The organism is Streptomyces thermodiastaticus (assembly GCF_014656135.1).
GTDB lineage: Bacteria > Actinomycetota > Actinomycetes > Streptomycetales > Streptomycetaceae > Streptomyces > Streptomyces thermodiastaticus.
This window is the reverse complement of the sequence record NZ_BNBV01000007.1, coordinates 1-55,557: the sequence shown is the minus strand read 5'-3', so window position 1 is coordinate 55,557 and position 55,557 is coordinate 1. Positions and strand designations below refer to the sequence as shown.

The 55,557-nt window shown below is 72.3% G+C and carries 57 protein-coding genes and 1 rRNA gene (1 of these 58 only partly in view); 27 read left to right on the top strand and 31 right to left on the bottom strand.

The genetic code is table 11. From position 1 onward, the window contains the following. A protein-coding gene (locus IE286_RS09240) for a C40 family peptidase (protein WP_372462525.1) crosses the window boundary here: on the top strand, positions 1-873 show its 3' portion. 219 nt of this gene lie to the left of the window's left edge; the window shows 873 of its 1,092 coding nt (coding positions 220-1,092); its start codon lies beyond the left edge, outside the window; the stop codon is at positions 871-873. A gap of 284 nt (positions 874-1,157) precedes the next feature. Beyond that, positions 1,158-2,540: a PP2C family protein-serine/threonine phosphatase gene (locus IE286_RS09235; protein WP_189796142.1), complete on the top strand. Its 1,383-nt coding sequence runs from the start codon at positions 1,158-1,160 to the stop codon at positions 2,538-2,540. Between the two features lie 93 nt (positions 2,541-2,633). Here the strand turns inward: IE286_RS09235 and IE286_RS09230 are convergent, their stop codons facing one another. From IE286_RS09230 to IE286_RS09210, 5 genes are all read right to left on the bottom strand, one after another. Further along, the gene (locus IE286_RS09230) at positions 2,634-2,978 is read right to left on the bottom strand and encodes a DUF2516 family protein (RefSeq protein WP_185867818.1); all 345 of its coding nucleotides are present in this window, start codon (positions 2,976-2,978) and stop codon (positions 2,634-2,636) included. A gap of 133 nt (positions 2,979-3,111) precedes the next feature. After that, complete coding sequence (locus tag IE286_RS09225) at positions 3,112-3,855, bottom strand: hypothetical protein (protein ID WP_189796141.1); 744 nt, start codon at positions 3,853-3,855, stop codon at positions 3,112-3,114. 83 nt (positions 3,856-3,938) lie between these two features. Then, a complete protein-coding gene (locus IE286_RS09220; RefSeq protein ID WP_189796140.1) occupies positions 3,939-4,523 on the bottom strand; it encodes a helix-turn-helix domain-containing protein in 585 nt (194 codons plus the stop codon). Between the two features lie 160 nt (positions 4,524-4,683). Next, positions 4,684-6,909 (bottom strand): aminoglycoside phosphotransferase family protein, encoded by a 2,226-nt coding sequence (locus tag IE286_RS09215; RefSeq protein WP_189796139.1) that lies wholly within the window; start codon positions 6,907-6,909, stop codon positions 4,684-4,686. A gap of 172 nt (positions 6,910-7,081) precedes the next feature. After that, positions 7,082-7,987 (bottom strand): winged helix-turn-helix domain-containing protein, encoded by a 906-nt coding sequence (locus IE286_RS09210; protein ID WP_189796138.1) that lies wholly within the window; start codon positions 7,985-7,987, stop codon positions 7,082-7,084. Positions 7,988-8,143: 156 nt separating this feature from the next. On the opposite strand from IE286_RS09210, the gene IE286_RS09205 reads away from it, so the two are divergent. Further along, positions 8,144-8,368 carry a hypothetical protein gene (locus IE286_RS09205; protein WP_229862170.1) on the top strand — a complete coding sequence of 75 codons (225 nt, stop codon included), beginning with the start codon at positions 8,144-8,146 and terminating at the stop codon, positions 8,366-8,368. On the opposite strand, the gene IE286_RS09200 is transcribed toward IE286_RS09205, so the two are convergent. Both IE286_RS09200 and IE286_RS09195 read right to left on the bottom strand, forming a co-directional pair. Then, positions 8,359-9,108 (bottom strand): HAD family hydrolase, encoded by a 750-nt coding sequence (locus IE286_RS09200; RefSeq protein WP_229862167.1) that lies wholly within the window; start codon positions 9,106-9,108, stop codon positions 8,359-8,361. The genes IE286_RS09205 and IE286_RS09200 overlap by 10 nt on opposite strands. Beyond that, positions 9,108-9,983, bottom strand: a complete 876-nt coding sequence (locus tag IE286_RS09195; RefSeq protein ID WP_189796136.1) for a GntR family transcriptional regulator — start codon at positions 9,981-9,983, stop codon at positions 9,108-9,110. Before IE286_RS09195 ends, IE286_RS09200 begins: the two co-directional genes overlap by 1 nt. 171 nt (positions 9,984-10,154) lie before the next feature. On the opposite strand from IE286_RS09195, the gene IE286_RS09190 reads away from it, so the two are divergent. Further along, the gene (locus IE286_RS09190) at positions 10,155-10,343 is read left to right on the top strand and encodes a hypothetical protein (protein ID WP_189796135.1); all 189 of its coding nucleotides are present in this window, start codon (positions 10,155-10,157) and stop codon (positions 10,341-10,343) included. 72 nt (positions 10,344-10,415) lie between these two features. On the opposite strand, the gene IE286_RS09185 is transcribed toward IE286_RS09190, so the two are convergent. The 3 genes from IE286_RS09185 to IE286_RS09175 form a co-directional block, all read right to left on the bottom strand. Then, positions 10,416-11,324: a winged helix-turn-helix domain-containing protein gene (locus IE286_RS09185; RefSeq protein WP_189796134.1), complete on the bottom strand. Its 909-nt coding sequence runs from the start codon at positions 11,322-11,324 to the stop codon at positions 10,416-10,418. A gap of 527 nt (positions 11,325-11,851) precedes the next feature. Further along, complete coding sequence (locus IE286_RS09180) at positions 11,852-13,117, bottom strand: GNAT family N-acetyltransferase (RefSeq protein ID WP_189796133.1); 1,266 nt, start codon at positions 13,115-13,117, stop codon at positions 11,852-11,854. A gap of 95 nt (positions 13,118-13,212) precedes the next feature. Beyond that, positions 13,213-13,956: an RsiG family protein gene (locus IE286_RS09175; protein WP_189796132.1), complete on the bottom strand. Its 744-nt coding sequence runs from the start codon at positions 13,954-13,956 to the stop codon at positions 13,213-13,215. Positions 13,957-14,136: 180 nt separating this feature from the next. On the opposite strand from IE286_RS09175, the gene dtd reads away from it, so the two are divergent. Continuing rightward, positions 14,137-14,562, top strand: coding sequence for a D-aminoacyl-tRNA deacylase (gene dtd / locus IE286_RS09170; protein WP_125497171.1), 426 nt, complete (start codon positions 14,137-14,139; stop codon positions 14,560-14,562). Positions 14,563-14,693: 131 nt separating this feature from the next. Here the strand turns inward: dtd and ygfZ are convergent, their stop codons facing one another. The 3 genes from ygfZ to IE286_RS09155 form a co-directional block, all read right to left on the bottom strand. Then, the gene (gene ygfZ / locus IE286_RS09165) at positions 14,694-15,659 is read right to left on the bottom strand and encodes a CAF17-like 4Fe-4S cluster assembly/insertion protein YgfZ (RefSeq protein ID WP_189796131.1); all 966 of its coding nucleotides are present in this window, start codon (positions 15,657-15,659) and stop codon (positions 14,694-14,696) included. A gap of 10 nt (positions 15,660-15,669) precedes the next feature. Continuing rightward, a complete protein-coding gene (locus IE286_RS09160) occupies positions 15,670-16,107 on the bottom strand; it encodes a Fur family transcriptional regulator (RefSeq protein WP_189796130.1) in 438 nt (145 codons plus the stop codon). Positions 16,108-16,278: 171 nt separating this feature from the next. Next, positions 16,279-16,854 (bottom strand): heme-binding beta-barrel domain-containing protein, encoded by a 576-nt coding sequence (locus tag IE286_RS09155; protein ID WP_189796129.1) that lies wholly within the window; start codon positions 16,852-16,854, stop codon positions 16,279-16,281. A 299-nt stretch (positions 16,855-17,153) separates the two neighbouring features. Between IE286_RS09155 and IE286_RS09150 the strand changes: the two genes are divergently transcribed. Further along, complete coding sequence (locus tag IE286_RS09150) at positions 17,154-17,516, top strand: DsrE family protein (protein ID WP_028421438.1); 363 nt, start codon at positions 17,154-17,156, stop codon at positions 17,514-17,516. 48 nt (positions 17,517-17,564) lie between these two features. On the opposite strand, the gene IE286_RS09145 is transcribed toward IE286_RS09150, so the two are convergent. The 8 genes from IE286_RS09145 to IE286_RS09115 form a co-directional block, all read right to left on the bottom strand. Continuing rightward, positions 17,565-17,852 (bottom strand): DUF3099 domain-containing protein, encoded by a 288-nt coding sequence (locus IE286_RS09145; protein WP_189796128.1) that lies wholly within the window; start codon positions 17,850-17,852, stop codon positions 17,565-17,567. 110 nt (positions 17,853-17,962) lie between these two features. After that, positions 17,963-18,250, bottom strand: coding sequence for a DUF1416 domain-containing protein (locus IE286_RS09140; protein ID WP_125497176.1), 288 nt, complete (start codon positions 18,248-18,250; stop codon positions 17,963-17,965). A gap of 59 nt (positions 18,251-18,309) precedes the next feature. Beyond that, positions 18,310-19,155 carry a sulfurtransferase gene (locus tag IE286_RS09135; RefSeq protein ID WP_189796127.1) on the bottom strand — a complete coding sequence of 282 codons (846 nt, stop codon included), beginning with the start codon at positions 19,153-19,155 and terminating at the stop codon, positions 18,310-18,312. Between the two features lie 151 nt (positions 19,156-19,306). Further along, positions 19,307-19,414: an Ms5788A family Cys-rich leader peptide gene (locus tag IE286_RS27870; protein ID WP_356849752.1), complete on the bottom strand. Its 108-nt coding sequence runs from the start codon at positions 19,412-19,414 to the stop codon at positions 19,307-19,309. Between the two features lie 175 nt (positions 19,415-19,589). Further along, positions 19,590-20,315, bottom strand: coding sequence for an LmeA family phospholipid-binding protein (locus tag IE286_RS09130; protein ID WP_189796126.1), 726 nt, complete (start codon positions 20,313-20,315; stop codon positions 19,590-19,592). Between the two features lie 303 nt (positions 20,316-20,618). After that, a complete protein-coding gene (locus IE286_RS09125) occupies positions 20,619-22,079 on the bottom strand; it encodes a hypothetical protein (protein ID WP_267969542.1) in 1,461 nt (486 codons plus the stop codon). 2 nt (positions 22,080-22,081) lie between these two features. Then, positions 22,082-22,336, bottom strand: a complete 255-nt coding sequence (locus IE286_RS09120; protein ID WP_189796125.1) for a MoaD/ThiS family protein — start codon at positions 22,334-22,336, stop codon at positions 22,082-22,084. Positions 22,337-22,405: 69 nt separating this feature from the next. Then, positions 22,406-23,287 (bottom strand): alpha/beta hydrolase, encoded by an 882-nt coding sequence (locus IE286_RS09115; RefSeq protein ID WP_189796124.1) that lies wholly within the window; start codon positions 23,285-23,287, stop codon positions 22,406-22,408. 317 nt (positions 23,288-23,604) lie between these two features. Here IE286_RS09115 and IE286_RS09110 point away from each other — a divergent pair, with 317 nt between their 5' ends. The 10 genes from IE286_RS09110 (at position 23,605) to IE286_RS09065 (ending at position 34,681) form a co-directional block, all read left to right on the top strand. Continuing rightward, on the top strand, positions 23,605-24,393 hold the full coding sequence (locus tag IE286_RS09110) for a response regulator transcription factor (RefSeq protein WP_189796123.1): 789 nt from the start codon (positions 23,605-23,607) through the stop codon (positions 24,391-24,393). Between the two features lie 264 nt (positions 24,394-24,657). After that, positions 24,658-25,680: a LacI family DNA-binding transcriptional regulator gene (locus IE286_RS09105; protein ID WP_189796122.1), complete on the top strand. Its 1,023-nt coding sequence runs from the start codon at positions 24,658-24,660 to the stop codon at positions 25,678-25,680. Positions 25,681-25,807: 127 nt separating this feature from the next. Next, positions 25,808-26,950 (top strand): S1C family serine protease, encoded by a 1,143-nt coding sequence (locus IE286_RS09100; protein WP_189796121.1) that lies wholly within the window; start codon positions 25,808-25,810, stop codon positions 26,948-26,950. Between the two features lie 72 nt (positions 26,951-27,022). After that, positions 27,023-27,241 (top strand): hypothetical protein, encoded by a 219-nt coding sequence (locus tag IE286_RS09095; protein ID WP_189796120.1) that lies wholly within the window; start codon positions 27,023-27,025, stop codon positions 27,239-27,241. A gap of 113 nt (positions 27,242-27,354) precedes the next feature. Beyond that, on the top strand, positions 27,355-28,095 hold the full coding sequence (locus tag IE286_RS09090; protein WP_189796119.1) for a response regulator transcription factor: 741 nt from the start codon (positions 27,355-27,357) through the stop codon (positions 28,093-28,095). Further along, entirely contained in the window at positions 28,092-29,585 is a 1,494-nt protein-coding gene (locus tag IE286_RS09085; RefSeq protein WP_189796118.1) for a sensor histidine kinase, read from the top strand. Before IE286_RS09090 ends, IE286_RS09085 begins: the two co-directional genes overlap by 4 nt. Positions 29,586-29,651: 66 nt before the next feature. Next, positions 29,652-30,572, top strand: a complete 921-nt coding sequence (gene mshD, locus IE286_RS09080; protein WP_189796117.1) for a mycothiol synthase — start codon at positions 29,652-29,654, stop codon at positions 30,570-30,572. A gap of 395 nt (positions 30,573-30,967) precedes the next feature. After that, positions 30,968-33,208, top strand: coding sequence for an RNA degradosome polyphosphate kinase (locus IE286_RS09075; protein WP_189796116.1), 2,241 nt, complete (start codon positions 30,968-30,970; stop codon positions 33,206-33,208). Beyond that, positions 33,189-34,262 carry a CHAD domain-containing protein gene (locus IE286_RS09070; protein ID WP_189796115.1) on the top strand — a complete coding sequence of 358 codons (1,074 nt, stop codon included), beginning with the start codon at positions 33,189-33,191 and terminating at the stop codon, positions 34,260-34,262. The genes IE286_RS09075 and IE286_RS09070 overlap by 20 nt, the downstream gene beginning before the upstream one ends. After that, the gene (locus IE286_RS09065) at positions 34,259-34,681 is read left to right on the top strand and encodes an NUDIX hydrolase (RefSeq protein ID WP_189796114.1); all 423 of its coding nucleotides are present in this window, start codon (positions 34,259-34,261) and stop codon (positions 34,679-34,681) included. Before IE286_RS09070 ends, IE286_RS09065 begins: the two co-directional genes overlap by 4 nt. A 37-nt stretch (positions 34,682-34,718) precedes the next feature. Here IE286_RS09065 and IE286_RS09060 read toward each other — a convergent pair whose 3' ends face one another. Next, positions 34,719-34,934, bottom strand: coding sequence for a hypothetical protein (locus tag IE286_RS09060; protein WP_189796294.1), 216 nt, complete (start codon positions 34,932-34,934; stop codon positions 34,719-34,721). A gap of 190 nt (positions 34,935-35,124) precedes the next feature. On the opposite strand from IE286_RS09060, the gene IE286_RS09055 reads away from it, so the two are divergent. Together IE286_RS09055 and IE286_RS09050 are read left to right on the top strand one after the other, a co-directional pair. Further along, positions 35,125-35,955, top strand: coding sequence for an SCO4651 family lipoprotein (locus tag IE286_RS09055; protein ID WP_189796113.1), 831 nt, complete (start codon positions 35,125-35,127; stop codon positions 35,953-35,955). A 202-nt stretch (positions 35,956-36,157) separates the two neighbouring features. Further along, a complete protein-coding gene (locus IE286_RS09050) occupies positions 36,158-36,325 on the top strand; it encodes a hypothetical protein (RefSeq protein ID WP_189796293.1) in 168 nt (55 codons plus the stop codon). A gap of 16 nt (positions 36,326-36,341) precedes the next feature. Here IE286_RS09050 and IE286_RS09045 read toward each other — a convergent pair whose 3' ends face one another. Further along, positions 36,342-36,701: a metal-sensitive transcriptional regulator gene (locus IE286_RS09045; protein ID WP_189796112.1), complete on the bottom strand. Its 360-nt coding sequence runs from the start codon at positions 36,699-36,701 to the stop codon at positions 36,342-36,344. Positions 36,702-36,920: 219 nt separating this feature from the next. Here IE286_RS09045 and IE286_RS09040 point away from each other — a divergent pair, with 219 nt between their 5' ends. Together IE286_RS09040 and IE286_RS09035 are read left to right on the top strand one after the other, a co-directional pair. Beyond that, positions 36,921-37,541: a DUF47 domain-containing protein gene (locus IE286_RS09040; protein ID WP_189427813.1), complete on the top strand. Its 621-nt coding sequence runs from the start codon at positions 36,921-36,923 to the stop codon at positions 37,539-37,541. Between the two features lie 7 nt (positions 37,542-37,548). Further along, a complete protein-coding gene (locus IE286_RS09035; protein WP_189796111.1) occupies positions 37,549-38,547 on the top strand; it encodes an inorganic phosphate transporter in 999 nt (332 codons plus the stop codon). 125 nt (positions 38,548-38,672) lie between these two features. Here the strand turns inward: IE286_RS09035 and pstB are convergent, their stop codons facing one another. The 4 genes from pstB to pstS form a co-directional block, all read right to left on the bottom strand. Next, a complete protein-coding gene (gene pstB / locus IE286_RS09030; protein ID WP_189796110.1) occupies positions 38,673-39,449 on the bottom strand; it encodes a phosphate ABC transporter ATP-binding protein PstB in 777 nt (258 codons plus the stop codon). Positions 39,450-39,491: 42 nt separating this feature from the next. Further along, positions 39,492-40,556, bottom strand: coding sequence for a phosphate ABC transporter permease PstA (gene pstA / locus IE286_RS09025; RefSeq protein WP_189796109.1), 1,065 nt, complete (start codon positions 40,554-40,556; stop codon positions 39,492-39,494). Beyond that, positions 40,553-41,560, bottom strand: a complete 1,008-nt coding sequence (gene pstC, locus IE286_RS09020; RefSeq protein WP_189796108.1) for a phosphate ABC transporter permease subunit PstC — start codon at positions 41,558-41,560, stop codon at positions 40,553-40,555. The genes pstA and pstC overlap by 4 nt, the downstream gene beginning before the upstream one ends. 107 nt (positions 41,561-41,667) lie before the next feature. Further along, positions 41,668-42,798 (bottom strand): phosphate ABC transporter substrate-binding protein PstS, encoded by a 1,131-nt coding sequence (pstS, locus tag IE286_RS09015; RefSeq protein ID WP_229862160.1) that lies wholly within the window; start codon positions 42,796-42,798, stop codon positions 41,668-41,670. A 297-nt stretch (positions 42,799-43,095) separates the two neighbouring features. On the opposite strand from pstS, the gene IE286_RS09010 reads away from it, so the two are divergent. Continuing rightward, positions 43,096-44,676: an FAD-binding oxidoreductase gene (locus IE286_RS09010; protein WP_189796107.1), complete on the top strand. Its 1,581-nt coding sequence runs from the start codon at positions 43,096-43,098 to the stop codon at positions 44,674-44,676. 206 nt (positions 44,677-44,882) lie between these two features. Here the strand turns inward: IE286_RS09010 and IE286_RS09005 are convergent, their stop codons facing one another. Together IE286_RS09005 and IE286_RS09000 are read right to left on the bottom strand one after the other, a co-directional pair. Further along, a complete protein-coding gene (locus IE286_RS09005) occupies positions 44,883-45,590 on the bottom strand; it encodes a phosphatase PAP2 family protein (RefSeq protein WP_189796106.1) in 708 nt (235 codons plus the stop codon). Between the two features lie 249 nt (positions 45,591-45,839). Next, positions 45,840-46,832, bottom strand: a complete 993-nt coding sequence (locus IE286_RS09000) for a C40 family peptidase (protein ID WP_189796105.1) — start codon at positions 46,830-46,832, stop codon at positions 45,840-45,842. 543 nt (positions 46,833-47,375) lie between these two features. On the opposite strand from IE286_RS09000, the gene IE286_RS08995 reads away from it, so the two are divergent. The 6 genes from IE286_RS08995 to IE286_RS08970 all read left to right on the top strand — a co-directional run bounded on the left by IE286_RS08995 (position 47,376) and on the right by IE286_RS08970 (position 54,802). Further along, on the top strand, positions 47,376-47,684 hold the full coding sequence (locus IE286_RS08995; protein WP_125500855.1) for a DUF8827 family protein: 309 nt from the start codon (positions 47,376-47,378) through the stop codon (positions 47,682-47,684). Positions 47,685-47,933: 249 nt separating this feature from the next. Further along, positions 47,934-48,785, top strand: a complete 852-nt coding sequence (locus IE286_RS08990) for a DUF8175 domain-containg protein (RefSeq protein WP_189796104.1) — start codon at positions 47,934-47,936, stop codon at positions 48,783-48,785. Continuing rightward, positions 48,775-50,133: an energy-coupling factor transporter transmembrane component T family protein gene (locus tag IE286_RS08985; protein WP_189796103.1), complete on the top strand. Its 1,359-nt coding sequence runs from the start codon at positions 48,775-48,777 to the stop codon at positions 50,131-50,133. The genes IE286_RS08990 and IE286_RS08985 overlap by 11 nt, the downstream gene beginning before the upstream one ends. Further along, positions 50,130-51,689: an SCO6880 family protein gene (locus IE286_RS08980; protein ID WP_189796102.1), complete on the top strand. Its 1,560-nt coding sequence runs from the start codon at positions 50,130-50,132 to the stop codon at positions 51,687-51,689. The genes IE286_RS08985 and IE286_RS08980 overlap by 4 nt, the downstream gene beginning before the upstream one ends. 14 nt (positions 51,690-51,703) lie before the next feature. Then, on the top strand, positions 51,704-53,122 hold the full coding sequence (locus tag IE286_RS08975) for an ATP-binding protein (RefSeq protein WP_189796101.1): 1,419 nt from the start codon (positions 51,704-51,706) through the stop codon (positions 53,120-53,122). 33 nt (positions 53,123-53,155) lie between these two features. Continuing rightward, a complete protein-coding gene (locus IE286_RS08970; RefSeq protein ID WP_229862157.1) occupies positions 53,156-54,802 on the top strand; it encodes a type IV secretory system conjugative DNA transfer family protein in 1,647 nt (548 codons plus the stop codon). A gap of 30 nt (positions 54,803-54,832) precedes the next feature. On the opposite strand, the gene IE286_RS08965 is transcribed toward IE286_RS08970, so the two are convergent. Then, positions 54,833-55,399, bottom strand: coding sequence for a GNAT family N-acetyltransferase (locus IE286_RS08965; protein WP_189796100.1), 567 nt, complete (start codon positions 55,397-55,399; stop codon positions 54,833-54,835). Positions 55,400-55,480: 81 nt separating this feature from the next. Continuing rightward, positions 55,481-55,557, bottom strand: a 5S ribosomal RNA gene (gene rrf, locus IE286_RS08960); the annotation flags it as partial.

Here is a 55,557-nt window from a genome sequence, read left to right as displayed (position 1 = left end):
GACGCCTACAACGCCGCCGAGGAGAAGGCGCGGCAGCAGGCCGCCGAGGTCGACCGGCTGAAGAAGAAGATCGCCGCGGGCCGTCAGAAGCTGGACGGTCTCAGGAACCGGGCCGGTGCCGCGGCCCAGGCCCAGTACCGCTCGGGCGGACTGCCTCCCGAGGCGCGGCTGCTGCTCGGCGACGACCCGCAGGCCTTCCTCCAGGGAGCCGGCTGGGCCGTGCAGGGCGAGCGCGCGGTCCGCGACCTGCTCGAGGACATGACCCGCACCCAGAAGGAGCTGCGGGAGGACGCCCGTCGGGCCGAGAGCGAGCTGGCCTCGCTTCAGGCCACCCGCAAGGCCAGGGACGCCGCCCGCACCCGGATCGAGAAGCGGATCGAGGAAGCCGAGAAACTGCAGGCCACGCTGGAGAAGGAGCAGCGCCGGCAGCTGGCGGAGCTGGAGCGGCAGGCGGCCCGCAAGGCGCAGGCGGCCTGGCTCGGCTCCGGCGTCCTGAAGGACATCCGCGGCACCGCGTCCCGGGCGGGCCGGAAGGCGGTGGCCTTCGCCACGGCCCAGATCGGCAAGCCGTACGAGTGGGGCGCCGAGGGACCGCGGACGTACGACTGCTCCGGGCTGACCTCGCAGGCCTGGGCCGCGGCCGGCCACCCCATCCCGCGCACCTCGCAGGAGCAGTGGAGACAGCTGACGCACGTGGCGCTGAAGGACATGCGCCCCGGCGACCTGATCATCTACTTCGACGACGCCAGCCATGTCGCGCTGTACGTCGGCGGCGGCAGGATCGTCCACGCCCCGCGCCCCGGCCGTACGGTGACCCTGGCGGGCGCCGGCGAGATGCCGATCCTGGGGGTCGTCCGCCCGGACCCGGACTGACCCGCACCGCCCGCAGCGGGCGGCTCGGCGGTGACCTGGACCATGTGACCCACCGCACCCTCGCCGGGCGCCGAAACCCCGGACGGACGTGACCTTCGTCATCCCGGAGCGCGGCCGTGCTGTCCAACTCCGGTACGCCTCGCGGCATATGCCGCTCGCCCATGCCGAAGCGCCGCTGTCCGGGCCGTTCCGCTGCGCCGCCGACTGCCGCTAGGGTCCCGGTTGGTGGGGCGGTTCCCCGTACCCACCCACGCCCTCGGGGGGAGGGAAGGAAACGCAGGACGATGCCCGTGCCCATACCGCGGCAGCGAGACATCCCGGCCGCGGAGCGCGGCCCGGCGCCCACCGTGACCCACGACGGCGCCGTCGCGGCACCGGCCCCGCACACGACCACCACCGAGCCGAAGGAAACGACGGTCGAGAAGGACACCCATCGGACCACCGCTCACCACGGTGCCGGCAGCGGCCCCCTCACGCTGCTGCTGATCGAGGACGACCCGGCGGGTTCGCCGATCGTGCCCCGGCTGCTCGACTCGGCCGGCAAGCCGATCCGTGTCCGCACGGCCCGCAACCTCACCGAGGCCGAGCGGCTGCTCACCGACGACGTCCACTGCATCCTGCTGGACCTGGCGCTGCCCGCCCCGTCGCGCACCGGCACACCCGCGGGTTCCGACTCCGGTGACGGCGAGGGCGACGACGAGCTGGCCGTCCTCAAGCACGTCCTCCGGCTCGCGCCCCGGCACGCCGTGCTCGCCCTGACCGCGTCCGGCGACGCCGAACGCGGCGCGGAGGCGGTCCGCGTCGGCGCCCAGGACTACCTGTTCCGCGACGAGCTGGACGGACGCCTGCTGAGCCGGGCGATCCGTTACGCGGTGGAGCGCAAGCGCTCGGACGTCGCCGAACGCCGGCTGGCCGAGGGCCGGCTGCGCGCGCAGGAGAACCGCCGCCTGGAGCGCGGCCTGCTGCCGACCCCCCTGCTGGACGGCTCCACGCTGCACTTCGCCGCCCGCTACCGGCCCGGCCGTTCCCGCGCCCTGCTCGGCGGCGACTTCTACGACGCGGTGCGCACCCCCGACGGCACCGTCCACGCCATGATCGGCGACGTGTGCGGGCACGGCCCGGACGAGGCCGCGCTCGGCGTGGAGCTGCGCATCGCCTGGCGGGCGCTGACGCTGGCGGGGCTGTGCGGCGACGATCTGCTGAACACGCTGCAGCAGGTGCTGGAGCACGAGCGCACCAACGACGAGATCTTCGCGACGCTGTGCACGGTGGACATCTCGCCGGACGGCCGGCACGCCGGCCTGTGCCTGGCCGGGCATCCGTCCCCGCTGGTCATCACCCCTCAGCGGCCCGCCCGGCTGCTGCCGTACGACAACAACGGCCCCGCCCTCGGCCTGCTCCCGGGCGCCCGCTGGCCCCGGACCCAGGTCGAGCTGGGGTCCCGGTGGAGCCTGATGCTGTACACCGACGGCCTGATCGAGGGCCGGGTCGGCGACGGCGGCGAGCGGCTGGGTCAGGACGGGATGGTGGACATGGTCCGCCGCCAGCTGGACCGGGGGCTGCACGGCGAGGAGCTGCTGCGGGCGGCCGTGAACGAGGCGCGCACCCTCAACGGCGGGGAACTCAACGACGACGTCGCGGTGGTCATGCTGGAGCGACGGCCATGAGGCCGTGCCGCGGCGGCGGCCGCGACCGGGACATGCACGCCATGTGACGACGGCCGGCGACCGGCCGGGCCGCCGGTCGCGGACCCGGCGGCCCTACCGGCCGCCGTTGAACGGCCCGTACGGGCCGTCGCTGCTGCTGCCGCGGCGACGGCCCCAGCCGCTGCCGCCGGACACCTGCTTGAGCGCGGGCCGCACGTCCACGATGTAGACAATGCTCGCGATCGCGCCGATCACCGGCAGGAACATGAAGATCGAGAACAGGTAGCTCACGACGAGCGCCAGGCCCAGGACGATCAGCCAGAACCCCTTGTTCTGCTTGTCCGCCGCCCGGAAGGCGTCCTCGCGCCGGAACGCGGCGTCCACCAGCCCGAACGCGGCCAGGGCCATGAGAAGGATCTTCAGCAGACCCAGGAACCCCGCGAAGCCCATCATCAGCATGTCGCCCACCGCCCGTTTCCTCCGACTAGGTCCTCGGCCACCGTACCCGTAGAACGGGCCGGGCACCGCCCGCGTGCCCGGCCCGCTCGCCCGTCCACCGGGCCGACGGCACGGTGACCGGGGCCGTGTGCCGCTACTTGGCGGGCGGCGTGTTCTTCTTCACGGTCGTGCCCGTGGTCTTGCGGGCCGGGGTCTTCTTCGCCGGCGCCTTCTTCGCCGCGGGCGCGGACGAATCCTGCGCCGGCCCGGTCTCCGGGCCCGCAGCCGGAGCGGTCTTCGTCCCGCCGGCCGGGGACCCGGCCCTCGGCTCGGTCTTCGACGCGGCCTTGGACTCGGTCCTGGGCTCGGCCTTCGGCTCGACGGCGACGGCCAGCTCCTCGACCTCCTCCGCGACCTCCTCGATGCCCTCGGCGGCCTGGCCGCGCCAGGTCCTCACCGCCTGCTCCCCGTGCTCGGCCACCTTCTCGTAGGTCTCGCGGGCCTTCACGGCGTACTCGGCGGCCACGCCCACGCCGCGCAGGGCGAGGTCCTGGGCGGTCTCGCCGAGCCGCTTGAGATCGGCGTCCAGGCTGGTGCTGAGCTTCTTCAGGTCGGAGTCCAGGGAGGTGAGGAACTGGCTGATCCTCGTCTGCAGCGTCACCTGGGTCTCCTTGACCCGGTCGGCGGCCTCCTTGGCGCGGGCGGTGGCCCGCTCCTGGACGGCCTTCGGGTCGGTGTTGCGCACCGCCTCGATGCGCGCCGGGGCCTCGGCGCGCAGCTGGTCCACCAGAGCGGGCACCTTCTTGGCCTGCCGCAGGGCCAGGTCCGCGGTTCCCGCGGCGAAGTAGAGCGGCCTCGGGTCGCTGAGCGTCTTGCGCAGATCGTCGGTGATGGCCATCGGTGTTGATCCCTTCGGATCGCGTTCGGCTGGGGTCTGGGGGTGCCGCGCGGGGCCGGCCGTGGGGCCCTTGGGGCCGTGGATCAGCCAGCTGCCGGGCGCGGCTCGGTGTCATTGCCGCCGGACGTGCGGGTGCGGCGCTCGGCGGAGGCGGGGCGGCCGCCGTCCGGCTCGGGGACGGCGGCGGACCGTATGCCGCCGCCGCGCACACCGCCGGCCGCGGGGACACCGGTGCCGTCTTCGGCGGCGTCCCCGGCTCCGTCCGCGGTGGCGCCGCCCCCGGCACCGGCTCCGCTGTCCTTGCCGGATCCGTCCTTGCCGTATCCGTTCTCCTTGCGGAAGGACTCGTAGATCTGGAGCAGCACCTGCTTCTGGCGCTCGGTGAGCGTGGGATCGGCGAGGATGACGGCGCAGGTCTCCACCTCGTCCCGGTCGCGCTCGGCGTCGAGGATGCCGGCGCGGACGTACAGGGTCTCGGCGGAGATGCGCAGCGCCTTCGCGACCTGCTGCAGCACCTCCGCGCTGGGCTTGCGCAGCCCCCGCTCGATCTGGCTCAGGTACGGGTTGGACACCCCGGCGGCATCGGCGAGCTGCCGCAGCGACAGCTGGGCGTTGCGCCGCTGCTCGCGCAGGTACTCACCGAGATTGCCGACGTTGAGCGATGCCATGACTTCACCATGCCCCAGCACTGCTAACAATTGCAAGCACGCCGCTTGCAACAGTGCACACCCTCCCTCGGCCGGCCCATGTCCCGCATGTCCCGCCAAGGTGGCCCGTCCCACCGGCAGACGGCCGTCTCGCGGCGGACGTCCGGGCCCGCGCGGCCCGTCACCCCGCCGGGATGGCGCCGGACGGCGCCGGACCGCGCTCCTTCAAGGCCAAGGCCCGGGCGAGGAACGGGTTCGCGGTGGAGCGGACCTTCAGGCCCAGGAAACCGGTGGCCGCCGCGAGGGTCATCGCGTACGAGTCGACGGCCCGCGAGACGTTGGGCGCGTCCAGGCCGGCTCCGGTCACCAGGCGGTCCAGGTCGATGTAGGCGGAGCGGACCGTCTCGACCCACCGGTACACGGGCCAGTCCCGCTGCCAGCCGGCGGTGTACTCCTCGGGCAGGCCACGCTCCCAGCGCCGGAACATCCGCGCACGGATCTCCGGGCGGGTCGGGGTGAGGTGCATGTGGCGGACCAGGTCGTACAGCGGGTCGCCGATCAGCGCCATCTCCCAGTCGATGATCGTCAGGGCGAGCACGTGGTCGCTGCGGACCAGGTTCCAGGGATTGAGGTCGCCGTGCAGCAGGGCGGGCCGCCGGGCGCCGACGCGGTACCGGCTCAGGATCTGGCTCAGCCGGTCGGCGTCGGGGAGCCCGAGGTACCGGGCGAGCCGCTGCGACTCGCGCGGCAGCTCCCGCACCAGGCACACCAGTTCCTTGCAGAGCCAGCCGAAGAAGTTCTCCTGGCCCGCGACGGGGTCGAGCCCCGTGTAGTCCACCTTCGTCAGCGCGCACAGCTGGTCGACGAGGCCGTCCGCCTCGTGCGGCAGCAGTCCGTGCACCGGGTGGCTGGGCGGGCGGCCGATGTCCTTCGGGCCGACGTAGGTGTGGATCGCGAACTGCTCGTCGCGGTGGCTGCGGCCCAGGGCGAGCACCCGGGGCGCGGCGACCGGCATCCCGGACTGCTCGATGGCCCGCAGCACCGCGTGCTCGCTGAGGTAACTGGGTTCCCGGCGGCAGAAGGAGGGCAGCTCCCGCCGGACCACGACCGGGGTCGCGACGCCGGGCACCCGCACCACGGAGTTCAGGTGCGCGGTGCCCTTGAACACCCGGCCGGCCGGTGCCATGCCCTCGGCGACCAGGGCGTGGTCGACGGCGGAGGCCGGGAAGTCCGGCCGCTCGGGAAGCCGCCGGTCCCAGGACCACAGGATCTTCTCGCCGGTCCGGTCCGGTCCGCCGCGCAGCACGGTCCGTGAGGCGCGCCAGCGGTAGAGGACCCGTTCGACCTCGTCGGTGTCCGGCACGTTCCGCAGTCCCAGCGGCTCGGCCGCGGCCTGAAGCGCCCGGTGCACCCGGGCCGTCGCCTCGTCCAGGCTCTTCTGGTCGGGCGCGTCCTGCAGGGCCTCGGCCGCCCGCATCACGTCGGGGTAGACGGACTGGGCCCGTTCGAAGGCGAGGTAGTGACGCAGGTCCTTGGCCAGCCCGTTGACGGCGGCGGGCCGGACCCGGTCCATGGCCTGGGCCCAGGCGTCGATCACCTCGCCCCACTGGTGACGGGGGTAGCGCATCCGGACGAGGTGGACGGCGAGGTCGTGCAGGGGATCGCCGTAGGTGGCCAGTTCCCAGTCCACGCAGATCAGGGGCGGATCCCCCTTGTACGACATGATCAGGTTGTCGCGGTGCAGGTCCGCGTGGAGCAGGCCGAACGGGCGCCGGGCCATGGCCGGGATCCGGTCGGCCAGCCGGATCAGAGCGTCCTCCGGAATGCCCAGGGCCGCGAACAGGACACCGAACTCACGCCAGTTGGGCTGGCGGATCTGCCGGTCCGCGCGGCGGGCCAGGGTGCGCAGAAAGCCCTGGCTGTCCTTGTCGTTGCGCGGCCACTCGGCCGGCAGCGGGGGCAGTGCCTCGCGGCGGACCTGTGTCATCCGGGCGAGCAGTTCGGCCAGCGCGTCGACGAGCAGCGCGTCCACGGGTTTGCCGTCGGCGCACACGCTGGACAGCGGGACGCCTTCCACATAGCTGTGGAGGGCCACGCCGTCCAGCTGGAGAAGACAGGCCGGGACGTTGGGCAGCACTCCCCGGACGGCGTCGAGGATCCGGGCCTCTTCGTCCCAGGTGCGGATCACCACCGGAAGCGCCTCCGCGCGGCGGATCCGGACCGTCACCAACGTCTTGGGCTCCAGGTGCAGCAGCCGTGCCACGGGCTCCGTCAGCGGCAGCACGTAGTTCCGGTTGTGGTGGCCTCCGCTCGCCGTGCCCTCCTCGGCGGCGCGCTGCACAAAAGCGCGGACGTCCTGAGCGGCGCGTTCCCCGAGGAGGGGACGGGAAGGAGGAGGTGCACCCACGGCCGCTCCCAGTGCTCACACAATGATCACAGTATGACAAAAGGTACGTCTGCGGTCATGTCGGTGATGCGAAATAGACCCTCGTACCGGCACGGCGGATGGCCTGCCACAGATCTTGATCCAACGGTGCGGGCATGCTACAGCAGCACCCGCCTTCGGCCGGGCCCAGCCCTCACTCGCCGGCCGGCTGCGGCGGCCGCGACGGCTCCGGTGCCGACAGCATGGTCCACACCGACTCGAACCAGGCCTGCATGGAGGCGGTGAAGACGGAGCCGGGCGCGTCGGGATGCGCGTCCCGCACATGGTGGATGAGGGTGGCGCCGAGCCCCAGCACATCCAGGGCCCTGATCTCCTCCCCGGTGTCCAGGACCACCGGCCGCTCGATCACCTCGTACGGCCCGAAGAGGACCTCGGAACCATTGATCACGTACAGCTTGAACGCCGGGGCCAGCGGGGCGTGCCGGATCTGCACGTCGACCTCGGGGACCAGGCCCTCGGTGCGCAGGTCCCGCAGCACACCGCGCAGCGACTCGGTGTGCCGGGCGGTGATGGCGTGCAGGCGGCCCCGCAGACGGGGCGCGTCCGCCTCGTCGAGCGCCCGTGGGTAGGGCAGCTCCAGCGCGGGGTCGGGCAGCAGGATGCGCAGGGCGATGCGGCGCGGATGGATGAAGCCGCCCCTGATCCGCTCCGCCTGGAGGCGGATGTGCGCGTCCAGCGACTCCGACGTCAACGTGTAGACGTCCAGCGTCACTTCGGCCTGCTCGAAGGCCTCGCTGATGAGAGGGCCGAGCGTCACGCCCCTGCGGGACCGGGTGGCCTTGGCGGCGGAGGAGTGTATGCGCTGAGTCTTGACGACGCGTGAGCCACTGCCCTGCCGGGACTCGATCCAGCCCTCGTTGCGCAGTTCGCGCAGCACCCGTTGCACGGTGTCCCGCGAGACGCCGAACTCCTCCGCGATGTCCCGCTGGGACGGCAGGGAGGAGCCGAGCGCATAGGTGCCGTCCGTCATCCGGGCGCGGAGTTCACCGGAGAGCCGGTCGAAGGCCCTGCGCCCGCCGCCGCCACGCTTCCCGCCCATGTCCGGACGGTACCGCCGGCGGCCCGTCCGCAAACCAGTCCACCAGTCAGCATGGCGGACCGAAACTGCGTCGAGCCTGCCTGCGACGCGTTAAGGGATCAGTCAACTCGGGGATCCCCACTTCAGCAACCAGTCCAATTGGCCTGCATGCCGGCCATGGCCGGTGTCCGAAGGGTGGGGGTGGAGATGCTGGTGTCGTCCCTGTCGTGGCAGCTGGTGTGTTTCGTGGCCGAGGAGGCGCTGAGCCACCTGGCGCAGGTGCGGCTGGGGCTGCTGGGGGTGGTGCTGCTCGCCGCCCTCACCGTCACCGTTCGGGCGCGGCGGACCACGCCGGCCGTGGGGACTGCCGTGCTCTTCATGCTGCTGATGACTCAGGCCTGACCCCGCACGATGCGCAGCACCGGTTCCAGGGAGTCCACGACCACCGTGGCACCGGACTTTCTGAGCAGCCGGGCCTTCTTCGGGGAGTGGACGCACCCGAGGAACGGCACGCCTGCGCGCACGGCGGCCTCCAGGTCGGAAGGACTGTCACCGATCATCAACGCCTCCGACGCGGCCGCACCCGTCGCGTTCAGGGCACGGTCGAGGCAGTACGGGTCCGGCTTGAGTCGGTGCAACTCTCGTGTGCGGCCGTAGACATGCGGTGCGAAGCAGCCGTCCAGACCACGGCTCGCGAGGTAGGAGCGCACCGCGACCGGCGAGTTGTTGGTCGCGACGGCCAGCCGGCGGCCCCGGGCCGTCCAGGTACGGATGAGCGGGTCGGCGTAGGGCGTGGGCCACGCGGAGTCGGCGGCGCGCCGCTCCTCCGCGGTCAGCCGCGCCTCCAGCTCGGTGACCAGGTCGCTGCCGGGCCGCCGCTCCGCCACGGTCCGCAGGACGGCGTGCGGGTCCGACCATTGCCGTTCGTCCTCCGGCAGCAGAGCGCTCAGGCCCCGGCCTGCCAGCCAGTCCACCATCCCCTTCGCCACCCGCTCGGCCGAGTGCCTCGCGAACAGCCGGCAGACCGGGCCGTCGAAGTCCCAGAGCACCACCCGGGCGCCCTCGATCAGACTCCGCAGATCTCCCGCCCCGGCAGCGGACCGGGCCGCCGCCCCTTCGGTGTGCGTCTGGTCAGAGGTCACTAGGAGAGTGTCATCTCCGTGGTGATCGTTTCCCAGAGGGCGTCGAACCACTTCTGCGATTCCGCGACGAACGTGGCGTCGCGCCGCCCGCTGTTGCGGGCGAAGGAGAACAGCAGGGACTGCGAGCCGAGCGCGTCGTACATGTCGAGCGTCTCACCGCCCCACTCCTCCGCCCGGCGGGTGAGGGTGTAATAGCCGAGCAGCGCCTCCTCGCCGTTGACCAGGTACAGCTTGACCGGCGAGGTGAACGGCAGCGCGCGGAAGGCCACGTGCACGTCGATGCTGTGCGTCGCGCGCAGCGCCAGCAGATTGTGCCGCAGGACGTTGCCCTGGGCGTTGCGCATGCCCAGCCAGCGCTGGTGCACCACCTCGTCCCCGCCCTCACCGGCCGGGACCGGGAAGGCCAGCGAGATGTTGCGGGACGGCAGCAGTATCCGGACGTCGATCGCGTCGGGATGCAGGGTGCCCTCGTGGATCAGGCGCAGCGGCTCCCCGAGCGCCACCATCAGGGTCTCCGCGGTGTGGCAGACCACGTCGATGCTCACCCGCGACGCCCGGAAGGCCTCCGTCAGCCGGGGGCCGAGACCCACCATGGTCGGCTGCGGCTCCTCACGCGCGGCCCGGCCCTCCGCGATGGTGGGCGGGCTGCCCTTGGTCACGTTGGTCAGCAGGCCGTCCTCCTGCAGGGCACGCAGCGCCTGGCGCACGGCGCCGCGCTCCACCCCGAACTCCACGGCGAGTTCGGCCTGCGTGGGCAGACGGTCCCCGGGCTTGAGCTCACCGGCACGGATCCTCTCCCGCAGGGTGTCGGCGATCTCCTGAGCCGAGTTCTTGCGGCTGCCGTTCACGGCCACGTTCTCCTGGGTCACAACCAAACGCTACAACTCGCTTCCACTTGGCGGGAGATGAACTCGACTTGGTTTACGTTTCACTGCCAAGTGGGCACAAGTAAGACGAAGTTGGTTGCCAACTTGGCCGGAGTTGGCTTAGCTTCGAATCGCCCCCGTGACCAACCCGCCCAGGAACGCCGGAAGGGGGAACCGCCCATGCCCGCTCTCGCGATCGTGTCCGCGCTCTTCGTCGTCTGCTTCGAGCAGCTCGTCGAGGTCAAGTACGGCATCGTGGGCATCGTCGGCCTGATGCTGCTGAGCGCCGGCCTGAAGGCCAAGAGCCCGGCTCTCAGCTCCGTCGGCGCCGTGGTGCTGGCGATGCTGGTCGCCGGCCCGGCACTCTGACAGGCGGTGCGGCGGGTCCGTCACGCCCGCCGCGTCGCCGGCCCGGCCGGGCAACGCCCGTGTCCCTCAAGGTCAGTTCGACAGATCAAGGTCCGAACTGATCGTCTCCCACAGCGCGTCGAACCACAGACGCGACTGTTCCACGAAGGCCGTGTCGCGCGGCCCGGCACCCCGCGCGAAGGAGAACAGCATCGACTGCGAGCCGAGCGCGTCGTACAGCTCCAGCTGCCGCTGGTCGATCTCCTCCTCGCGACGCTGCACCGTGTAGTAGGCGAACAGCGCCTCGGTGTCGTTGAGCAGGTACAGCTTGACCGGCGGGGTGAAGGGGAGCGCCCGGAAGGACACCTGCACATCGATGTCGTGCGTGGCGCGCAGGGACAGCAGATTGTGCCGCAGCACCTGTCCCTGCGCGTTGCGCTGGGCCAGCCAGCGCCGGCGCAGCGGGTCCGCGTCGGCCGAGTCGACCGGCGCCGGGAAGGCGAGGGCGATGTCCCGGGCGGGCAGCAGCACCCGCACGTCGATCTTGGCCGGATTCAGCTGCCGCGCATAGATCTGCCGCAGGGGCTCGCCGATGGCGAGGGTGAGCGAGATCGCCGTCAGGCACAGCGCGTCGACCTGCACCTCGGGCACCTGGAAGGCGGCTGCGATGCGGGGCGCGAGCAAGGCCGTGGTCGGCTGCGGCTGCGCGGAAGGCCCGGCGAGGGTGCTCGCCGGATCGGGCGCCACCGTCGCAGGGCTCCCCTTGGACACATTGGTCAGCAGACGCTCGGACTGCAGGATGCGCAGGGCCTGGCGCACGGCCCCGCGCTCGACGCCGAACTCTTCGGCCAGCCTGGCCTGCGTGGGCATGCGCTGACCCGGCCGCAGAACACCGGACTTGATCCGGCGTCTCAGCTCGTCGGCCACTTCACGGTGTGACGCCCGTGGCCGATGTGACCTGTTCGGCTCACGGGCGGCGGCGGATTCCCGGTCCACATCCAAACACTACAACTTCCCGCCATCTTCAGGCAGTTCCGCGACGGGTGGTTATGAGTCGCCTCCAAACGGAGATAAGAAGAACAGAGTTGGTGACCAACTCGAACAACCTGGTTGCTATTTCATGAGGTTGGCCACCAGGGTGACAGATGAGGAAGGCCGGACGTGCTCCTTTCCGGAGGGGAGCCGGGAGCCGTACGGCGCGGCCGCGAGCGGACAGCAGCGAGGCACAGCCACAACTGAACAGTGTCAGGACGGAAGCACGACATCGAAGCTTCCCGCACAGCCACAACTGAACAGCGTCATCACACAAGCCCGCACGAGCGGCTTTCAGCACAGCCACAACTCAAAACAGCCACAACTCAAGACCGTCTCGCACAGTCACAACTCAAAACCGTCTCGCACAGCCACAACTCAAAACCGTCTCGCACAGCCACAACTGAAACACCGTCATGCACAGCCACAACTGAACAGCCACGCTACGGATACATCACACCGCACCACCGTTCCCGTCAGGAAGGAGCACCGCGGCTTCAGAACATGTCCGGGCACCACGGTCGCCTGGAGGTACGCAGCAGGGCGTCGGCCACGCGGGCGGCGCCCGCTCGTTCTTCCCGGACCCGGCCCAGCGCCGCGAGCCGCACCGCGGACTCGTCACCGAGCCACAGACTCGCCAAGTCCCTTGCGTTCAACGTCAGATCGGCCGGCCGGTCGGTGGGGGTGCAGGACGCCTCGCCGTCCGCCGTCTCCAGCCGGAAGCGACCGCCGGTCAGTCCGTCCGGATCGACGACGTCCAGCACCAGCGCGCCCGGCTGCTCGTAGGTCCGCATCTCGAGGGCACGCCGGACGTCCAGGATCCGCACCCACAGCCAGTCCGCGTGCGTGGTGACCGCCGCGGCGCGCGGGTCGGGCAGCAGCAGCGGCAGCAGATCGTCCGGGGCCCGCCTGCCGCTCTTGACCCGCGTCACCCAGTCCAGGGAACACACATGCAGCCACAGGGCGCGCTCGGCGGCCGGCGTCACCGCGATGAGTTCCTTCACGGTGGCGGTGACCCCGGGCTGCTTGGCGTCCGACCAGGTGTCGTCGCAGACATAGCCCGCCAGTCCCCGCACCGTGCCGTCCGCGGCGCGGTAGACGGCGTAGAAGGGTTCGGTCCACGGCCTGCCGCTCAGGCGGACGGCTCCGGTGTTGAGCTGCCACCAGAACTCGGGCCGGTCGATGGCTCCGGGCTGCTTCCGCCGCAGCTGCTCGTGCAGCTCGGGGCCGAGCTTGCGGACCTCGTCGCCGTCCACGAGGTCGATGCGGCCGCCGTCCTCGGGACCGGACCAGCGGGGGTCCAGGCCGGCCCGGTGCACGTCGACGGTCCACTCGGTGGTCCAGGTGGCGGGGCCGAAGCCGAACCGGCCGTAGATCGGGTACTCGGCGGCGATGAGGGTGGCGACGACGTCGCCGCGCTCCTTCGCGGCCGTAAGGTCGTGGGACATCATCCGCGTGAGCAGGCCGCGCCGGCGATGGGTGGCGGTGACGGTGACCTGCGAGATGGCGTCGGCGGGCACGACGGTCCCGCCGACGGCGGTCAGCTCCTGCGCGAAGGAGCGGAAGGTGGCCACGCACCGCCCGGCGTCGAAGGCGCCCAGGGTGCGGGAGAGGTCCATGTGCGGGCGGCGGGCGGCGACATCGGCCTCGCGGACCTCGGGAGTGCGCAGAAAGCCCGTGTGGTGGGCGCGGATCCAGTCGGGGACCTCCGCCTCGGTGATCGGGCGTACCTCGATGCCGGTGTGGGAGCGCGCGCGGGTCATGTCCCGACCCTAGGCACCCCCCACAGGGGGTGTCACGTCGTTTTCCCCGGCCGTGCCCGGCCGTTGTGCAGGGCACCCGGCGGCCGCCCCGGACGTCAGACGAGGAGGTCGTCCACCTGGGCCTCGCCCTCGCGGTACCGGCGGGCGATCTCCGCGCCGCACTCGTCGGCGGTGCGCTGCATCCGCTGCCGACGCCGGGAGACCTTCCGCTCGCAGCCCGCCAGCCGGCCCATCGCCACCCGCAGTTCCATGTCGGTGCGGGCCCTGAGGTCGGAGAGCTGGACCTCGCCCAGTATCCGCGCAGCCAGCTCCCGGTACTCCTCGCTCTGCGGGGTGCCCATGTCGAGATGCCGGGCCGAGGAGCGCTGCCGGGCGGGTGTGTCGCGGAGGATCTCCGCCAGCCGTTCGACCACGGATGCCCGCTCGTGGTAGGACTCCACGCCGGTGTCCGCCGCCGCCCCGGACGCGCGTCGGTCCAGCTCCGCGCGCAGGATGTCGATCCGCCCCTGCAGCAGCCGACGCACATAGCTGAGGTCGGCCTCGTCGCGCTGCGCCCGGCGGCGCAGGGCGCGCAGCTCAGGCAGGCTCAGCAGGGCGAGACCGGGCTGCTCCTCCTGCCGCTGCTTCCCCGCCTGCGCCGGCTCGTCGTCGGCGGCCGGACCGGGGGCGGGCGGGCGCCGGCCGGGCGGGGGCAGGGTCCCGGGCAGCAGCGGGCTGTCGGTGCGTTGCACGGGCGGCCGGCAGCGCTCCGTGCCGCCGAGCACACCGGTCATGCCGCCCACATCGGTCCCGGCGGTGACAGCGGAATCACCGGGTGCTCCCGTGACTGATGTGTTCATTGCCTCTCAACCGTCCCCTCGACCGGCGCGTACGACAGCATCGTGCCACCGGTAGCGACGGATATGAGACCGAATGCGCTCGATCAGCCCCAGATGGGGGGTTACGAAGCAGAAAGAAGCACGATATGGTCTGCCGCCCCGCCCGCGGGGCATGTTCCGGCGCCCGGCATCATGGTCGGCATGCGTGCAGTGGTGCAGAGGGTGGACGGCGCGAGTGTCGTCGTGGACGGCGAGACGGTGGGGGCCATCGAGGGCGAGGGGCTGTGCGTCCTGGTCGGGGTCACCCACGACGACACCAAGGAGAAGGCGGCGCAGCTGGCGCGCAAGCTGTGGTCGATCCGCATGCTGCACGACGAGAAGTCGTGCAGCGACACGGGCGCACCGCTGCTGGTCGTCAGCCAGTTCACGCTCTACGGCGACGCCCGCAAGGGCCGTCGCCCCACCTGGAACGCGGCCGCGCCCGGCGATGTCGCCGAGCCGCTCGTGGACGAGGTGGTCGCGCAGCTGCGCGCGCTGGGCGCGACGGTGGCCACGGGCCGGTTCGGGGCGCACATGCGAGTGTCGCTGACGAACGACGGGCCGTTCACGGTGCTGCTGGAGATCTGAGACCGCCGGGGCGCACAGCACGGCCGGTACCGGCGGCTCAGGGCCCTGCCCTCCGCGCACCGCGACGGGCGCGGTGCTGCCGGGCGGGCGGCTGTGGGATGCCGGGGCCTGGCGGCGGGTCGCCGCGGGCCCTACGGCTCGACGACGACCTCCTGCGCCGCCGCCGTGTCACCGGCCATCAGGCGTGCGTCCACCGGCACGGTCCGCTTGACCAGGGCGAGGGCGACCGGGCCCAGCTCGTGGTGGCGGACCGAGGTGGTGACGAAACCGACCTTGCGGCCGTCAGGGCCCTCGTCGGCGAGGCGGACGGCGTCGCCGTGCGCCGGCAGATGGACCTCGCTGCCGTCCAGGTGCAGGAAGACCAGGCGGCGCGGCGGCTTGCCCAGGTTGTGCACCCGGGCCACGGTCTCCTGCCCCCGGTAGCAGCCCTTGTTCAGATGCACGGCCGTGCCGATCCAGCCCAGCTCGTGCGGGATGGTCCGGTGGTCGGTCTCGAAGCCGAGCCGGGGCCGGTGCTGTTCGACGCGCAGCGCCTCGTAGGCGAGGATCCCGGCGGGCGGGCCGGCCTTCTCGGCGAACGACTCCAGCTCGCGGCGGGGCAGGAACAGGTCGCGGCCGTACGGGGTCTCCCGGACGACGGTGCCCTCGGGGGCCTCGGTGATCGAACCGGCCGGCAGATGCACGACGGCGGTGTCGGCTGTCCGGTCGGCGATCTCGACCCGGTAGAAGAACTTCATCGACTCCAGGTAGGCCAGCAGCGCCTCCTGGGTGCCGGGCTCCACATGGGCCCAGACCGTCTCGCCGTCGTCCACCAGGTACAGCGCGTGCTCGATGTGGCCGTGCGCGGACAGGATCAGCGCCTCGGTGGCCTGTCCGGCCGGCAGCTCGCTGACGTGCTGGGTGAGCAGCAGATGCAGCCAGCTCAGCCGGTCCTCGCCGGAGACGGTGACGACACCGCGGTGCGAGAGGTCGACGAAGCCGGTGCCGTCGGCGAGGGCGCGCTGCTCGCGGAACAGATCGCCGTAGTGCGCGGCGACACCTTCGTCCGCGCCTTCGGCGGCGACGGCGCCGGGCAGGGACAGCAGAGGGCTCTTCATACGAGCAAGCCTACGACGCGCCGTCCGGCCGCTTTCCCGAACACTTCTGGCAGCGGCCGAAGATGGCGAAGTGCTTCATGTCGGTGTCGAAGCCGAACTCGCGGCGCAGCTTGGCGGTGAACTCGGCGGCCACCTCCACGTCGGCCTCGATGACGTCGTCGCAGTCCCGGCAGACCAGGTGCAGATGGTGGTGGCGGTCGGCGAGGTGGTAGGTGGGCGCCCCGTGGCCGAGGTGGGCGTGGCTGACCAGGCCCAGCTCCTCCAGCAGCTCCAGCGTGCGGTAGACGGTGGAAATGTTGACCCCCGACGCCGTCCTCCGCACCTCGCAGAGGATGTCGTCGGGGGTCGCGTGCTCCAGGGTGTCCACGGCTTCGAGCACGAGCTGCCGCTGCGGCGTCAGCCGGTAACCACGCTGCCTGAGGTCGCTCTTCCAGTCGGTGCTCACCACACCTGGAAGTCTAGGCCGTGTCGTGAGGATCACGGCGGGCCCGCGCAGGGCCGCCGGTCCCCCGAGGGACGGTCTTCGCCACTGCGAGAACGGCCTTCGGACTGCTTGAAGGAAGCGGCCTTCGGACTGCTTGAAGGAAACGGGACTGCTCGAGGAATCCGGACTGCCTGACTACTTGAAGAAGGCGATCCCGTCGTCCGGCAGATCGTCCGGGAGGGCCTTCGCCCAGCGTTCGACGTCCTCGGGGGTGACGACCTTCTTCAGGTGGGCCGACATGTACGGGCGCAGCGCCACCTCGGGGGTCGTCTTCTCGCCGACCCACATCAGGTCGCCCTTGACGTAGCCGTAGAGCCGCTTGCCGCCCGTGTAGGGCCGGGAGCCGGGGGTGCGCGCGACGGCGTCCGTCACCAGATCGATCTGCGGCTTCTTGTGGGCCAGCTCGCCGTACCAGACCTCGACGACGCCGTCGTCGCGGGTCATCGTGACCTCGACCTTGCGTTCGGCGTCGACCCGCCAGAAGCCGTGCTCGTTCTCCAGCGGCTTGACCTTGTTGCCGTCGTTGTCCAGCACCCAGGTGCGGGAGTGGTACTCCAGGAAGTCCCGGCCGTCGTGGGTGAAGGTGACCTCCTGGCCGAAGTTGCACTTCTCGGCCCCGGGGAAGTCGTGCACACCGGCACCGGCCCAGTCGCCGAGGAGGAAGGCGAGCGGGACCAGGTCCTTGTGGAGGTCGGACGGAATCTCGATCATGAGCGGCGTTTTCTGGTCGGGGTCAGCGCTGGCCCTGGTACAGCTTCTTCACGGTCAGGTAGGCGAAGGCGAGGACGCCGACGCAGACCAGGACCAGCAGGGTTTCGAAGAAGATCTCCACGGGAGTGCTCCTTGTCGAGCGCGGTGCGGTACATGCGTACCAGGGGCCGGAGGCCAGCTTAGTCGGGCCGCCGCCGGCGCACTTGCCGAGGTGCTCCCTCGTGCGCCCGCCGGGCCGGTGCGGGGCGCCGTGCGGTCGCCGTCGGCCGTGCGGGGCGGGGCGTGACTACGATTCCGCCATGGCGAAGAAGCTCGTGATCAAGGTGACGGCGGGAGCGGACGCCCCGGAGCGGTGCTCGCAGGCGTTCACCGTCGCGGCGGTGGCCGTGGCCAGCGGTGTCGATGTCTCGCTGTGGCTGACCGGGGAGTCGTCCTGGTTCGCGCTGCCGGGGCGCGCCGCCGAGTTCGAGCTGCCGCATGCCGCGCCGCTGCCGGACCTGATCGACTCGATCCTCGCGGCCGGCCGGATCACCCTGTGCACCCAGTGCGCGGCCCGACGGGAGATCACCGAGAAGGACGTGATCGAGGGCGTGCGGATCGCCGGGGCGCAGGTCTTCGTGCAGGAGGCGCTGGGCGAGGACACGCAGGCGCTGGTCTACTGAGTCACACGCGAGCGCTGCCGAGCCGCGCGGGCACCGCGCGGGCGAGGATCATGAGCGGTTGTCCCGGCGGTGGTCGTCGCGGGGCCGCTTCTTGCCGTCGAGTTCGTCCCACCACGCGTCGGACTGCGGGTCGCCGGAGGGGTCGTCCCACCAGCGGTCGTCGGGGCCGCGGCGGTTGGCGACGATGGCGGCGACCGGCGGGATGACCATGGCGACCAGGCACATGGCGACGGCGGCCGGGACCGACCAGAGGCGCACGACCGCCCACGCCAGGACGAACAGCGTGATGCAGGTGCCCATCAAGGCGAAATACGCGTGCCGGCGTCGTGCGTACACATGTCCAGGATAGGGCGGTTCGCACGGATGTGCGCCGGTTGGCGGCGGGCATGCCGAGGGGCCGCACCCCGGGGGTGTGTCCCCGGAACGCGGCCCCAGGCCGTCCGGTCTCAGACCGCGATCGCGACCTCCGCCAGGCCGCCCTTCTGGGCGACGACCGTGCGGTCGACGGTGGCGCCGGGGACGAGGGCGCGCACGGTCCAGGTGCCCTCGGCCGCGTAGAACCGGAACTGGCCGGTGGCGGAGGTGGGGACCTCCGCGGTGAACTCGCCGGTCGCGTCCAGCAGCCGGACGTAGCCGGCCACCGGCTCGCCGTCGCGGGTCACCTGGCCCTGGATGGTCGTCTCACCGGGCCGGATGGACGAGGCGTCGGGGCCGCCGGCCTTCGCTCCACACATGTCGTACTCCTGATCGGGGGGTCGGGGAAGGTCGTGGGGTCGGGTCCGCCGCGTGCGGCTTACTTGCCGGAGCCCAGCTCGATGGGCACGCCGACCAGGGAGCCGTACTCGGTCCAGGAGCCGTCGTAGTTCCTGACGTTCTCCACGCCGAGCAGCTCGTGCAGCACGAACCAGGTCAGCGCGGAACGCTCACCGATGCGGCAGTAGGCGATGGTGTCCTTGCCCAGGTCGACGTTCTCCTCGGCGTAGAGGGCCTTGAGCTCCTCGTCCGACTTGAAGGTGCCGTCGTCGTTGGCGTTCTTGGACCACGGAATGTTCTTGGCGGTCGGCACGTGGCCGGGACGCTGCGACTGCTCCTGCGGCAGGTGGGCCGGGGCGAGCAGCTTGCCGGAGAACTCGTCGGGCGAGCGGACGTCGACCAGGTTCTGCACGCCGATCGCCTTGACCACGTCGTCGCGGAAGGCGCGGATGGAGGTGTCCTGCGGCTTGGCCTTGTACTCGGTCTTCGGACGCTCGGGCACCTCGGAGCCGTCGACCAGCTCACGGGCGTCCAGCTCCCACTTCTTGCGGCCGCCGTCGAGGAGCTTGACGCTCTCGTGGCCGTAGAGCTTGAAGTACCAGTAGGCGTACGCCGCGAACCAGTTGTTGTTGCCGCCGTAGAGGATCACCGTGTGGTCGTTGGCGATGCCCTTCTCCGACAGGAGCTTCTCGAAGCCGGCCTGGTCGATGAAGTCACGGCGCACCGGGTCCTGGAGGTCCTTGGTCCAGTCGATCCGGATGGCGTTCTTGATGTGGTTCTTGTCGTAGGCCGAGGTGTCCTCGTCCACCTCGACGATGACGATGCTCGGGTCGTCCAGGTGTTCCTGCAGCCAGTCGGCGTCGACCAGGACGTCGCTACGGCTCATGCTCAATCTCCTCCGGGGCAGTTACGGCGGGGCAACGGGTGCGAAGAGGCGCGCTAAGGCGCGGCCACCGGGGCCGGCGTACGGGGCGCGTGGACGGCCCCGGATCAGGCGCGGGGCCGGACGGACACGGGAGACACAGCTCCCGCACTACTCAGAAGGGGCGACAGAGCATGGCGGCGACGCGGCACAGGTCTACTGCCCGCCGCTTCGTGAGATCCGCCTGTCCCCGTGACCTGAGGACACTCGTCTGGCACCGCATGCGGTCGATCGTAGGGAGCCGGAGGGGGGCGTGTCACCGGTGTGTCGCATGATGAGACGCAATCATCCGATATACGGGAACACTCCGGCCGCCGGGCCGCCCGCGCGGGGAGCCGGACCGGCGTCCCGAGCCGGCGGGGTCCCTGTGCGGACGCCGCCGTCTCGTCTGACGGACACTACCCGGCCAGCCTGACGTGCGAACCCTTCACCGTGACGTGGACGCCGTCCTTCTCCGCCCGCACCGAGTCCAGTGCGATGCCGCCGGGCAGCCGGTCGATGGCCTGCTGGAAGTCGGTGATCTCACGGACCCGGCTGTCGACCAGCTGCTCGGGCAGCAGCGTGGGCAGCGAGTCGGCGTGGACCTGCAGACGGTTGTTCTCGACACCGACCGTGCCGAGCACGGACACCGGCGTGGGCAGCACGGAGACCTTCACAGCGACCTTGATCTTGCCGTTGCCGCCGTCGGACAGGCCCACCACCTGGGCCGTGATACCGAGGCCGATGTCGGTGGGCTCCGGCTTGGCCGCCTTGAGCAGCTCGTCGTAGGTGATGGTGGCGGTGCCGGTGGCCGAGTCGGCGGTGGCGGAGCTGTAGTCGCCGGAGAACCGCACACCCTTCATGCCGGCGTGCAGGTCGTCGATGCGGACGGTCCGCCCGCTCGTGCCGGTCTGCGCCTCGAAGGTCTTGATGCCGACCTCGACGTCGTCCAGCTCGCCGCCCGCGAGCTGGGTGAGGAAGGGGAAGCCCTCGATGGACACGTCCGGGGTGCTCGCCAGGTGCTCGGTGCTGCGCAGCCGGTCGGCCACCTGGCCCTCCGCGAAGTGCACCGCGACCCGGTCCACGATCACGAACAGCACGCCCAGGATCACGACGACGATCAGCAGTACTCGCAGCGAGCGCATCCGGTGTTCCCCCACCTCGGCGGTCCAGGACGTCCGGGTGGTCGTCCCGCGGGCGCAGCGTAACCCGCGGCCCGGCGGTGGCCGGAACTTTGTCGATCGACTGTGACATGCCCCGCACGCGGCCGTATCGCCGGCCACGGATGCGGGGGACACCGGGGCCGCCGCGCACCCGGGCGGCGGCCTGGCCGGCGGGCGACCGTACGGCTCCCCGGACGTGCGGACCGTACGGCTCCCCGAGCCGTGTCGACGAACGGCTCTCCGGACGTACAGGCGTACGGCCCCCGCCCCGCCGGCCGCGTGCCGTCAGCCCAGCGCGTGGCCCAGCAGCCACACCACCGGGGCCGCCGCCGTCAGCGGCAGCGCCACCCCGGCCGTGAAGTGCACGAACCGCGAGGGGTAGTCGTAGCTGGCCGTGCGGTGCCCGATCAGGCCGCAGACGGCCGCGGCGGCGCCGAGCAGCGCGCCCCGCGCGCCCAGACCCGTCATGCCGCCGACCGCGAGGCCCGCGCCGGCCGCCACCAGCAGCGAGACCACCACCGAGGCCGCCGTCGGCATGGGCAGCGCGCGCACCACGGCGGCCACGGCGACCGCGATCGCGCCGACCGCGACGGCGTCCGCCTCCCCGGCCAGGTAGCCGGTCGCCACGATCGCCAGCGCCGCGGAGGCGACGGTCGCCATCAGGCCGTACATCCGCTCGTCCGGGTCGGCCTGGGAGCGCAGCTGGATCACCAGGGACAGCAGGACCCACACCCCGAGCGTGCCCAGGATCGCGGCGGGCGCGTGGCCCGAGCCCGCGGCCAGCACCGCGACGTCCGCGACGAGCGCGCCCGCGAAACCGAGGGCGATGCCCTGCCGGGCGGGCCACATGCCGTTCAGCCGGAACCAGCCGGCCGCCGTCACGGCCTGGAGCACCACCAGCGGCACCAGCAGCGCATAGGTACCGATCTCCGCCGCCCCGGCCAGCAGCAGTCCGAGCAGCGCGGTCAGCCCGGCCGGCTGGATGCCCGGCTCGATGATCGGGGAGCGGCCCTCGGCGCGGGCCCGCTGGGCGTCGGTGATCCGGGCATTGCCGGCCAGGGTGGCCGGGCCGTAGGCGGGCTCGGCGGGCTGCACGGGGGCGGGGGCGGTGGCCGCCGTGCCGGCGGCACCGGTGCCGGTCGCTGGGCCGGTCCCGGCCGGGGATGCCGCGTGGGTGCCGGAGGCGGCGGAGGCGCCGGAGGTCTGGGTGCCGTCCAGCGCGGGCAGGTACGCGGTCTGCGCGGCCGGGTCCGCGACGACGGGCCGCGCGTGCGTCTGGGTCTCCCAGGTCTGCCCCTGCCAGCGCTGGGTGTACGGATCGGCCTCCCGCGCGCCGTCCACGCCCTGCTGCTGCCCGGGCCACGCCTGCGCGGCGGACGGCTGCTGCGCCACCGGGGACGGGTACGCCTGCCCGTAGCCCTGCGAGGCGGACGGCTGCGGCTGCGACGGGTACGCCTGCCCGTAGCCCTGCGAGGCGGACGGCTGCGGCTGCGACGGGTACGCCTGCCCGTAGCCCTGCGCGCCGGACGGCTGCGCGTACGGTTCGGGCTGCGGCCACGCCTGCTGCTGTGCCTGCGGGTGTGCCGGGGCCTGCGCCTGGGGCTCACCGTACGAGCCGCCGAACGAGCCGCCGTACGAGCCGCCGTACGCCCCCGCGTTGCCGCCCTGGTACGGAGCCCCTCCGTAGGGCGCCCGGCCCTCGGGCCCCTCGTACGCGGCTCCTCCCTCATACGGCCGGTCGGCCATCCTCACCCTCCTGCGAACGGGGGGAGCACCTCGACCGTGCCGCCCTCGGTCAGCCGTACTGTCTCATGTGCGCGCGTGCCCACCGGGTCGCCGTCGACGAGGAACGAGCAGCGCCGCAGCACGCGGACGAGTTCACCGGGGTGCTGCTCGCGCACCGCGGCCAGCGCACCGGCGAGCGTCTCCGCCTCGCACGGTTCCTCGGCGACCCCGGCCGCGGCCTTCGCCGCCGCCCAGTAGCGCACCGTGACCTTTGCCATCCCGTTCCTTCGCATCTCGGCTTCGCACCGGTGACCGGCCGGTGAACCGGCGGTCGGCACAGGGTCAGGCTAGCCCGCCGCCGCCGAGGCCCAGCGCGCGATGCGGTGCAGCAGGTCGTCGCCGGCGGCGTTCTCGGCGTGCCCCATGCCGGGCTCCAGCCAGAGTTCTCCGTGGTCACCGGCGGCTTCGGCGAGCATCCGCGGGTGGTCGAGAGGGAAGTAGGCGTCCCGGTCGCCGTGCACGATCAGCAGCGGGGTGGGCGCGATCCGCGGCACCGCCTCGACCGGGGACAGCGGCACGGGGTCCCAGTCGCGGTGGTGGATGCGGGTGCGCAGGCCGTAGCGGCTGAGCAGGCGGCCCTCGGGGCGCAGGACCAGCCAGTGCAGCCGGCGCATGGGGGCGGTGCCCCGGTAGTACCAGCGGGCCGGTGCGCTCACCGAGACGACCGCGTCCGTCCAGGTGTTCTCCGCCGCCCCGTCACGCGGGCCGCCCGGCCGCCCGGTGCCGCCGGCGCGCTCGTGCGGGAACAGGGCCGCGTGCCGCAGCACCACCGAGCCGCCCATGGAGAAGCCGACCGTGGTCACGTGCCCGTGGCCGAAGGAGCGTGCCCAGGCCACCGCCGCCGCCAGGTCCAGCACCTCACGGTCCCCGACCGTGGAGCGCCCGCCGGAGGCGCCATGGCCGCGGAAGGAGAACGTGACCACCGCCCCGTAGCCGGAGAGGATCCGCGCCACCCGGCGTACGTGCGGCCGGCCCAGGTCGCCGGTGAAGCCGTGCGCGACCACGAACGCCCGGTCGGTGTCCGAGCCGCGCGGGCCCGGCTCGTACCGGGCGTCGATCGCCACCCCGTCCGGGGTGCGCAGGACGGTCCGCCGGCGCGTCCGCGCCCCCGTCTCGCTGTCCGGGACGTTCGTCGAACACGTCACATGTCCTGCCGATGGCCAGCTCATGCGGCTATTCTGCTGGGAAGAGGACTCGGGCAGAGAAGCCGCCGGGTCCTTTCGTGCTTTCGGGAGCGTCGTATACGACGCGGGAAACCGCAGGTGTACGGGCCGTCGATCGCATAGCGGTCCACCCGGACCGCGGCGGGTCCCAGGGGCGCGGGATTCGCACCAGCAGGAACGAACCGACGAAGCAGAGCCGCACACACTCCCCCATTGCTCGACGCGTGGGCGGTGCCCCCGCCGCCGGGACCCGAGGAGGAACCAGACGCCATGGACGAGCGAACCGTGCACGACCATACGACGACCCGGGCAGGTGGGGCGTCGTGAGCTCTCTGCTGCTGCTGACCAACGCCCTTCAGCCGTCGACCGAGGTGCTGCCGGCCCTGGGGCTGCTGCTGCACAACGTCCGGGTGGCCCCGGCGGAGGGACCGGCTCTGGTTGACACCCCCGGTGCGGACGTCATCCTGATCGACGGGCGGCGTGATCTGCCGCAGGTGCGCAGCCTGTGCCAGCTGCTGCGCTCCACCGGGCCCGGATGCCCCCTGATCCTCGTGGTGACCGAGGGCGGTCTGGCGGCCGTGACCGCGGACTGGGGCATCGACGACGTGCTGCTGGACACCGCCGGTCCCGCGGAGGTCGAGGCCCGGCTGCGGCTGGCCCTGGGCCGGCAGCAGATGGCGGGCGCCGACATGCCCACGGAGATCCGCAACGGCGATCTGTCCGTGGACGAGGCGACGTACTCCGCCAAGCTCAAGGGGCGGGTCCTGGACCTGACCTTCAAGGAGTTCGAGCTGCTCAAATACCTCGCGCAGCACCCCGGCCGGGTCTTCACCCGCGCCCAGCTGCTGCAGGAGGTCTGGGGCTACGACTACTTCGGCGGCACCCGGACGGTCGACGTCCACGTCCGGCGGCTGCGCGCCAAGCTGGGCCCGGAGCACGAGTCGCTGATCGGCACCGTGCGCAACGTCGGCTACCGCTTCGTCACACCGGAGAAGACCGAGCGCGGGGCCGAGGAGGGCGCGGCGAAGCCGAAGGCGGAGCGGCGCACGGCGGACCGCCAGGCGCCGGCCGCCGACGCCCCGGCTCCGGCCAAGGCGCGCGCGAAGGCCTGAGCAGGGGACGGACCGGGGCCCGCACCGCGCTTGTGCGCCGGTGAGGGCCCCCGTCGCGCACCCTTGTCGTCGCCGCCCCGCGCCGCCTGCCCGGGGCGCGGGGCGGGCGGACGCCGGACGCCCGCGCCGGGACGGAAGCGGGCGCCCGGGCGGAGGCGAATCCTCCCCTCGCCGGGCGCCGCGGCATGTGCCGGTCGTTGCGTCCGCACATCCACGACGCGAAACGGCTGCCCAGGAGGCGGTCCATCCGCGTAGACTCCGCGCGTGGCCAAGGTGACTAGGGACGACGTGGCGAAGCTGGCGGGGACCTCCACCGCCGTGGTCAGCTATGTCATCAACAACGGACCCCGGCCGGTCGCCCCGGCCACACGGGAGCGCGTCCTCGCCGCGATCAAGCAGCTGGGCTACCGGCCCGACCGGGTCGCCCAGGCCATGGCGTCCCGCCGCACCGACCTGATAGGCCTGATCATCCCCGACGCCCGGCAGCCGTTCTTCGGGGAGATGGCGCACGCCGTGGAGTGGGCCGCCGCCGAGCGCGGCAAGATGGTCCTGGTCGGCAACAGCGACTACGTCGCCGAACGCGAGGTCCACTATCTGCGGGCCTTCCTCGGGATGCGGGTCTCCGGCATGATCCTCGTCTCGCACGCGCTCAACGACCTCGCGGCCGCAGAGATCGACGCCTGGGACGCCCGGGTGGTGCTGCTGCACGAGCGACCCGAGGCCATCGACGACGTCGCCGTGGTCACCGACGACCTGGGCGGCGCCCAGCTGGCCGTGCGGCACCTGCTGGAGCACGGCTACGAGTACGTCGCCTGCATGGGCGGCACCGCCGAGACCCCGCCCGTGGGCGACCCGGTCTCCGACCACGTCGAGGGGTGGCGGCGCGCCATGGCCGAGGCCGGGCTGTCCACCGAGGGCCGCCTGATCCAGGCGCCGTACAACCGCTACGACGCCTACCGCGTCGCCCTGGACCTGCTCTCCGGCCCCGACCGTCCCCCGGCGGTCTTCTGCTCCACCGACGACCAGGCGATCGGCCTGCTGCGGGCGGCCCGGGAGCTGCGCATCGACGTGCCGGGCGAGCTGGCGGTGGCCGGGTTCGACGACATCAAGGAGGCGGCGCTGGCGGACCCGCCGCTGACCACGGTCGCCTCCGACCGGTCGGCGATGGCCCGCGCGGCCGTGGACCTGGTGCTCGACGACGGGCCGCGGTTCGCCGGGTCCCGGCGCGAGCGGCTGAAGGTCTTCCCGTCCCGTCTGGTCGTCCGCCGCTCCTGCGGCTGCGCGTAGCCGCGCGGCAGCGCCCCGCACCCTGAACGCGCCCGGCCTGCGTCTTTATATCGGGCATACAAGGTTCTGCCGGGCTTCTCAGCGAGCACTCAGGCGGCTCTCATGATCCCGGGTCACTCTCACTGACATGACCGAGAGCATCCGCCGCAGCGACGCGTACGCCCAGCCCTCCCCGAGCGAGGGCCAGTCCCCGTCCCCGTACCAGCAGCAGCACGCCTCGTACGACGTGAACGCGGAGTGGCCGCCCCCGCCGGCCGGCCCCTCGGGCCGTCCCTACGGCGGACAGGCGCAGGGCGGCGACGGCACCGCGGTGCTGCCGACCGCGGTGTTCCCCTCCTACGGCGCGCCCGGCGGACCGTCCGGACCGGGCGTCCCGCCCGCGCCGCCCGCCGCCGCGCCCGCGCCGAAGAAACGCGCCAAGGGACCGCTCGCCCTGCTCGCCGCCGTGGCGATCGCCGCCGCGGCCGTCGGCGGCGGCACCGCGTACGCCCTCCAGGAGCTGACCGGCCAGAACACGGTCGCCTCCAGCGCCACCAGCACCGACGTGGTGCCCACCAGCGAGCGCGGCAGCATCGCAGCGATCGCCAAGGCGGTCAGCCCCAGCGTCGTGGAGATCACCGCGTCGCTGCCGAACGGCACCTCCACCGGCTCCGGTGTGATCATCAGCAGCCGCGGCGAGATCCTCACCAACAACCACGTCATAGCGAACGCCGGCTCCGTCCAGGTGCGCACCAGCGACGGCCACAGCTACGACGCGCGGGTCGTCGGCACCGACAGCTCCAAGGACCTCGCCCTCGTCGAGGCGGGGGGCGCCTCGGGCCTGAAGCCGGCCACCCTCGGCAACTCCGACGGTGTGGCGGTGGGTGACCCGGTCGTCGCCATCGGCTCGCCCGAGGGCCTGACCGGCACCGTCACCGCCGGCATCGTCTCCGCCCTCGACCGGGACGTCACCGTGTCCACCGACAACGACCAGGGGCAGGGCGACGGCCGGTGGCCGTTCGAGTTCGGCGGCCGCCGCTTCAACGGCGACCCCGGCTCCTCCACCACCACCTACAAGGCCATCCAGACCGACGCCTCCCTGAACCCCGGCAACTCCGGCGGCGCCCTGATCGACGCGAACGGCAACGTCATCGGCATCAACTCGGCGATGTACTCGGCCTCCTCCGGCTCGGACTCCGCCAGCGCCGGCAGCGTCGGCCTGGGCTTCGCCATCCCGATCAACACCGTCAAGGCCGACCTGGCCGAACTGCGCTCCGGCACCCAGAGCTGACGGGTGCCGCCGCGGGCCCGGCCCGGCGACGACGGACTGCGAACGGCAGCACCGCACGACAAGGAGTACGCCATGATCCACCAGGTTGTGCACGAAAAGGCCGACACCACCGACGCCTGCCGCCCCGAGGGCGTCGCCCTCGCCCTCGTCGTCGCCGAGGACCTGCACCGCCCCTTCGCCGACGCCCCGAGGACCGTGGCGGTGCCCGAGCTGATGGGGCTGCGCACCCCGGCCGTCCGCCCGCGCCGCGCCAAGGTGCCGCTGCACCGCCTCACCGCGATCGCGGCCTGATGCGGCCCGTGCGCGGCTGAGGAGCCGGGGCCGGTGGGCACACGGCCGCAGCGGGACGTGGGAGGCTGAGAGGGTCCCCGACGACCGACGAGGAAACCGAGGAACAGCGAGCGATGAGCCCCGCCGACGGCGACCGTGACCGTGACCCGCAGCGCATCCTGATCGTCGACGACGAGCCTGCGGTGCGCGAAGCACTCCAGCGCAGCCTGGCCTTCGAGGGGTACGACACCGAGGTCGCCGCCGACGGCGCCGAGGCACTGCAGAAGGCCGGCACCTACCAGCCGGACCTGGTGGTCCTCGACATCCAGATGCCCCGCATGGACGGCCTGACCGCCGCCCGCCGGATGCGCGCCGCCGGCGACACCACGCCGGTGCTGATGCTCACCGCCCGCGACACCGTCGGCGACCGCGTCACCGGCCTGGACGCCGGCGCGGACGACTACCTGGTCAAGCCGTTCGAGCTGGACGAGCTGTTCGCCCGGATCCGCGCCCTGCTGCGCCGCAGCTCCTACGCCAAGGCCGTGACGGGCGCGGCCGAGGACGACGACGTGCTCACCTTCGCCGACCTGCGCATGGACCTGGCCACCCGCGAGGTCACCCGCGGCAGCCGCGCGGTGGAGCTGACCCGCACCGAGTTCACGCTGCTGGAGATGTTCATGGCCCACCCGCGGCAGGTGCTCACCCGTGAGCAGATCCTGAAGGCGGTGTGGGGCTTCGACTTCGAGCCGTCGTCGAACTCCCTGGACGTGTACGTGATGTACCTGCGCCGCAAGACCGAGGCCGGCGGCGAGCCGCGCCTGGTGCACACGGTGCGGGGCGTCGGGTACGTGCTGCGGCAGGGCGGCGCGGAGTGAACGCACTGCGGCGCCGCTTCCGGTCGCTGCCGATCCGCTCACGGCTGGCCCTGCTGGTCGCGGCGGCGGTGGCGTTCGGCGTGGCCGCGGTGTCGGTCACCTGCTGGTTTCTCGTTCAGGGCAAGCTGTACGACCAGGTCGACGACGACCTGAAACAGGCGACCAAACGGCCGCAGCAGTACTCGGAGGTGGTCGGCGCCCTCGCCGACTGCACCCAGACCCCCGAGACCACCCCCAACGAGCTGCGCACCCGGGACGCCTACTACCTGCAGCTGGTCAAAGCGGACGGGACGGCGTGCGTCTCCTCCAACTCGGCGGGCGTGGTGAAGGTGACCGCCTCCGACAAGGCCGTGATCCGCGAGGCCACGGCCGGGGAGGGCCGGCTGGTGTTCCGCAACGGCGTCGACGGCGACGGCAACGCCGTACGGGTGCTCACCCTGCCGCTGATCGTCACCCAGGGCCTGGGCGACCAGCCGCACCTGTTCCCCGGCACCGCCCTGCTCGTCGCCAGCCCGCTGAAGAGCACCCAGGCCACGCTGAAGGACCTGGCGCTGATCCTGCTGCTGGTCTCCGGCATAGGAGTGGTCGGCGCGGGCGCCGCGGGCCTGGCCGTCGCCCGGGCCGGACTGCGCCCCGTGGACCGGCTCACCGCGGCCGTGGAACACGTCGCCCGCACCGAGGACCTGACCATCCGCATCCCCGTGGAGGACGACAGCGAGGACGAGATCGCCCGCCTGTCCCGGTCCTTCAACTCGATGACCGCCTCCCTGGCGTCCTCCCGGGAGCTGCAGCAGCAGCTGATCGCCGACGCCGGACACGAGCTGCGGACCCCGCTGACCTCGCTGCGCACCAACATCGAACTGCTCAGCCGCAGCGAGGAGACGGGCCGCCCGCTGCCCGAGGCGGACCGCAAGGCGCTGCTCGCCTCGGTCACGGCGCAGATGACCGAGCTGGCCTCGCTCATCGGCGACCTGCAGGAGCTGTCCCGCTCCGAGGGCCAGCGCGGTGAACGCATCCAGGTGATCGCCTTCCACGACACCGTGCAGGAGGCGCTGCGCCGCGCCCGGCTGCGCGGCCCGGAGCTGACCATCACCGCCGAGCTGGACGACTGGTACGTCCGCGGGGAGCCCGCCGCGCTGGAGCGGGCGGTGGTCAACATCCTGGACAACGCGGTGAAGTTCAGCCCCGACGGCGGCACCATCGAGGTGCGGCTGCACGACGGCGAGCTGACCGTGCGGGACCACGGGCCGGGCATCGCGGCGGAGGAACTTCCCCACGTCTTCGACCGCTTCTGGCGCTCCCCCAGCGCCCGCGCCCTGCCCGGCTCGGGCCTCGGCCTGTCCATCGTGGCCCGCACCGTCCAGCAGGCCGGCGGCGAGGTCCGTCTCGCCCCGGCGAAGGGCGGCGGCACCGTCGCCACGGTACGGCTGCCCGGCGCCCCGACCCCGCCCCCGGAGATCCCCGCCCACCCGGCGGACCAGCCGCAGTAGCAGCCGTTCCCACCGCCGGGGCGGACACGGCGGCGGGCTGTGCACGCGCTCTGTACGCTCGGTCGCATGACCAGCGACGACACCGCACCGATGGCCCGTTCACCGCAGACCTTCGCCGAACTCTCCCCGGACCAGGCCGACGCCGTCGGCGAACTGCTGGCGGCGGCCGCCCGTGCCGACGGGCGGCAGGCGGTGTCCGAGCAGGGCCGGCTGCAGCTGCGCGGCGGCGCCCGGGAAGGCGTCTCCCATCTGCTGCTGTACGCCGACGGCGAGCTGGTCGGCTACGCGCAGCTGCAGGACACGGACCCGGTGGAGGCGCCCGCCGCCGAGCTGGTCGTCCACCCCGCCCACCGCGGGCGCGGCCATGGCCGGGCCCTGGGCACCGCGCTGCTGAACGCCTCCGGCAGGCGGCTGCGGGTGTGGGCGCACGGCGGGCACGCGGCCGCCCGGCACCTGTCCCAGGTCCTCGGCCTGACCCTGTTCCGCGAGCTGCGCCAGATGCGCCGCCCGCTGACCGGCTTCGAGCTGCCCGAGCCGGTGCTGCCCGAGGGCGTCACGGTCCGCACCTTCGTGCCCGGCGAGGACGACGCCGCCTGGCTGCGGCTGAACGCGGAGGCGTTCGCCCACCACCCCGAGCAGGGCTCGCTGACCCAGCGGGACCTGGACGACCGCAAGGCCGAACCCTGGTTCGACCCGCGCGGATTCTTCCTCGCCGAACGCGACGGCCGGCTGATCGGCTTCCACTGGACCAAGGTCCACGCCGAGGAGCAGCTGGGCGAGGTGTACGTCCTCGGGGTGCGGCCCGGCTCCCAGGGCGGCGGCCTGGGCAAGGCGCTCACCCTGATCGGCCTGCGGCACCTGGCCGGCCAGGGCCTGCCGACCGCCATGCTCTACGTCGACGCCGACAACAAGGCGGCGGTGTCGGTGTACGAGCGGCTCGGCTTCACCACGTACGAGACGGACCTGATGTACCGCACCGAGACCTGATCCCGCGGCCGGCGCCCGCGCCCCCCGGGCGGCCCGCGGGTCGGTGACCGCCGGGCCGCCTTCCGCTTTCCGGCAGGTCACGCCGCTGTAACCGGCCGTTCAGACGGCCTTGCGACGCTCACGCAATGGAACCCGCTGTGCCAGAGCCCTCCCCGCCCGGCACCCCGCAGGACCGGGCCGGACGGCAGGGGAAGACCGTCCGGCGCCGTGCGCCGCGCGCCGGAGCAGGACGCCGTGGCGGCGCCGGGACGGCCGGCGACGCCGCACGGCGTGCCGCCCGGGCCGGCGAGCCCGGCGTGACCGGCTCGCACGGGTCCGAAGCCGCGTCCGCCTCCGTGCTCCCGCCCGCCCCTTTCGACGCGCCTGACCGGCCTCAAGCGCGGAAGAATAGGTTCATGAGCCAGCCAGACACCCAGGCAGCCACGCCGGTACCGCCGCGTCAGCCCTCCGTGGGCTCCATAGCCGCCCACCGGTCGCACACCGTGGCCGCGCCGGTGCCCGATCTGGACTCCGGCCTGGACGCCGATCTCGGCTCCTACGAGGCGACGGGCCAGGGCGGCGACCAGTTGCCGCAGGGCCGGTTCCTGGACCGGGAACGCAGCTGGCTCGCCTTCAACGAGCGGGTCCTGGAACTGGCCGAGGACCCGAACACCCCGCTGCTGGAGCGGGCGAACTTCCTCGCGATCTTCGCGAGCAACCTGGACGAGTTCTTCATGGTCCGCGTCGCCGGACTCAAACGCCGGATCGCCACCGGCGTGGCCACCCGCTCCGCCTCCGGGCTGCAGCCGCGCGAGGTGCTGGAGATGATCTGGGCGCGCTCGCGCGAGCTGATGGCCCGGCACGCCGCCTGCTTCCACGAGGACGTCGCCCCCGCCCTCGCCGAGGAAGGCATCCACCTGGTCCGCTGGAACGAGCTGACCGACAAGGAGCAGGCCCGCCTGTTCACCCTGTTCCGGCAGCGCATCTTCCCGGTGCTCACCCCGCTGGCCGTGGACCCCGCGCACCCCTTCCCGTACATCTCCGGCCTGTCGCTGAACCTGGCCGTGGTGGTGCGCAACCCGCTCACCGGGCACCGGCACTTCGCCCGGGTGAAGGTGCCGCCGCTGCTGCCCCGCTTCCTGGAGAGCTCTCCGGGCCGTTACGTCCCGCTGGAGGACGTCATCGCCGCCCACCTGGAGGAGCTGTTCCCGGGCATGGAGGTGCTGGAGCACCACGCCTTCCGGCTCACCCGCAACGAGGACCTGGAGGTGGAGGAGGACGACGCGGAGAACCTGCTCCAGGCCCTGGAGAAGGAGCTGATGCGGCGCCGCTTCGGGCCGCCGGTGCGCCTGGAGGTGGAGGAGTCCATCGACCGCGAGGTGCTGGACCTGCTGGTGCGCGAGCTGAAGATCTCCGAGGCGGAGGTCTACCCGCTGCCCGGCCCGCTCGACCTCACCGGCCTGTTCCGCATCCACGACCTGGACCGGCCCGAGCTGAAGTACCCCAAGTTCGTCGCCGGCACCCACCGCGACCTGGCCGAGATGGAGTCGTCGTCCCCGCCGGACATCTTCGCCGCACTGCGCAACCGCGACATCCTGCTGCACCACCCTTACGACTCCTTCTCCACCTCCGTCCAGGCCTTCCTGGAACAGGCCGCCGCCGACCCGGACGTGCTGGCCATCAAGCAGACCCTGTACCGCACCTCGGGCGACTCCCCGATCGTCGACGCGCTCATCGACGCCGCCGAGTCCGGCAAGCAGGTCCTGGTCCTGGTGGAGATCAAGGCCCGGTTCGACGAGCACGCCAACATCAAGTGGGCGCGGAAACTGGAGGAGGCGGGCTGCCACGTCGTCTACGGCCTGGTCGGGCTGAAGACCCACTGCAAGCTGTCCCTGGTGGTCCGCCAGGAGGGCAACGACACCCTGCGCCGCTACAGCCACGTCGGCACCGGCAACTACCACCCCAAGACCGCCCGGCTGTACGAGGACCTCGGCCTGCTCACCGCCGACCCGCAGGTCGGCGCCGACCTGTCCGACCTGTTCAACCGGCTCTCCGGCTACTCCCGCCGCGAGACCTACCGCCGGCTGCTGGTCGCCCCCAAGTCCCTGCGGGACGGGCTGATCACCCGCATCGAGAAGGAGATCCAGCACCACCGCGCCGGCCGGCCCGCCTTCATCCGCATCAAGGTCAACTCCATGGTGGACGAGGCGATCGTCGACGCCCTCTACCGCGCCTCCCAGGCCGGGGTCCCGGTCGACGTGTGGGTGCGCGGCATCTGCGCGCTGCGCCCCGGTGTGCCCGGCCTGTCGGAGAACATCCGGGTCCGCTCGGTCCTCGGCCGCTTCCTGGAGCACTCCCGTGTCTTCGTCTTCGGCAACGGCGGCGAACCGGAGGTGTGGATCGGCAGCGCGGACATGATGCACCGCAACCTCGACCGGCGGATCGAGGCCCTGGTCCGGGTCACCGACCCCGGCCACCGGGCCACCCTCAACCGGCTGCTGGAGACCGGCATGTCCGACACCACGGCCTCCTGGCACCTCGGCCCCGACGGCGAGTGGACCCGGCACGCCGTCGACGCGGACGGCCGGCCCCTGCCCTGCATCCAGGAGATGCTCATCGACGCCCGGAGGCGCCGGCGTGGCACCACGACTCCCTGATCCGGCCGGCCCCGCGGCCGGCGGCCGGGTGCCCGCCGACGCCCTCGCGGCCTATCTGCGCTTCCAGGCCACCGAGTTCCTGCGAGCGCTCGGCCCGCACCAGGGATCCGGCGCCGCCCGGGCCGCCTCCGCGGACACCGCCCGTGCCCTGCGCCGCGCGGCCCGCCGCATCAGCGGCACCCTGCACACCTTCCGCACCCTGCTGGAGGAGACCTGGGCGGAGCAGCTGCGCCCCGAACTGGCCTGGCTGTCGGGCACCCTGGCCCGCGAGCACGCCCTGCAGGAGCGCCGGGAGCGGCTGCTGCTCGCCCTGCACCGGCTCTCCCCGCAGACCCAGCCGCCCGACGGCACACCGTCCGCCCACCGCGACGCCCCCGCCCTCGCCCCGCCCGCACCGCCGGCCGGCCACCACGGCACCGGCGACCTCACCGTGGGCGCCGCCAGAGCGGGCGCGCTGCTGGACCGCCGGCTCACCCTCGCCCGCGCCCGCGCCCACTCCGAGGCCCTGCAGGCCTTGGGGTCGGCCCGCTTCCACGCCCTGGCGGACCAGGTCGCCGTGCTCGCCGGCGACGTCCCCCTCGCCCCTGGAGCCCGCGGCGCCGACCTGCGCGCCGCGGCACGCTCCGCCGAGGAACGCCTCACCGACGCCGTCGCCGCCCTTCCCCTGATCACCGCGGGCAGCCCGTACAACGCCTCGGCGCTGGCCGACGGCCTGTCCCCGCAGCCCGCCCCGCACCCGCAGGATGCCCCCTGGCACCAGGTCCGGCTGCTGCTGCGGCTGCACCGCTACGCCCGTGAGGTGCTGCACGGCGAGGCGCCGGCGGATTCCCGGCTGCCGGCGGCGAGCCGGGCCCTGGACCGGCACCGCGACGCCGCCGAGGCGGCCGCCGCCGCGGCCGCGGCGGCCCGCACCCCGCGCATCGCCCCGGCGACGGCGTACGTGCTCGGCGTGCTCCACGCCGACCAGCGGCACGCGGTGGAGGCGGCACGGTTCGCCTTCCAGCGCGCCTGGCTGCGCCGGCCGGTCGGCGCCGGACGAGGAGGTGACCGGTGACATCGGCGCACGAGGAGACCGTCCGGGCGGCGGGCTGTGTGCTGTGGCGCCGCTCCCCGGTGGACGGCGCCGTGGAGCTGTGCCTGGTCCACCGTCCCCGCTACGACGACTGGTCCTGGCCCAAGGGCAAGCTCAAGCCCGGCGAGGACCCGCTCGCCGGCGCCCTGCGCGAGGTGGCCGAGGAGACCGGGTACACGGCCGTGCCCGGCGCGGAACTGAGCAGCGTGCACTACTGGGCGCGCGGCCGCCCCAAGCAGGTGCGGTACTGGGCGGCCGAGGCCGCCGGGGGCCGCTTCACCCCCACCGCGGAGGTGGACCGCCTCACCTGGCTGCCGCCCGAGGCCGCGCGCGCCCGGCTGACGCAGGTCCGGGACCGCGCCCTGGTCGACGAGCTGCTGGACGTCCTGCGCCCGTCCTGACCCGCCCGCGCCGGGGCTCGCTTCCCGCTGTCCCGGCTCACTCCCCGCCGGCGTGCCGCTCCGCGTCCCTGCGGGCCAGACTGCGTGCCCGGCGGGCCGGGCCGCGCCAGCCGCAGGTGCAGCGGGCCAGGCAGAACCGTCCCCGCTCCACCGTCTCCGCACGGTGGACGACCTGCTCCGCGCCGTCCTCCGCGCCGTCCTCCGGCCGCTCCGGCTGCCGCCGGGCGCCGCCGTCCTTCTTCTGCCGGGTCACGGCGGGGACGCTAGCGGGTGCAGGTGAACGGCAGGTTGCCACGCGCGGCCGCCTGCGGTCCGGGGCGTGACGGCGTTCCCTACTCGTCGTTAACCGGACGACGTTCCCTGCTCGTCGTCAACCGGACGACGAGTCGTCCGAGGGGACGGCGAGGGGCCCAGGAGACGCGAGCGGCTGGGGGTGGACGGCGATGGCTCAGGGGCGGCGGCGGACGGCGGCGGTGCTCGCCGCGGTCCTGGCGGTCTGCGCGGGCACCGGCGGCTGCGCCGGTGACGGGGTCGCCGCACAGGACGCACGCGCGTTCGTCACCCCGGTGCAGCTCCTGCGGCAGGCGCCCGACGTCCTGCGCGCGGCGGGCAGTTCCCAGGCGCGGACGTCGCTGGAGACGGCCGTCGGCGGCACCCGGGTGACGATCCGCAGCACGGGCGTGTACGACTTCCGCCGGCAGCTGGGCCGGCTGACGCTGGTGCTGCCGCCGGGCCCGACCGGCGTCCCGGTGCACCGGCCCATCACCGAACTCCTCGCCCCCGGCGCCCTGTACATGAAGAACCGGGGCGCGGGGGTGCCCGCCGACAAATGGGTGCGGGTGGACACGGCCACCCTCTCCGACGGCAACCTCGTCACCGGCGGCGCCACCGACCCCTGCGCCGCGGCCGAGGTGCTGCGCGGCACCCGCACGGCGTCCTACGTGGGCGAGACCCGGGTGGCGGGGGTCGCCGTGCGCCACTACCGCGGCACGGCCGATCTCGCCCTGGCGGCCCGCAGCGCCCCGTCGTCCGGGGCGGCCTCGCTGCGCGCGGCGGCCGGCGGGTTCGCCACGGCCGACGTCCCGTTCGACGTCTACCTCGACGACCAGGGCCGGATCCGCAAGCTGCGGCAGCGTTTCTCCTTCGCCGGCAGCCACCGCGACGGCGCCGTGGCCGTCTACGCCACCACCCTGCTGTACGGGTTCGGGACCCCGGTGAGCGTGACGCTGCCGGACGAGGAGGACATCTACACCGGGCGGATCGCCGAGGGCTGAAGGGCGCGGGGCGGACATGACCGGCGACCTGGCCCTGGCGGAAATGACCGGCGAACTAGCCCTTTGGTGCCATGCGCGGCACATGGCGCGCTCCCTACCCTGAATCCGGCCGGTGCGTCCAGCCGCCCCGCGCTGCCCGTGGGCAGCAGGCGCGGCAGCGGGACCCGGCCGTCAAGGTGACAGCGGAGAAGAGGTGGTGCGCGTGGCTCCGGTCTGCGGTGCGACGGTGCAGGACCACGTGGCCCTCGCCGAGATCGAGCTGTGCGGAGAGCTGATCATCGCCGCCTCGGCGGCCCCGGAGCGGCTCAGTCTGGAGAGCATCGACAGAGTGCTGCGGGTGCGCGAGGAGCACCCCGCCGACACCGTCTGAGTCCGGTGCCGCCCGGTCAGGTGCGCAGCAGCCGCCCGATGGCCTTGGTGGCCTCCTCCACTTTCGCGTCGATCTCGGTGCCGCCCTTGACGGCGGCGTCGGCGACGCAGTGGCGCAGATGCTCCTCCAGCAGCTGCAGGGCGAAGGACTGCAGCGCCTTGGTGGAGGCCGAGACCTGGGTGAGTATGTCGATGCAGTAGACGTCCTCGTCGACCATCCGCTGCAGCCCGCGGATCTGCCCCTCGATCCGGCGCAGGCGCTTGAGGTGCTCGTCCTTCTGCTGGTGGTAGCCGTACGTGGGGTGCTGCTCGTGCCCGTGCGGCTCGTCGACGGTGGCCCCGGAGGGCGCCGGCACGCCGGCCTCGGTGGTCGTCATCGCGTCCTCCTGTCGGTACACCGTCACCGGGGCCCGATATACCCCTGGCGGGTATATCGTACCGAATTCTCCGCTGCGCGGGCCCCTCCAGAAAGATCACCGTGCGGCATGGGTGACACTGGGGAACGGCCCCATGCGAGAGCCCCGGGCTCTTAGCCGTGGCCGGATGATGCGCTTAGCATCACCCTGACCGACACCGATGCACCCCGAGGACCCCACGTGCGCTTTCGTCTGACCCCCAGGGAGACGAGCTTCTACGACATGTTCGCCGCGTCCGCGGACAACATCGTCGCGGGCTCGAAACTCCTTTTGGAACTGCTCGGGGCGGACGCCTCCGCCCGGGCCGAGATCGCAGAGCGTATGCGGGCCGCGGAGCACGCGGGCGACGACGCCACGCACGCGATCTTCCACCAGCTGAACTCCTCGTTCATCACGCCCTTCGACCGCGAGGACATCTACTCCCTCGCGTCGTCCCTGGACGACATCATGGACTTCATGGAGGAGGCCGTCGACCTGGTCGTCCTCTACAACATCGAGGAGCTGCCGCGGGGCGTCGAGCAGCAGATCGAGGTCCTGGCCCGGGCGGCGGAGCTGACCGCCGAGGCCATGCCGCATCTGCGCACGATGGAGAACCTCACCGAGTACTGGATCGAGGTGAACCGCCTGGAGAACCAGGCGGATCAGATCCACCGCAAACTCCTCGCCCACCTGTTCAACGGCAAGTACGACGCGATCGAGGTGCTCAAGCTCAAGCAGATCGTGGACGTACTGGAGGAGGCGGCGGACGCCTTCGAGCACGTGGCGAACACGGTGGAGACCATCGCGGTCAAGGAGTCCTGAGGCGTCCATGGACACCTTCGCTCTGATCCTGACCATCCTGGTCGCCCTGGGCTTCGCCTACACCAACGGATTCCACGACTCCGCCAACGCCATCGCCACCTCGGTCTCCACCCGCGCCCTGACCCCGCGGGCGGCGCTCGGCATGGCGGCGGTGATGAACCTCGCCGGTGCCTTCCTCGGCAGCGGCGTCGCCAAGACCGTCAGTGAGGGCCTGATCGAGACCCCCACCAGCAGCCGGGGCATGGGCATCCTCTTCGCGGCCCTGCTCGGCGCGATCGTCTGGAACCTGATCACCTGGTACTTCGGGCTCCCCTCGTCCTCCTCCCACGCCCTGTTCGGCGGCCTGGTCGGCGCGGCACTCGCCGGCGGCACGGCCGTGCACTGGTCGGGCGTGGTCGACAAGGTCGTCACCCCGATGTTCCTGTCGCCGGTGATCGGCCTGATCGTCGGCTACCTGGTGATGGCGGCCATCATGTGGATCTTCCGCCGCACCAACCCGCACAAGGCCAAGCGCGGCTTCCGCATAGCGCAGACCGTCTCCGCGGCCGGCATGGCCCTCGGCCACGGTCTGCAGGACGCCCAGAAGACCATGGGTGTCGTGGTGATGGCCCTGGTCATCGGCGGGGTGGAGACCTACGGCGACCCGATCCCGGTGTGGGTGAAGCTGGTCTCCGCCCTGATGCTGTCGCTGGGCACCTACGCGGGCGGCTGGCGCATCATGCGCACCCTGGGCCGCAAGATCATCGAGCTGGACCCGCCGCAGGGGTTCGCGGCCGAGGCGACCGGCGCGTCGATCATGTTCGGCACCGCGTTCGTGTTCCACGCGCCGATCTCCACCACCCATGTGATCACCTCGGCGATCATGGGCGTGGGCGCCACCAAGCGGGTCAACGCGGTCCGCTGGGGCGTGGCGAAGAACATCGTGGTGGGCTGGTTCATCACCATGCCGGCCGCCGCGATCGTCTCGGCGGTCGTCTTCTGGCTGATAAGGCTGGCGATCCTGTAGGCCGGCCTCGCGAACGCGCGGGCCCGTCCCCGGATCCGGATCCGGGGACGGGCCCTTTTCGCGTCCTCGCGGCGGCACCGCCATGCAGCACCGCGAGGAGTCCTGACGGCCGGCACGGGCGACTGTCAGCCGAAGCGGCCGGAGATGTAGTCCTCCGTCGCCTGCACCGACGGGTTGGAGAAGATCCGCTCGGTGTCGTCTATCTCGATCAGCCGGCCCGGCCGGCCCACCCCGGCCAGGTTGAAGAACGCCGTCCGGTCCGACACCCGCGCGGCCTGCTGCATGTTGTGCGTCACGATGACGATCGTGAACCGCTCCTTCAGCTCCCCGATCAGGTCCTCGACGGCGAGCGTGGAGATCGGGTCGAGCGCGGAGCAGGGCTCGTCCATCAGCAGCACCTCCGGCTCGACCGCGATCGCACGGGCGATGCACAGCCGCTGCTGCTGACCGCCGGAGAGCCCGGCGCCCGGCTTGTCCAGGCGGTCCTTGACCTCGTTCCACAGGTTGGCGCCCTTGAGCGACTTCTCCACGATGTCGCTCAGGTCGCTCTTCTTCCGCACGCCGTTCAGCCGGAGCCCGGCGGCCACGTTGTCGAAGACGGACATGGTGGGGAAGGGGTTGGGCCGCTGGAAGACCATCCCCACCTGGCGCCGCACGGCGACCGGGTCCACCCCGGGCCCGTACAGGTCCTCGCCGTCCAGCAGCACCTTGCCCTCGACCCGGCCGCCCGGGGTGACCTCGTGCATCCGGTTCAGCGTGCGCAGGAACGTCGACTTGCCGCAGCCGGACGGCCCGATGAACGCCGTCACCGTGCGTGGCTCGATGGTCATCGAGATGTCCTCGATCGCCTTGTGGGCGCCGTAGTAGGCGGTGAGCCCGCTCACATCGATGCGTTTGGACATGGCTGTCCCTTCCGTTCCGTCTCGGTCGCTTGCAGGGCCGCGTCAGCGACCGGTCGTGGGCGCCGTGAAGCGGGCGATGCCGCGCGCCACCAGGTTGAGGATCATCACGAAGGCGATGAGAGTGAGGGCCGCCGCCCAGGCACGGTCGTAGGCGGCTCCGGCGCCGGCGCTGTTGGCGTACTGCTGGTAGATGAACAGCGGCAGCGAGGCCTGCGGATCGCTGAAGGGGTTGGCGTTGATGAAGTTCGTCCCCCACACCAGCAGCAGCACCGGGGCGGTCTCGCCGGTGACGCGGGCGATGGAGAGCATCACACCGGTGACGATGCCGCCCAGACTGGTCGGCAGGACCACCTTCAGGATCGTCCGCCACTTCGGCACGCCGAGGGCGAGGGAGGCCTCGCGCAGCTCGCGCGGCACCAGCTTGAGCATCTCCTCGGTGGAGCGGACCACCACCGGCATCATCAGGATCGCCAGGGCCAGCGAACCGGCGAAGCCGGAGTAGCCCATCTTAAGGATCAGGATCCAGAAGCTGAGCACGAACAGCCCGGCGACGATCGACGGGATGCCCGTCATGACGTCGACGAAGAAGGTGACCGCCCGGGCCAGTCCTCCGCGCCCGTACTCCACCAGGTAGACCGCGGTGAGCACCCCGACCGGCACGGCGATCACGGTGGCCAGGCCCACCTGTTCCAGGGTGCCGAGCAGGGCGTGGTAGACGCCGCCGCCGGGTTCGGTGTCGGCGACCCCGGCCATGGAGTGGGTGAGGAAGTAGCCGTCCAGCACCTTCACGCCGCGCCGGAGGGTGGCCCAGATCAGGGAGGCCAGCGGGATCACGGCGACGAGGAAGCAGACCCAGACCAGGCTGGTGGCCACCCGGTCCCTGGCCTGCCGGCGGCCCTCGACGCGGGCGGCGACGGCGTAGGTGCCGCCCACGGCGAGCAGCGCGGCGATCAGCCCCCACTGCACCGTGCTGTGCAGGCCCGCGCCCAGGCCGATGGCCACGGCGACGACGATCGAGGCCGCGACGACGGCGAGCGGGAACCACCTCGGCAGGCGGCCGCCGCGCAGCGCGCCGGCGGGACGGTCGGTGACGGCCGGAGTTGTCATGCGTGGGCCCCCGAGTACTCCGAGCGACGGTTGATGATCAGGCGGGCGGCGCCGTTGACCAGCAGAGTGATCACGAACAGCACGAGACCGGAGGCGATCAGCGCGTCCTGGCCGAACTCGGTGGCCTCGTTGAACTTGCTCGCGATGTTCTGCGCGAAAGTGCCGCCGCCCGGGTCGAGCAGGCTGGCCTGGATGTCGAAGGTCGGGGAGAGCACGGTGGCCACGGCCATCGTCTCGCCGAGCGCACGGCCCAGACCGAGCATCGAGGCGGAGATCACCCCGGAGCGCCCGAAGGGCAGCACCGCCATGCGGACGACCTCCCACCGGGTGGCGCCGAGGGCCAGGGCGGCCTCCTCGTGCATGCGCGGCACCTGCCGGAACACCTCACGGCTGACGTTGGTGATGATCGGCAGGATCATGATCGCCAGCAGGATGCCGACGGTGAGCAGCGAGCGCGGGGCACCGCCCTGCCAGGACAGCACGCCGGTCCAGCCGAGGACGGTGTCCAGCCATCCGTACAGGCCGTTCAGGTGCGGCACGAGCACCAGGGCGCCCCACAGGCCGTAGACGATCGACGGCACGGCGGCCAGCAGGTCGATCACATAGGCGATGGGGCCGGCCAGCCGGCGCGGCGCGTAGTGGGTGAGGAACAGGGCGATGCCCACGGCGACGGGCACCGCCAGGGCCATGGCGACGACCGACGAGACGAGCGTGCCGAACGCGAGCACGGCGATGCCGAACTTCGCCGGCAGCACGCCGGTGTTCCATTCGAAGGTGGTCAGGAAGTTGCCGTCGTCCTTGCTGATGGCGAGGACGGCGCGGTAGGTGAGGAAGACCGCGATCGCGGCCATGATCACCAGAAGCAGGATGCCGGCCCCGCGGGACAGACCGAGGAAGACGCGGTCGCCGGGGCGCATCACGCCCCGGGCATCGGGCCGGGCGGCGGCCCGGTCCGGCGCCGTCAGGGTCGAAGCGGGGTCGGTGTGCTGTGTGGATGTCTGCATCGGCTTCTCCGGTCTGCGGAGCCGTACCCTTCAGGCCGGCTCCTGGCGGCGGTGCACCGGACGGTGCGGCCGGGTCCCGTGTGTGCGGTGGGGCGCCGGCCGCGTGCTCAGCTCAGGCCCTCGACCGTGGTGCGGACCTTGGCGGCGATCTCCTCGGGGATCGGCGCGTAGGCGGCGTCGGCCAGCTGCTTCTGGCCGTCCTCGGAGGCGATGTAGGACAGGAAGGACTTCACCGCCGGCAGGGTGGCCGGCTTGTTGCCCTTGTCGCAGACGATCTCGTAGGTGACCAGGGTCAGCGGATAGGCGCCGTCCTCCTCGGGCGCGTAGTTCAGCTTCAGCGCCAGGTCCTTGCCGGTGCCGGTGACCTGCGCGGAGGCGATGGCCTTGGTGGCGTTCTCCACGGTGGCCTTGGCCGGGGTGGCGGCCGCGGTCTTCAGGTCGACGGTCTTGATGCCGTCGGAGGCGTAGGACAGCTCGAAGTAGGAGATCGCGCCGGCGGTCTGCTTGACCTGCTGCGCCAGGCCGGAGGAACCCTGCGCGGACTGGCCGCCCTTGGCCTGCCAGGCCTTGCCGCCCGAGTACGGCCAGTCGGCCTTGGCGGTGGCGATCAGGTACTTGGTGAAGTTGTCGGTGGTGCCGGACTCGTCGGAGCGGTGGAAGGCCTGGATCTTCAGATCGGGCAGCTTCGCGTCCGGGTTGAGCTTCTTGATCGCCTCGTCGTTCCAGTTGGTGATCCGGCCGTTGAAGATCTTGGCGATGGTCGACGGGTCGAGGACCAGGCTGTCCACGCCCGGCACGTTGTAGCCGATGGCGATCGGGCCGCCGACCATGGGCAGGTCGATGGCGTGGCCGCCGGAGCAGACCTTCGCGGACTGCTCGATCTCCTCGGGCTTCAGCGGCGAGTCCGACCCGGCGAAGGCGGTCTGCCCCTGCAGGAACGCGGTGATGCCCGCGCCCGAGCCGGTCGGGTTGTAGTTGATCTGCACGTCCTTGCAGGCCTGGCCGTACGTCTTGACCCAGGCGTCGATGGCGTTCTTCTGCGCCGACGAACCGGAGGCCTGCACCTGGCCCTTGGCGCCGCCGCAGTCGATCGTGCTCGTGGCGGCCGCGGAGGACGAGCCGGCCGAGGCGCCGGTGCCGCCGTTGTCGTCGGAGCCGCACGCCGTGAGGGTCAGGGCGCCGCAGGCGGCGAGAGCGCCGAGGGCGAGGGCTCGCCGGTTCATGCGCTGAAGCTTCACGAAAGAGTTCCTTCCAGGAGCCGCCGTCCTGTTCGGCGGCGTGCGAGGACTGGGGATGCCGATGCACCGACATGCACGCATCAGCACCGGGTACGGCCGAAAGTAGGCAGAACAGGTGAAGCCGCCGATGGCCGGAAGTGAACGAGGGGTGAACCCCTCCCGTCGCCGCGGTGAGGCCGCGCACGGCGCATCCACCGGGCGCACGACGGTCACAATGCGCCCCGGCGCGTACCGCAGGCGCAACCGCCGGGCCCGGGCGCTCGTCTCGCTCCACGACGGCACGAGAGGGGCGAGGGCATGGAACGGCGGGCGTTCATCAGGCAGGGCACCGCGGTGGCGGCGGCGGTCGCCACGGCCGCGTGCAGCGGCGGGACGGCCGGCGCGGCCGGTCACCGGACCGGCACCCCGGCCACGGGCACCACCCCGCCGACGACCGGCCGCACCAGGCCGCCGGGCGCACAAACCGGTGCCGCCGCCTCCTGGTCCGCGCTCGCCCGCGACCTGGACGGCACCCTGCTGCGTCCCGGCGACTCGGGCTGGAGCACCGCCCGGCAGCTGTACAACACCCGTTTCGACACCCTCACGCCCGCCGCGGTCGCCTATGCCGCCCACGCCGAGGACGTCCGCACGCTCCTCGCCTACGCCCGCGCCCACCGCCTGCGCGTCGCCCTGCGCAACGGCGGCCACTCCTACGCCGGCTACTCCTCCGGCGACGGCCGCCTCATCGTGGACGTGTCACGGATGGACCAGGTCAGGACCTTCGGCAGCACGGCGGTCGTGGGCGCCGGCGCCAAGCTCATCGACGTCTACCGCGCGCTCGCCGCGAAGGGCGTGACGATACCCGCCGGTTCCTGCCCGACCGTCGGCGTCTCCGGCCTGGTCCTCGGCGGCGGCCACGGAGTGGTCTCCCGCGCCTACGGCCTGACCTGCGACAGCCTCACCCAGGCAACGATCGTCACCGCCGACGGCCGGCAGCTGACGGCGAACGCCACCGAGCACCCCGACCTGTTCTGGGCGCTGCGCGGCGCCGGCAACGGCAACTTCGGCGTCGTCACCGAGCTGCGCTTCCGCACCCACCCCGCGCCCCAGGCCGTCTCGGCCTACATGACCTGGCCGTGGACCAGGGCGGCGGCGGTGGTGACGGCCTGGCAGGAGTGGGGTCCCGACCAGCCGGACGAGATCTGGTCCGCCCTGCACCTGTCCGCCACCCCGGGCGGCACCCCCGTCGTCTCCGTGGCCGCCTTCTCCCTGGGCACCTACGGCGAGCTGCAGAACGCGGTGGACCGCCTGGCCGCCCGCATCGGCGCCTCCGCGTCAGGCGTGACGCTCAAGCGGCACTCCTACGAGGAGGCCATGGAGGCGTACGCGGGCTGCTCGTCCTTCCCCACCGAACCCCAGTGCCACCTGCCCGGCTCCACCCCGGGCCGCTCCCGGGAGGGCCGGCTCGGCCGCGAGACCTACGCGGCCCGCTCCGACTTCTTCGACCGCTCCCTGACCGTGGCCGGCGTCCAGACCCTGCTGGCCCAGCTGCGCTCGGTCCGCGGCGGCGCGGGCAGCATCGCGCTCACCGCGCTCGGCGGCGCCGTCAACCGGGTCGCGCCCACCGCGACGGCCTTCGTCCACCGCACCTCGCGCATGCTCGCCCAGTACATCGCGTCCTGGGAGCCCGGCACGTCCGGCAGCACCGCCCGGTCCTGGCTGGCGTCGGCCCATACCGCCATGCGCCCGTACGCCTCCGGTGCGGCCTACCAGAACTACACCGACCCCACCCTGACCGACTGGCGCACGGCCTACTACGGTGCCGCCGCACCGCGCCTGGCCACGGTGAAGCAGACGTACGACCCGGACCGCTTCTTCGACTACCCGCAGGGTGTGTGAGGGTGTGTGACAGGGCCTCCGCTTCCGCCGTGTCCGCTGTCCCCTGTCCCCTGTCCCCTGTCCCCTGTTCCTGTCCCCTGTCCGCAGTCCCCTGTCCGCTGTCCGCACAGAGCGTGACGGGACCCTTCTTCAGCCACCCGCGGGGACCGTGACGGTCCCCGCGCACCGCAGCGGCCCCGCTCCCCGGTGACCGTGCGGCCGCTGCGTCAGGCGGCCAGGTCGCGCTCCTCGGCTGCGGCGGGCTCCTGCTCCCGCGCCTCGGACAGCACCGGGCCGTCTCCGGCCTCCGCTCGCCGTGCCCGCACCAGCCGGCCGCCCCACCGGGAGCGCCCCACGGCGGTCAGCAGCGGCGTCAGCACGGCCATGGCCATCGGGGCGAGCAGCAGCGCCACCGCCGTGCCCAGCGCGAACCCGCCGACCACGTCCGTCGGGTAGTGCACGCCCATGTAGACCCGGCAGAAGCCCTCCAGCAGCGCGACGGCGATGCCGGCCAGCCCGAACCGGCGGTTGGCCAGGAACAGCGCCACGCCCAGCGCCATGGTGAGGGTCGCGTGGTCGCTGACGAAGGAGTAGTCGTCCTTGCCCGTGACCAGGACGTCCAGCCCCTGGTGGTCCTTGAAGGGACGGGGCCGGGCCACGAAGTCGCGGATCGGCACGTTGACCAGGACCGCGATGCCCGCCGCCAGCGGCGCCCACACCAGCGCGGCCACGGACGCGGCGGCGTCCTCGCCGCCCCGCCGGCGCACCGACCACCAGCACCACAGCACCAGCAGCACCGACGCCAGCAGCAGCCCGTACTCACCGACGTACTCCATGACCCGGTCGAACCAGCGCGGTGCGTCCTCGGCCAGGCCGTTGATGTCATAGAGCAGGTCGACGTCGGGGTTCGACCCGGATTCGGCGAGTCCAGCCATCGTGCTGCGGCCCCTTCGTCGTACGGTTTCGGGCGCACTGTGTGTGCACCGCCCCTGACACCCCCCGTGGTCGTAGATCCGCTTCCGCTGCACACGCGTGCGACACGCACCGAGTCCGACGTCCGCTTGACTACGCCAACAGCAACGCACGGCGCGGCCGGGCGCGTTCCACGCTCCACCGAATGATCACGCAGACGTTATCGAAGAGATACGCGTCGTCGCAGCTCAGGGGGGAGTTTCACGCTCCGCTCACACCGTGGTGGGAAGCGCTTTTGCGCCATCCTCGGTGACCCGGGTGGCCCCGAAGTAGTCCGGCGTGTCGATCGGGTCGAACCGGATCACCGCCCCCGGCTTCGGCGCGTCGATCATGTACCCGCCGCCCACATAGATGCCCACGTGCCGGATGGCCCGCGGGTTCGTCAGGTCGTCGGAGAAGAACACCAGGTCTCCCGGCAGCAGCTCCTCCCGCCGGGGATGCGGACCGGCGTTGTACTGGTCGTTCGCCACTCGCGGCAGCGTGATGCCCACGCTCTCGTACGCCGCCTTGGTCAGCCCCGAGCAGTCGAACCGCCCGCCCTCCTCGGCGGTGCCGTTGCCGCCCCACAGATACGGCGTGCCCAGCTTGCTCTGCGCGAAGGCGATCGCACCGGCGGCCTGCCTGGACGGATCGACACGGGTGACGGGGGCGGCGAAGCTCTTCTCCAGCGTCTTGATCGTCTTCACGTAGTTGCGGGTCTCCGCGTACGGCGGCACCCCCTGGTGCTGTATTACGGCGTCCGGCCCCGCGTTGTAGGCCGCGAGCATGTTCCGCGTCCGGTCGCCGGGCACGCTCCTGACGTACCGGGCCAGCTCGCAGTCGTAGGAGGCGGCCGACGGGATCGCGTCGGCCGGATCCCACACGTCCCGCTTGCCGTCACCGTTGCCGTCCACCCCGTGCGTCGCCCAGGTGCCCGGGATGAACTGCGCGATCCCCTGCGCCGCCGCCGGGGACTGGGCACGGGGGTTGAAGCCGCTCTCCTGGTACAGCTGGGCCGCCAGCAGGGCCGGGTTCAGCGCCGGGCAGAGATTGCCCCACTTCTCGACCAGCCCCTTGTAGGCGGCGGGCACCGCTCCCTTGGCCAGTCCCACGGAGCCCCCGCCCGCGACGGTGCCGCCGACCAGGTACACCCCGACGACGAGCAGCAGTACGAAGGTCAGCACGCAGCCCACGGCAGCGCCCGCCAGGACCCACGCCTTTCGCACCGTCAACCACCCTTCGCAGCACGGCACTTCCGCTCACGTCAGTGTAGGTGCGCCGCTCACGGACGCCAGAGGACGACAAGACGCACGGCCCGCCACTGACCGCACGGCTCCCCGCCCCGGCCGCACGGCTCCCCCGGCCGCACGGCTCCCCCGCCGCTCGCCGCCCCGGCCGCACGGCTCCCCCACCCGCTCGCCGCCCCCACCCGCTCGCCGTCCCCGCCGGCCCGCCGCGGAACTCGCCCCTCGCGGCACGGCGCCGGACAGCCCGGTGCGTGAGACCATCGAGGCGCGGCTCACCTGACCGGCCGACACCAGCCGCGCTCTGACAGAAAAAGCGTTAACGACCAACCCACGTCGCAGGTTTCGCACCGGCTTCGTTGCCCGGCGTGACCAGTCGTGATACACACAGTGACCATGCGTACAAAATCCGCCACTCGATGGCGCCAAGTCGACATAACCAGGCCGCATTGTCGGAGACAATGAGATCTGACCCTGCAACGACCGCAGGGGACGCGGAACTACCCACCAGGGGCGGTGACTTACATGCTCTTTGCGGCCGACAAGGGAGACATCAACACCATCATCGGCGGTATCGCTCCGGACTGGGGCCCCTTCGGCAGCCTGGGCAACGAGGCCAAGGTGATGGTCGAGGTGGTGATGGCCGTCGCCATCCTGCTCTGCCTGGCCATCGCCGTCTGGGGCGCCGCGAAGCAGCGGATCGGCGCGACCGCGCTGCGCGACACCTTCAGCGCCGAACAGGGCAAGGGTCTCATCATCGCCGGCCTGACCGGAGTGTTCATCATCGGCTCGCTCGGCACCCTGTTCACCATCGTCTACGGCATGGCGGTGTAGCACACCTCCGCCCCCTGCCCGGCGCAGACCCGCGCATGCCGCGCACGATGCCCCGCCCGCGCCGTCGTCCGGCCCCTCCGGGCGCGTCCGGTGCCTCCGCTGCCCCCACCTGTCCACCGTGCCCACCGGCCGAGGTTGCGTTTCCCTGATGTCGAGTCACCACACCGCACCCGCGCGGAAACCAGCACGGCTACCGTCGTACATCCAGGCGATCCGCCACGGAGACGAGGTCGAGGGGGCACACCGGGCATGAGTCTCGGAGACGAGCACGGACATGGTGACCTGGCGCGCGCCGACGACGCGTACGGCGGCCAGACCCGCACCCGGCTGCCCGACGGAGCGGGCGACATCTACGGCGGTGCCCGGCGCACCGGCCGGTCCTCCACGCGTGGCCTGATCACGGTGGTCGCCGTGGTCGTCCTTCTCATCGCCGCGATCGCCCTCGCCAACCGCAGCGGAGGAGGCGGCTCCGGCGCCACCGACAGCCGGGCCGGCGACCACGCCCCGAAGGCGGCGGCGACCGCACCGACCGGCCGACAGCCCGTCACCACCAAGAAGGACGGCATCCCCGCCGGCTTCGCCCACGACGAACAGGGGGCGCAGAGCGCTGCGGCGAACTATGCGGTGGCGCTCGGCTCGACGGACATGTTCAAGAAGGACACCCGGCACCTGATCGTCGACCGTCTCTACACGCCCGAGGCCGCGGCGAAGCTGCAGGGCCCGATGGACGAGGCGTACTCCGCCGACTTCCTCGCCAGAATGGGCCTGGACGCGGACGGAGACGCACCCGCCGGCAGCACCTTCGTCTCCCGCGTGATCCCGGTGGGCACCACCGTGCAGCAGTACACCGGCACCGACGCCAAGGTCGCGGTCTGGTACGTCGGGCTGATCGGCATGTCCGCCAAGAACTCCACCGACCCGGTCACCTCGTCCTGGAAGACCTGGACCTTCGACCTGAGCTGGTCGCAGGGCGACTGGAAGATCGTGTCCGACACCCAGCAGAACGGCCCTGCCCCTGTCCCCGGTGACGACAAGGCCGCCACCTCCGACGAGATCCGCAAGGCCACCGAAGAGTACGGAGGGTTCACGTATGCCCGGTAGCACGCCCCGCGCGCTCAAGCTCACCGGAGTCGTGGCAGCCGTACAGACCTCGGTCGTGCTGCTGGCGACCCGTGCCGTCGCCGCGCCCACCCCCAGCCCCACGCCGACGCCGACGCCGACGCCGACGGATCAGAAGAACAACTGCGACCTCATCTTCGGCGAGGCCAAGAAGTACTGCGAACGCGGCAACGCCTCAAGCAACGGCGACGCGCCCGCCACGCCCGACCCCACCTCCTCCCTCGACCCCCTCTCCTCCCTCGCCAAGGGCTGCGCCGACGCCGCCTCCTGGACCGTCAAGCAGCTCAGCAAGGCCACGCAGGAGACCGCCACCGTCGACTTCACCAACGGGCAGTTCGTGAAGCAGTACGCCATCGTCTTCGGGGCGTCGGTGTTCCTCACCCTGCTGCTGTGGCTGATCGCGGTCGCCAAGCGGGCCGTGCGCGGCGTGCCCCTGACCACCGCGATCACCGAGGCGGTCGGCTTCCTCTGGCTGACCGTGCTCGCCTCCGCCTTCACCCCGCTGATCCTCTACACCGTCGTCTCCGCGACGGACAGCATCAGCGACGTCCTCGCCAAGACCACCGGCGACCAGACCGGCACCTTCTTCGGCGCCTTCGCCGACGCCCTGGACAAGGGCACGGACATCGGCGGCGGCCCGATCATGCTGATCCTGGTGTCCCTGGTCTCCACCCTCGCCGCGGGCGTGCTGTACCTGGAGCTGTTCCTGCGGGCCGTCCTGCTGTACGTGGGCGCCCTGCTCGGCGTCGTCGTCTACTCCGGCCTCGTCGACAAGAACCTCTGGGGCCACGTCCGCCGCTGGGCCGGCGTCATGATCGCCGTGATCCTGGTCAAGCCCGTGATCGTCATCGTGCTCGGCCTGGCCAGCGCGCTGACCACGGACGAGGGCCCCGACGCGCTCGGCGCGGTCGTCTCCGGTCTCGCCATCATCCTGCTCGCGATCTTCGCCTCGGCGATGATCTACCGCTTCGTGCCCGGCTTCGGCGACGAGATCGCCGCCGGCCGCAACAACCGCATCATGCGCGCCGCGGAGAACAAGGCCGCCGCCGTCATGAGCTCCCCGGCCACCCTCGTCGCCCAGGGCATCAGGACCCACAGCACCCGGGCCGACAGCAACGGCCCCGGCGGCGGCAGCCAGCCGGCCAGCGCCCGCCCGGCCAACCCGGCCTCCGGCGGCATGGCCGCGCACTCGGCACGCGTCCCCGACGGCGGCGGGTCCGTCCCAGCCCCCGCCCCGGCTCCCGCTCCCCGCGCGGCCAGCCCGGTGAACACCCCGCACGCCAGCAACACCCGCACCAGCAGCAACCGCACGGGAGGTGAAGGGCGTTGACGACCGAGTCCCACGTGTCCCCCGTGGTCACGCCCCGCCGTACATATCTGATCGGCCGCGCCCGGCCGAACGCGATCATCGGCCGCAACCGCGAGACCGGCGAGATCATGCTGATCATCGTCGGCGCTTTCCTCGGCATGCTCAGCGGCCTCGTCGTCCCCGTGCTGCCCCTGCGCATCGTGCTGCTCGCCGGTTTCCCGCTGCTCGCGCTCGCCGCCGTCTACGTGCCCTACCGGCGCCGCACCTTCTACAAGTGGTTCGAGATCAACCGCAGTTACAAGCGCACCATCAAACGCGGCGCCGTCTACCGCTCGGGCGCGATGGAGGCCGGCACCCGGCTCGACGGACGGGAGGTCGAGATCGGGCCGCCGCCCGGCATCGGCCGCATCACCTGGCTGTCCGCACCCTTCGGCCCCGACGAGATCGCCGTGCTGCTGCACGCCGACCGCAAGACCGTCACCGCCGCCATCGAGATCGAGGGCCCCGGCGTCGGCCTGCGCGACTCCGAGGACCAGGAGGCCCTCGTCGACCGGTTCGGCACCCTGCTCAAACACGTCGCCAACGGCGACGGCTTCGTCACCCGGCTGCAGATGCTCGCCCGCACCCTGCCCGCCGACCCCGACGCCCACGCCAAGGACGTCGCCCTGCGCGGCGACGACCGGGCACCGGCCTGGCTGCGGCACTCCTACGACCAGCTGCAGTCCATGGTGTCCACCAGCAGCGAGCAGCACCGCGCCTACCTGGTCGCCTGCATGCACTACGACCGCGAACTCGCGGCCGAGGCCAACGCCATGGCCCGCGCGACCCGCGCCCAGACCGGCCGCAGACTCGACCGGGACGCCGGCCTCGCCGTCGTCATGGCCCGCGAGCTGACCGACATCTGCTCCCGCCTGCAGGAGGCCGACATCCGGGTCCGCCAGCCCCTCGGCCAGAGCCGGCTCGCCTCGCTCATCCACTCCATGTACGACCCGGACCACCCCATCGACCACATCCAGGCGATGACCCAGCGCAACGCCTGGCCGGCCGAACTCGACGCCCGCCAGCCGACCTACCTCCAGGCCAAGACCCGCGAGTCGGCCACCCGTGAGCCCTGGTGCCACGCCACCGCCTGGATCAAGGAGTGGCCGATGACCCCGGTCGGCGTGAACTTCCTCGCGCCGCTGCTCGTCCACACCCCGGACGTCATCCGGACGGTCGCCGTCACCATGGACCTCGAACCCACCGAGGTCGCCATCGAGCGCATGCTGACCGAGAAGACCAACGACGTCGCCGAGGCCAGCCGCGCCGCCAAGATGAACCGCACCGTCGACCCGCGCGACATCCAGGCCCACCAGCGCCTCGACCAGCGCGGCGAGGACCTCGCCAGCGGCGCCGCCGGCGTCAACCTCGTCGGCTACATCACCGTCTCCGCCCGCTCTCCCGAGGCCCTGGCCCGCGACAAGCGGACCATCCGCGCCTCGGCCGGAAAGTCCTACCTGAAGCTGGAGTGGTGCGACCGCGAGCACCACCGTGCCTTCGTGAACACGCTCCCGTTCGCCACCGGAATCCGACGGTAGGGACTGATGCTCTGATGCGGGACCCGCTGACCGCGATCACGGACGCCTTCACGTCCTTCCTGTTCGGGAAGGTCGAGACGACCCGGCTGCCGGTGCGCACCTCCACCGGCCAGGCCCAGGCCGTCTACCTGCCCACGGCCGCGCCCGGCCTCGGCGACTCCGGCGTCATCATCGGCCGGGAGGTCTACTCCGGAAAGGGCTACATCTACGACCCGTTCCAGCTCTACGGCCAGCAGCTGCCCGCCCCGCACTGGCTGGTCCTCGGCGAGTCCGGCAACGGCAAGTCCGCCTTGGAGAAGACGTACGTCCTGCGCCAGCTGCGCTTCCGCGACCGGCAGGTCGTCGTCCTGGACGCCCAGGGCGAGGACGGCGTCGGCGAATGGAACCTGATCGCCGAGGAGCTCGGCATAACGCCGATCCGGCTGGACCCGACGGCCGCCCTGGACCACGGCATCCGGCTCAACCCGCTGGACCCGGCGATCACCACGACCGGGCAGCTCGCCCTGTTGCGGACCATCATCGAGGTCGCGATGGGCCACGGCCTGGACGAGCGCTCCGGCTTCGCGCTGAAGGTCGCCCACGCCTACGTCAACGAGACGATCGTGGAGCGCCAGCCCGTCCTGTCCGACATCGTCGAGCAGCTGCGCCACCCGGAGCCGGAGTCCGCCGAGGCGATGAACGTCGCCATAGAGGACGTCCGCGCCTGGGGCCTGGACGTCGCCCTGGTCCTGGACCGCCTGGTCGACGGCGACCTGCGCGGCATGTTCGACGGCCCGACCACGGTCGGCATCGACCTGGACGCCCCGCTGATCGTCTTCGACCTCAGCCACATCGACCGCAACTCCATCGCCATGCCCATCCTCATGGCGATCGTCGGTGTGTGGCTGGAGCACACCTGGATCCGCCCCGACCGCAAGAAGCGCATCTTCCTGGTCGAGGAGGCCTGGCACATCATCAACAGCCCGTTCGTGGCACAGCTGTTCCAGCGGCTGCTGAAGTTCGGGCGCCGACTGGGCCTGTCCTTCGTGGCCGTCGTCCACCACCTGTCCGACGTGGTCGACGGCGCGGCGGCCAAGGAGGCGGCGGCGATCCTGAAGATGGCGTCGACCAGGACGATCTACGCCCAGAAGGCCGAGGAGGCCCGGGCCACGGGCCGGGTGCTGGGCCTGCCCCGGTGGGCGGTGGAGATCATTCCCACCCTCACCCCGGGCATCGCCGTCTGGGACGTCAACGGCAACGTCCAGGTCGTCAAGCACCTCGTCACCGAGACCGAGCGGCCGCTGGTCTTCACCGACCGCGCCATGACCGAGTCCGCGTCCTCCCCCGGCTACGCCGACGACGACGCCCTGCGCGCCGCCGAGCGGGAGGCGGAGGAGCGGGCGGCGGCCTTCGTGGAGCAGCACCTCGGTGACTCCGAATCGACGGTGGCATAGAGGCGGACGGCACAGAGGCGGACAAGGAGGGGCGTGCGAGTGGGCGACCGCGGCCAGGTGAGCGGCCAGGGCAACCAGGCACGAGGCCAGGGCGGCATCCCCGACGGGCTGCTGATCGGCATCCTGGCCTTCCTCCTCGGCATCACCCTGCTGGTGTGGACGGCCACCGGCCTGGCTGCCCTGCTCGCCCACGGCGCCTGGCCGGACGGCATCGGCTTCACCCGCACCCCGCTCGCCATGCGCCACCTCATCGGCGACCCGCACGACCTCACCGGTGCCTGGCCCGACACGCCCGCCGGGCAGCTGCCGGGGTACGGGCTGTTCTGGGGCGTGTTCATCGGCCAGCTGATGGTGCTGTTCGTGCTCGCTGTGTTCGTGCTCGGGACGGTCGCCCGCTGGCGCGCCGGCCGGCTGAGACGACGGGCCGAGCGCGCCACGGCCCGGCAACGCACCCCGGCGGCCGGGCCGCCCGCCGCCCCGGCCCCGGCCGCCGCCCCGGGCCCGTCGGCCGCCGAGGCACCCGGGCCGCCCCCGCACCAGGCACACGGACCGCACAAGGCCACGGTCCTGCAGAAGGCGCCACCGCCCGCCCCCCAGCTGCCGGAGCAGCCACCGCAGGAACCGCCGGCAGCCCCCGCCGACGGCGACGTCCCCGCCCCGCGCACCGGCACCGGCCCGGCGACCACGCCCCCGCGGACCACCTCACCGCTCACCGGCACCGGCCCGCTGCCTCCCACGGATCAGCCGGCCGGCACCGGAGCGACGGTCGTCACGGGTCCGCGGGACGCCCGCCTGACGACGGCAGTCCAGGCCGTCCGGGACGCCGCCGGACCGGCCGTCGTCATCACCTCCAACCCGGCGCTGTGGCAGGACACGAAGAACTCCCGCGCGAAGCTGGGCCCGGTCCTCCTCTACGACCCGTCGCACCTGTGCGACACCCCGGCCCGTCTCCACTGGTCTCCGATCCAGGGCTGCGAGGACCAGCGCACCGCGGCCGCCCGGGCCGCCGCCGTCCTCGCCCCGGTCCGCCCCACCGCCCGGATCGACCAGCCGCTGGCGGACACCGCGCAGACCCTGCTGCGCAGCTTCCTGCACGCCGCCGCCATCGACGGCCGCACCATCCGTCACGTCCACCGCTGGGCCCAGGGCACCCAACTGCAGGACGCCGTGCGGGCCTTGCGCACCCACCCCAAGGCGGCCGCGGGTTCGGCCGGCGAACTGGAGGCGGCGCTCACCTCGCATCCGGACCGCCGGGACATGGCCCAGGAGCTGGTCGCCCGGGCGCTGGCCTCCCTGTTCACGGTGAACGTCCGCGAGTCCTGCACCCCGAACCGGGCCGATGCCCTCGCCTTGGATTCCTTCGTCTCCGAAGGGGGAACGCTGTATCTCGTAGGGGAGTCCATCGAGGACCCCCGTACGGATCCTGGCGCGATGCCTCTGCTGACGGGGCTCGCCGCAAGCGTGGTCGAGCGCGGCCGGCACATGGCCGAACGGTCATCCTCCGGTCGGCTCGACCCACCACTCACACTCGTCCTCGACGACGTGGCCGCCGTGGCACCGCTCCCTCAGCTTCCCGAGCTGCTCACCTGGGGTCCGGAGTGCGGCATGCCGACACTGGTCCTGCTCCGCTCCCGCGAACAGGCCCGCGCCCGCTGGCCGCACGACGAACTCCCGGTCTGACAACCGTCGTTCTGAGCCGCCTCACGCCCGTCAGGCGAGTTCCCGGACGTACTCCAGCTCCTTCTCCCCGGGCCGGGCGGGCAGCGGTGTCGTACGACCGCTGAAGGTGAACCCGGCCTTGCGGTAGAAGCGTTCCGCCCGTCCGTTGTCCTCGTGCACGAACAGCCGCACCCGCTCGGCACCGGCCTGCCGCGCCCAGCGCACGGCCTCGTCGAACAGCACCTCGGTCAGTCCGCTGCCCCGGTGTTCGGGACGGACGTAGACGCCGACGACGTGTCCTTGCCGCTGGTGCACCGGTTGTCCCGACCAGTCGGTGGTGCCGGGCTCCTCCATGAGCACGGTCACGCTCCCCACCCACGCGCCGTCCGGGCCTTCCGCGATGAACTGCTGGGCCCCGGTGGCGCCCGCACCGGCGCCGGCCGTCCGCTGCTGCCAGTACGAGTCCGGCCTGGTGACGGCGTCGGCATAGGTCTCGAGAAAGGCGAGGTGGGCCACGGGATCCTTCAGTGCCTCCAGCCGCAGCGCTTTCACCGCGGCCCACTCGTGCGCCCGTACGGCCCGGACCAGGTATGTGCCGTCACTCGCGGAGCTGCTCATGGAGCCACGCTAGTGCAGACCACCATCGGCAGAAAAACGAAAAAGGCCCACACCGTGCGGTGTGGGCCTTCCCCAAAAATAGTCCGGCGGCGTCCTACTCTCCCACAGGGTCCCCCCTGCAGTACCATCGGCGCTGTAAGGCTTAGCTTCCGGGTTCG

What these genes read in the sequence shown, in the direction of transcription:
- IE286_RS09100 (WP_189796121.1), top strand. Translation starts at nt 25,808, where the DNA reads ATGACCGAGAGCATCCGCCGCAGCGACGCGTACGCCCAGCCCTCCCCG.
- dtd (WP_125497171.1), top strand. Translation starts at nt 14,137, where the DNA reads ATGCGTGCAGTGGTGCAGAGGGTGGACGGCGCGAGTGTCGTCGTGGAC.
- mshD (WP_189796117.1), top strand. Translation starts at nt 29,652, where the DNA reads ATGACCAGCGACGACACCGCACCGATGGCCCGTTCACCGCAGACCTTC.
- IE286_RS09115 (WP_189796124.1), bottom strand. Translation starts at nt 23,287, where the DNA reads ATGAGCTGGCCATCGGCAGGACATGTGACGTGTTCGACGAACGTCCCG.
- IE286_RS09230 (WP_185867818.1), bottom strand. Translation starts at nt 2,978, where the DNA reads ATGCTGATGATGGGCTTCGCGGGGTTCCTGGGTCTGCTGAAGATCCTT.
- IE286_RS09220 (WP_189796140.1), bottom strand. Translation starts at nt 4,523, where the DNA reads ATGGCATCGCTCAACGTCGGCAATCTCGGTGAGTACCTGCGCGAGCAG.
- pstB (WP_189796110.1), bottom strand. Translation starts at nt 39,449, where the DNA reads ATGTCCAAACGCATCGATGTGAGCGGGCTCACCGCCTACTACGGCGCC.
- IE286_RS09225 (WP_189796141.1), bottom strand. Translation starts at nt 3,855, where the DNA reads ATGGCCATCACCGACGATCTGCGCAAGACGCTCAGCGACCCGAGGCCG.
- IE286_RS09190 (WP_189796135.1), top strand. Translation starts at nt 10,155, where the DNA reads ATGCCCGCTCTCGCGATCGTGTCCGCGCTCTTCGTCGTCTGCTTCGAG.
- IE286_RS09045 (WP_189796112.1), bottom strand. Translation starts at nt 36,701, where the DNA reads ATGACGACCACCGAGGCCGGCGTGCCGGCGCCCTCCGGGGCCACCGTC.
- IE286_RS09150 (WP_028421438.1), top strand. Translation starts at nt 17,154, where the DNA reads ATGGCGAAGAAGCTCGTGATCAAGGTGACGGCGGGAGCGGACGCCCCG.
- IE286_RS09130 (WP_189796126.1), bottom strand. Translation starts at nt 20,315, where the DNA reads ATGCGCTCGCTGCGAGTACTGCTGATCGTCGTCGTGATCCTGGGCGTG.
- IE286_RS08995 (WP_125500855.1), top strand. Translation starts at nt 47,376, where the DNA reads ATGCTCTTTGCGGCCGACAAGGGAGACATCAACACCATCATCGGCGGT.
- IE286_RS09135 (WP_189796127.1), bottom strand. Translation starts at nt 19,155, where the DNA reads ATGAGCCGTAGCGACGTCCTGGTCGACGCCGACTGGCTGCAGGAACAC.
- IE286_RS09140 (WP_125497176.1), bottom strand. Translation starts at nt 18,250, where the DNA reads ATGTGTGGAGCGAAGGCCGGCGGCCCCGACGCCTCGTCCATCCGGCCC.
- IE286_RS09235 (WP_189796142.1), top strand. Translation starts at nt 1,158, where the DNA reads ATGCCCGTGCCCATACCGCGGCAGCGAGACATCCCGGCCGCGGAGCGC.
- IE286_RS09180 (WP_189796133.1), bottom strand. Translation starts at nt 13,117, where the DNA reads ATGACCCGCGCGCGCTCCCACACCGGCATCGAGGTACGCCCGATCACC.
- IE286_RS08965 (WP_189796100.1), bottom strand. Translation starts at nt 55,399, where the DNA reads ATGAGCAGCTCCGCGAGTGACGGCACATACCTGGTCCGGGCCGTACGG.
- IE286_RS09005 (WP_189796106.1), bottom strand. Translation starts at nt 45,590, where the DNA reads ATGGCTGGACTCGCCGAATCCGGGTCGAACCCCGACGTCGACCTGCTC.
- IE286_RS09055 (WP_189796113.1), top strand. Translation starts at nt 35,125, where the DNA reads ATGGCTCAGGGGCGGCGGCGGACGGCGGCGGTGCTCGCCGCGGTCCTG.
- IE286_RS08990 (WP_189796104.1), top strand. Translation starts at nt 47,934, where the DNA reads ATGAGTCTCGGAGACGAGCACGGACATGGTGACCTGGCGCGCGCCGAC.
- IE286_RS09205 (WP_229862170.1), top strand. Translation starts at nt 8,144, where the DNA reads ATGGCCGGTGTCCGAAGGGTGGGGGTGGAGATGCTGGTGTCGTCCCTG.
- IE286_RS09125 (WP_267969542.1), bottom strand. Translation starts at nt 22,079, where the DNA reads ATGGCCGACCGGCCGTATGAGGGAGGAGCCGCGTACGAGGGGCCCGAG.
- IE286_RS09035 (WP_189796111.1), top strand. Translation starts at nt 37,549, where the DNA reads ATGGACACCTTCGCTCTGATCCTGACCATCCTGGTCGCCCTGGGCTTC.
- IE286_RS09095 (WP_189796120.1), top strand. Translation starts at nt 27,023, where the DNA reads ATGATCCACCAGGTTGTGCACGAAAAGGCCGACACCACCGACGCCTGC.
- IE286_RS09210 (WP_189796138.1), bottom strand. Translation starts at nt 7,987, where the DNA reads ATGGGCGGGAAGCGTGGCGGCGGCGGGCGCAGGGCCTTCGACCGGCTC.
- pstA (WP_189796109.1), bottom strand. Translation starts at nt 40,556, where the DNA reads ATGACAACTCCGGCCGTCACCGACCGTCCCGCCGGCGCGCTGCGCGGC.
- IE286_RS27870 (WP_356849752.1), bottom strand. Translation starts at nt 19,414, where the DNA reads ATGCGGTGCCAGACGAGTGTCCTCAGGTCACGGGGACAGGCGGATCTC.
- IE286_RS09075 (WP_189796116.1), top strand. Translation starts at nt 30,968, where the DNA reads ATGAGCCAGCCAGACACCCAGGCAGCCACGCCGGTACCGCCGCGTCAG.
- pstC (WP_189796108.1), bottom strand. Translation starts at nt 41,560, where the DNA reads ATGCAGACATCCACACAGCACACCGACCCCGCTTCGACCCTGACGGCG.
- IE286_RS09175 (WP_189796132.1), bottom strand. Translation starts at nt 13,956, where the DNA reads ATGAACACATCAGTCACGGGAGCACCCGGTGATTCCGCTGTCACCGCC.
- IE286_RS08985 (WP_189796103.1), top strand. Translation starts at nt 48,775, where the DNA reads ATGCCCGGTAGCACGCCCCGCGCGCTCAAGCTCACCGGAGTCGTGGCA.
- IE286_RS09090 (WP_189796119.1), top strand. Translation starts at nt 27,355, where the DNA reads ATGAGCCCCGCCGACGGCGACCGTGACCGTGACCCGCAGCGCATCCTG.
- ygfZ (WP_189796131.1), bottom strand. Translation starts at nt 15,659, where the DNA reads ATGAAGAGCCCTCTGCTGTCCCTGCCCGGCGCCGTCGCCGCCGAAGGC.
- IE286_RS09155 (WP_189796129.1), bottom strand. Translation starts at nt 16,854, where the DNA reads ATGATCGAGATTCCGTCCGACCTCCACAAGGACCTGGTCCCGCTCGCC.
- IE286_RS09010 (WP_189796107.1), top strand. Translation starts at nt 43,096, where the DNA reads ATGGAACGGCGGGCGTTCATCAGGCAGGGCACCGCGGTGGCGGCGGCG.
- IE286_RS08975 (WP_189796101.1), top strand. Translation starts at nt 51,704, where the DNA reads ATGCGGGACCCGCTGACCGCGATCACGGACGCCTTCACGTCCTTCCTG.
- IE286_RS09120 (WP_189796125.1), bottom strand. Translation starts at nt 22,336, where the DNA reads ATGGCAAAGGTCACGGTGCGCTACTGGGCGGCGGCGAAGGCCGCGGCC.